38 protein-coding genes (1 of these 38 only partly in view) are annotated in these 50,462 nt (G+C 69.3%); 19 read left to right on the top strand and 19 right to left on the bottom strand.

The window, feature by feature from the left end:
* Positions 1 to 73: 73 nt before the first annotated feature.
* Genes ACFWP7_RS15790 through ACFWP7_RS15780 form a run of 3 tightly spaced genes read right to left on the bottom strand, consistent with a single transcriptional unit; the run spans position 74 to position 1,525 of the window.
* Positions 74 to 469 carry a PPOX class F420-dependent oxidoreductase gene (locus ACFWP7_RS15790; RefSeq protein WP_384381714.1) on the bottom strand — a complete coding sequence of 132 codons (396 nt, stop codon included), beginning with the start codon at positions 467 to 469 and terminating at the stop codon, positions 74 to 76.
* Positions 470 to 528: 59 nt separating this feature from the next.
* Positions 529 to 1,170 (bottom strand): uridine kinase, encoded by a 642-nt coding sequence (locus ACFWP7_RS15785; RefSeq protein WP_384381712.1) that lies wholly within the window; start codon positions 1,168 to 1,170, stop codon positions 529 to 531.
* Between the two features lie 10 nt (positions 1,171 to 1,180).
* Positions 1,181 to 1,525, bottom strand: a complete 345-nt coding sequence (locus ACFWP7_RS15780) for a winged helix-turn-helix transcriptional regulator (protein ID WP_384381782.1) — start codon at positions 1,523 to 1,525, stop codon at positions 1,181 to 1,183.
* A 203-nt stretch (positions 1,526 to 1,728) separates the two neighbouring features.
* Here ACFWP7_RS15780 and ACFWP7_RS15775 point away from each other — a divergent pair, with 203 nt between their 5' ends.
* The 4 genes from ACFWP7_RS15775 to ACFWP7_RS15760 all read left to right on the top strand — a co-directional run bounded on the left by ACFWP7_RS15775 (position 1,729) and on the right by ACFWP7_RS15760 (position 5,921).
* Positions 1,729 to 2,562, top strand: a complete 834-nt coding sequence (locus tag ACFWP7_RS15775) for an NAD(P)-dependent oxidoreductase (protein WP_384381710.1) — start codon at positions 1,729 to 1,731, stop codon at positions 2,560 to 2,562.
* 245 nt (positions 2,563 to 2,807) lie between these two features.
* Positions 2,808 to 3,500, top strand: a complete 693-nt coding sequence (locus ACFWP7_RS15770; RefSeq protein ID WP_384381708.1) for a DUF2293 domain-containing protein — start codon at positions 2,808 to 2,810, stop codon at positions 3,498 to 3,500.
* A gap of 278 nt (positions 3,501 to 3,778) precedes the next feature.
* Positions 3,779 to 4,258, top strand: coding sequence for a DUF1772 domain-containing protein (locus tag ACFWP7_RS15765; RefSeq protein ID WP_384381706.1), 480 nt, complete (start codon positions 3,779 to 3,781; stop codon positions 4,256 to 4,258).
* Positions 4,259 to 4,430: 172 nt separating this feature from the next.
* A complete protein-coding gene (locus tag ACFWP7_RS15760; protein ID WP_384381704.1) occupies positions 4,431 to 5,921 on the top strand; it encodes a glutamate synthase subunit beta in 1,491 nt (496 codons plus the stop codon).
* 35 nt (positions 5,922 to 5,956) lie between these two features.
* Here the strand turns inward: ACFWP7_RS15760 and ACFWP7_RS15755 are convergent, their stop codons facing one another.
* Positions 5,957 to 6,457 (bottom strand): carboxymuconolactone decarboxylase family protein, encoded by a 501-nt coding sequence (locus ACFWP7_RS15755; protein WP_384381702.1) that lies wholly within the window; start codon positions 6,455 to 6,457, stop codon positions 5,957 to 5,959.
* A 47-nt stretch (positions 6,458 to 6,504) separates the two neighbouring features.
* On the opposite strand from ACFWP7_RS15755, the gene ACFWP7_RS15750 reads away from it, so the two are divergent.
* Complete coding sequence (locus tag ACFWP7_RS15750) at positions 6,505 to 7,920, top strand: PLP-dependent aminotransferase family protein (RefSeq protein ID WP_384381700.1); 1,416 nt, start codon at positions 6,505 to 6,507, stop codon at positions 7,918 to 7,920.
* Positions 7,921 to 8,563: 643 nt separating this feature from the next.
* Here ACFWP7_RS15750 and ACFWP7_RS15745 read toward each other — a convergent pair.
* The 3 genes from ACFWP7_RS15745 to ACFWP7_RS15735 form a co-directional block, all read right to left on the bottom strand.
* A complete protein-coding gene (locus ACFWP7_RS15745; protein WP_384381698.1) occupies positions 8,564 to 9,367 on the bottom strand; it encodes an SAM-dependent methyltransferase in 804 nt (267 codons plus the stop codon).
* A 180-nt stretch (positions 9,368 to 9,547) separates the two neighbouring features.
* Entirely contained in the window at positions 9,548 to 9,811 is a 264-nt protein-coding gene (locus tag ACFWP7_RS15740) for a DUF397 domain-containing protein (protein WP_384381696.1), read from the bottom strand.
* Entirely contained in the window at positions 9,812 to 10,672 is an 861-nt protein-coding gene (locus tag ACFWP7_RS15735; RefSeq protein ID WP_384381694.1) for a helix-turn-helix transcriptional regulator, read from the bottom strand.
* Positions 10,673 to 10,875: 203 nt separating this feature from the next.
* On the opposite strand from ACFWP7_RS15735, the gene ACFWP7_RS15730 reads away from it, so the two are divergent.
* The 3 genes from ACFWP7_RS15730 (at position 10,876) to ACFWP7_RS15720 (ending at position 14,126) form a co-directional block, all read left to right on the top strand.
* Complete coding sequence (locus ACFWP7_RS15730) at positions 10,876 to 11,547, top strand: ATP-binding protein (protein WP_384381692.1); 672 nt, start codon at positions 10,876 to 10,878, stop codon at positions 11,545 to 11,547.
* A complete protein-coding gene (locus tag ACFWP7_RS15725; RefSeq protein ID WP_384381690.1) occupies positions 11,544 to 11,996 on the top strand; it encodes a hypothetical protein in 453 nt (150 codons plus the stop codon). The genes ACFWP7_RS15730 and ACFWP7_RS15725 overlap by 4 nt, the downstream gene beginning before the upstream one ends.
* Positions 11,997 to 12,248: 252 nt before the next feature.
* On the top strand, positions 12,249 to 14,126 hold the full coding sequence (locus ACFWP7_RS15720; RefSeq protein WP_384381780.1) for an ABC transporter ATP-binding protein: 1,878 nt from the start codon (positions 12,249 to 12,251) through the stop codon (positions 14,124 to 14,126).
* Between the two features lie 34 nt (positions 14,127 to 14,160).
* Here the strand turns inward: ACFWP7_RS15720 and ACFWP7_RS15715 are convergent, their stop codons facing one another.
* The 6 genes from ACFWP7_RS15715 to ACFWP7_RS15690 all read right to left on the bottom strand — a co-directional run bounded on the left by ACFWP7_RS15715 (position 14,161) and on the right by ACFWP7_RS15690 (position 21,276).
* A complete protein-coding gene (locus ACFWP7_RS15715) occupies positions 14,161 to 14,334 on the bottom strand; it encodes a hypothetical protein (protein WP_384381688.1) in 174 nt (57 codons plus the stop codon).
* A 154-nt stretch (positions 14,335 to 14,488) separates the two neighbouring features.
* On the bottom strand, positions 14,489 to 15,175 hold the full coding sequence (locus tag ACFWP7_RS15710; protein ID WP_384381686.1) for a DUF899 domain-containing protein: 687 nt from the start codon (positions 15,173 to 15,175) through the stop codon (positions 14,489 to 14,491).
* A gap of 148 nt (positions 15,176 to 15,323) precedes the next feature.
* Complete coding sequence (locus ACFWP7_RS15705) at positions 15,324 to 16,544, bottom strand: cytochrome P450 (RefSeq protein WP_384381684.1); 1,221 nt, start codon at positions 16,542 to 16,544, stop codon at positions 15,324 to 15,326.
* Between the two features lie 22 nt (positions 16,545 to 16,566).
* Positions 16,567 to 17,952, bottom strand: a complete 1,386-nt coding sequence (locus tag ACFWP7_RS15700; protein ID WP_384381682.1) for an amidohydrolase — start codon at positions 17,950 to 17,952, stop codon at positions 16,567 to 16,569.
* Positions 17,953 to 18,043: 91 nt separating this feature from the next.
* Entirely contained in the window at positions 18,044 to 19,984 is a 1,941-nt protein-coding gene (locus ACFWP7_RS15695; protein WP_384381778.1) for an FUSC family protein, read from the bottom strand.
* Between the two features lie 560 nt (positions 19,985 to 20,544).
* Positions 20,545 to 21,276, bottom strand: a complete 732-nt coding sequence (locus ACFWP7_RS15690) for a hypothetical protein (protein ID WP_384381680.1) — start codon at positions 21,274 to 21,276, stop codon at positions 20,545 to 20,547.
* Between the two features lie 121 nt (positions 21,277 to 21,397).
* Here ACFWP7_RS15690 and ACFWP7_RS15685 point away from each other — a divergent pair, with 121 nt between their 5' ends.
* The 5 genes from ACFWP7_RS15685 (at position 21,398) to pglX (ending at position 32,494) form a co-directional block, all read left to right on the top strand.
* Positions 21,398 to 21,799: a hypothetical protein gene (locus ACFWP7_RS15685; protein WP_384381678.1), complete on the top strand. Its 402-nt coding sequence runs from the start codon at positions 21,398 to 21,400 to the stop codon at positions 21,797 to 21,799.
* Between the two features lie 2 nt (positions 21,800 to 21,801).
* The gene (locus ACFWP7_RS15680; RefSeq protein ID WP_384381676.1) at positions 21,802 to 22,572 is read left to right on the top strand and encodes a hypothetical protein; all 771 of its coding nucleotides are present in this window, start codon (positions 21,802 to 21,804) and stop codon (positions 22,570 to 22,572) included.
* Positions 22,569 to 23,855, top strand: a complete 1,287-nt coding sequence (locus ACFWP7_RS15675) for a 7-cyano-7-deazaguanine synthase (protein ID WP_384381674.1) — start codon at positions 22,569 to 22,571, stop codon at positions 23,853 to 23,855. The genes ACFWP7_RS15680 and ACFWP7_RS15675 overlap by 4 nt, the downstream gene beginning before the upstream one ends.
* A 211-nt stretch (positions 23,856 to 24,066) precedes the next feature.
* On the top strand, positions 24,067 to 28,812 hold the full coding sequence (gene pglW, locus ACFWP7_RS15670; protein WP_384381672.1) for a BREX system serine/threonine kinase PglW: 4,746 nt from the start codon (positions 24,067 to 24,069) through the stop codon (positions 28,810 to 28,812).
* 76 nt (positions 28,813 to 28,888) lie between these two features.
* Positions 28,889 to 32,494 carry a BREX-2 system adenine-specific DNA-methyltransferase PglX gene (gene pglX / locus ACFWP7_RS15665; RefSeq protein ID WP_384381670.1) on the top strand — a complete coding sequence of 1,202 codons (3,606 nt, stop codon included), beginning with the start codon at positions 28,889 to 28,891 and terminating at the stop codon, positions 32,492 to 32,494.
* 174 nt (positions 32,495 to 32,668) lie between these two features.
* Here pglX and ACFWP7_RS15660 read toward each other — a convergent pair whose 3' ends face one another.
* Together ACFWP7_RS15660 and ACFWP7_RS15655 are read right to left on the bottom strand one after the other, a co-directional pair.
* Positions 32,669 to 32,968: a DUF6247 family protein gene (locus tag ACFWP7_RS15660; RefSeq protein ID WP_384381668.1), complete on the bottom strand. Its 300-nt coding sequence runs from the start codon at positions 32,966 to 32,968 to the stop codon at positions 32,669 to 32,671.
* 76 nt (positions 32,969 to 33,044) lie between these two features.
* Positions 33,045 to 33,665, bottom strand: coding sequence for an ATP-binding protein (locus ACFWP7_RS15655; RefSeq protein WP_384381666.1), 621 nt, complete (start codon positions 33,663 to 33,665; stop codon positions 33,045 to 33,047).
* 191 nt (positions 33,666 to 33,856) lie between these two features.
* Here ACFWP7_RS15655 and ACFWP7_RS15650 point away from each other — a divergent pair, with 191 nt between their 5' ends.
* From ACFWP7_RS15650 to pglZ, 4 genes are all read left to right on the top strand, one after another.
* A complete protein-coding gene (locus ACFWP7_RS15650) occupies positions 33,857 to 34,741 on the top strand; it encodes a helix-turn-helix domain-containing protein (RefSeq protein ID WP_384381664.1) in 885 nt (294 codons plus the stop codon).
* A complete protein-coding gene (locus tag ACFWP7_RS15645) occupies positions 34,738 to 34,935 on the top strand; it encodes a DUF397 domain-containing protein (protein WP_384381662.1) in 198 nt (65 codons plus the stop codon). Before ACFWP7_RS15650 ends, ACFWP7_RS15645 begins: the two co-directional genes overlap by 4 nt.
* Positions 34,936 to 35,159: 224 nt before the next feature.
* The gene (locus ACFWP7_RS15640; protein ID WP_384381660.1) at positions 35,160 to 39,104 is read left to right on the top strand and encodes a phage resistance protein; all 3,945 of its coding nucleotides are present in this window, start codon (positions 35,160 to 35,162) and stop codon (positions 39,102 to 39,104) included.
* A gap of 40 nt (positions 39,105 to 39,144) precedes the next feature.
* Positions 39,145 to 42,114, top strand: a complete 2,970-nt coding sequence (pglZ, locus tag ACFWP7_RS15635; protein ID WP_384381658.1) for a BREX-2 system phosphatase PglZ — start codon at positions 39,145 to 39,147, stop codon at positions 42,112 to 42,114.
* A gap of 65 nt (positions 42,115 to 42,179) precedes the next feature.
* Here the strand turns inward: pglZ and ACFWP7_RS15630 are convergent, their stop codons facing one another.
* Positions 42,180 to 43,244, bottom strand: coding sequence for a CBS domain-containing protein (locus ACFWP7_RS15630; RefSeq protein ID WP_384381656.1), 1,065 nt, complete (start codon positions 43,242 to 43,244; stop codon positions 42,180 to 42,182).
* An 8-nt stretch (positions 43,245 to 43,252) separates the two neighbouring features.
* Positions 43,253 to 45,070, bottom strand: a complete 1,818-nt coding sequence (locus ACFWP7_RS15625; RefSeq protein ID WP_384381654.1) for a DUF262 domain-containing protein — start codon at positions 45,068 to 45,070, stop codon at positions 43,253 to 43,255.
* 228 nt (positions 45,071 to 45,298) lie between these two features.
* On the opposite strand from ACFWP7_RS15625, the gene brxD reads away from it, so the two are divergent.
* Both brxD and ACFWP7_RS15615 read left to right on the top strand, forming a co-directional pair.
* On the top strand, positions 45,299 to 46,630 hold the full coding sequence (gene brxD / locus ACFWP7_RS15620) for a BREX system ATP-binding protein BrxD (protein ID WP_384381652.1): 1,332 nt from the start codon (positions 45,299 to 45,301) through the stop codon (positions 46,628 to 46,630).
* Positions 46,627 to 48,762 carry a DEAD/DEAH box helicase gene (locus ACFWP7_RS15615; RefSeq protein ID WP_384381650.1) on the top strand — a complete coding sequence of 712 codons (2,136 nt, stop codon included), beginning with the start codon at positions 46,627 to 46,629 and terminating at the stop codon, positions 48,760 to 48,762. Before brxD ends, ACFWP7_RS15615 begins: the two co-directional genes overlap by 4 nt.
* 196 nt (positions 48,763 to 48,958) lie before the next feature.
* Here the strand turns inward: ACFWP7_RS15615 and ACFWP7_RS15610 are convergent, their stop codons facing one another.
* Both ACFWP7_RS15610 and ACFWP7_RS15605 read right to left on the bottom strand, forming a co-directional pair.
* Positions 48,959 to 49,672: a DUF3800 domain-containing protein gene (locus ACFWP7_RS15610; RefSeq protein ID WP_384381648.1), complete on the bottom strand. Its 714-nt coding sequence runs from the start codon at positions 49,670 to 49,672 to the stop codon at positions 48,959 to 48,961.
* 68 nt (positions 49,673 to 49,740) lie between these two features.
* A protein-coding gene (locus ACFWP7_RS15605; protein ID WP_384381646.1) for a DUF2075 domain-containing protein crosses the window boundary here: on the bottom strand, positions 49,741 to 50,462 show its end. Its footprint extends 1,192 nt past the window's final position; only the last 722 of its 1,914 coding nucleotides appear in the window; its start codon lies beyond the right edge, outside the window; the stop codon is at positions 49,741 to 49,743.

Below are 50,462 nucleotides of genomic sequence, written 5' to 3'. Positions count from 1 at the left end.
TCCCGGTTTCGGGTCAGGGTTCCCGGTTTCGGGTCAGGGTTCCCGGTTTCGGGTCAGGGTTCCCGGTTTCGGGTCAGGCGGAGAAGCCGACGATCTTCTGCGGGACGACACGGATGATCACGCGGACCTCGTCGTCCTTCTCCGCCGGAGGGTCGATGCCGAGGTACTTGTGGGAGAGCTCGTACGGGAGGCGCTTGGCGTCGTCGGGGAGGATCTCGGCGGTGCCGCGGATCTCCACCGAGGTGTAGGGGTTGGCGAGGTCGAAGACCGAGAGGCTGATCCGGGGGTCGCGCTGAAGGTTGCGCACCTTCTGGCGTCCGGCGGTGGAGGAGAACAGCACGGTGTCGCCCTCGCGTTTGATCCAGACCACCGAGTTCTGCGGAGCGCCGCCGGGGCCGAGGGTGGCGACGCTGGCGAAGTTCTTGGCGTCGAGGAGGGTGCGGACCGATTCAGCGAAGGAGAGCGTCATGACCATCATCATAACTATATGCACGTGCATGCAGAAGGGTTTTGAGTGACTGGCCTCGATCAGCCGTTCCAGGCGGGATGGCGTGGGTCGTCGGCGCGTACCAGGACGTCGGCCGTGTCGCCCGGGTCCGTGTCGGTCTCGTAGCGCGCGAAGGCGGGGAGGGTCCAGTGCTCGGTCTCGGGAGTGCGTCGGCGGAGTGCACCTGGGGAGAGGAGCACGTGAACGCTGAGGTCGAAGGGGAACCAGTGGCGAAGGAGGAAAGGGCCGTGCAGCAACAGGGGGCTGCCTGGCGGGAGTTGGACGTAGGGGCTGCGGGTGGCGCGGTCGGTGGCCGGATCCCAGAGGTCGGGCAGGACTCGGCCGTCGCCACCGGGTTCGAGGGGGCCGAAGACCTCACGCCACAGGGCGCCCGTGTCGAACCAGCCGTCGTAGTACGACTCCACGTCCTCGCGGCCGTATTCGAGCCGCACCGACGAGGGACGCAGGAAGCCCTCCGTTCCGACCACGAGCGAGGAACGGCCTCGTATACGGAGAGCTGCGGAGACACGGTCCGCGAGTTCGCCGGGGCGGGCGGCCGGGGCTCCGTCGAAGGCGATGCGCGGCCAGGGGCTGCCGTCGTCCGGTTTCAGGTCGAGCAGCCGCTCGGCGAGAAGGTCGCCGAGCCTTTCCCAGGTGATCGCTTCGAGTCGCACGTAGCCCATGATGCCGCGATCAGGAGGCGTTCTCGTGGGCGTCGCGGGCGGCGAGGAGTTGCGGAAGGTGCGTGGCGCTCCAGGTGCGGGCGGCGTCGAGGAGGGGGATGAGGGTGCGGCCGAGGGGAGTGAGGGCGTATTCGACGCGGGGCGGGTTCTCGTCGTATGCGGTGCGGGTGACGAGTCCGTCGCGTTCCATGGCGCGGAGGGTCTGGCTGAGGACCTTGGGGGTGATGGCGCGGAGCGGTACACGTAGTTCGGTGAAACGGCGCGGGCCGCCTTCGAGGCAGCGGATCACCATGCCGGTCCACTTGTCCCCGACCCGGAAGGGCATCGCTCCGGACGGGCACACGGGGTCGAACATGTCGGAGGCGAGGCTCCCGGCCGGCGCCGGGCGCGGCTCGACACGTGACGGCTCGGTACGTGACGGCTCGGTACGTGACGGCTCGGTACGTGACGACTCGGTCATCGTTCGAGGCTAGCGCCGATTTCGTTGAAGTAACCGGTATCCCGTGCATACCGTCCAGGTCAGGCGGTGAAATGCGCTGCCTGGCAAGGGGGTTGGGCATGGCTGGGATCGTCGTGTTCGGAGCGGGCGGACGCGCGGGGCGGGCGGTGACGGACGAGGCCCGGAGGCGGGGGCACCGGGTGACGGCCGTGGTGCGGGAGCCGGGGCGGTATCCGGAGCTCGGCGTGGACGGTGTCTCGGTCGTACGGGGTGATGTCACCGATCCGGTGTCGGTTGCCGGAGTGGTCGGCGGGCATGCCGCGGCCGTGCACGCCGTGTCGCCGTTCAGTGGTCCGGAGCAGGGATTGGACTCACTCGACCCGGAGTTCTTCGTCAGGGCCGCGGACTCGCTGCTCGGCGGGCTGGCCGGGGCGGGGGTACGCCGGCTCGTCGCCGTCGGGCTGTTCGCGAACCTCCTCGGGGCGGACGGCCGGGCGGTGATGGACGATCCGGAGGCTTTCCCGGCGGAGATCCGGCCGTTCGCGCTGGCGCACGCGGAGGGGCTGCGGCGACTGCGGGACGCGGCGGGCGAGGAGAAGGGGGGCCGGGAGGGTGCGGACAGAAACGGCGGGAGTGGAGAGCATGCGAACACGGACGGCGGGGGCGGGGAGGGTGCCGACCGAGCGGGTGCGGACAGGGAGGGTGCCGGCCGAGCGGGTGCGGACAGGGAGGGTACGGCTGACGTCGACTGGGTGATGCTCACGCCGCCGGCCCGGTTGGAGGACGGCGCCCCGCGCACCGGGCGGTACCGGTTCGGGGGCGAGAGCGCGCCGGACGGTGCCGCGCACCTGTCGTACGCGGACCTCGCGGTGGCGGTGCTTGATGAGATCGAGGCGCCGACATTGCACCGTACGCGGGTGTCGGTCTTCAACCCGGGGTCACCCCTGAGATGACTCCTGGTCCGGCTCCTGGTCTGTTCCTGGTCTGTCCCTAGTCCGGCGCCTGACTCGGTTCCTGATCCGTCTCCTGATCCGTCTCCTGACTCGGTTCCTGATCCGGTTCCTGATCCGTCTCCTGACTCGGTTCCTGATCCGGTTCCTGATCCGGTTCCTGATCCGGTTCCTGATCCGGTTCCTGATCCGGGTTTCCCCGAAGCCGGCGACGTAGATCCCGGGTCGGACAGGGGAATGAACCGCGTATGGCACCGATCACAACTCCCCCGCACCGCACCGGACTTCTCGTCATCCAGCCGCTCAAGAAGCGACAGTGCGCCGAATGCCGGACCGGGCCGCTCGCGTTGCTGGTGCTGGAGGAGGGGGCGCCGCGGTGTCTGGACTGCGCGGATCTCGGGCATCTGGTGTTCCTGCCGCGGGGCGACACCGCACTGACGCGGAGGTCGCGGGAGGGGAGTGCGCTGTCGGCGGTGGTGGTGCGGTTCAACCGGCGCAGGAGCCGGTACGAGCGGCAGGGTGCGCTCGTCGAGGAGGCGGCGCTGGCCCGGGCCGAGGAGCGGTGCCTGGCGGACGCGGAGGCGCGGCGGCGGCGCCGGGTTCGGGATGCGCGACGGAGGGAGGCGGAGGATCTGCGGTTCACGGACGCCTTCGCGCGGGAGATCCGCCGGTTGTTTCCGGGCTGTCCGGCCGACCGGGCGCGGGACATCGCCGTGCACGCCTCGGTGCGTGGGAGTGGGCGGGTGGGGCGCAGCGCGGCGGGTCGCGCGCTGTCCGAGGCGGCGTTGGCCTCGGCGGTTCGGGCGTCCGTGCGGCACATGGATACGCCGTACGACCAGTTGCTGATGAGCGGGGTGCCTCGGTATGAGGCGCGGCGGCGGATCGCTGTGGTGGTGGAGGCCACCGTGCGGGGGTGGCATGCCGGGCAGGCGTTGCCGTGACGTAGAGGCCGGTTTTCGCCCCCTCCGCCCCTACCCGTCCCTTGTTCCTGGGGGCTGCCGTCCCCAGACCCCCGCATCGCGCTGAACGCGCTCGTCCCCAAACGCCGGACAGGCTGAAAGGCCTCGCCCTCCTCGCCCGCCTCGCCCTCGAACGCCGAACCGGCCGGTAGGCCCCTGGACGCTCCCGTATGCCCCCGCGCCCCTCAGCCATGGTCACCGTCGCCGTGCGGGTTTTCACTTGTGGTGATGGCGGGCTTCGGGTCGATGCGGGAGTGGACATGATCGATGGACCGTACTTCGTGCTGACGTTGCTGGGTGTGCTGGGCTGTGGGCTGGTGGCCGGGGTGTTCTACGGGTTCTCGTCGTTCGTGATGAGGGCGATCGCCGAGCTGCCTCCCGCGCAGGGGATCGCCGCGATGAAGTCGATCAATGTGTTCGCGTTGCGCCCCGCGTTCATGCTGGCGTTCATCGGGTCGGCGCTGCTGTGTGCCGCCATCGCGGTGGTCACGTTCGTGCTGCTGCCGGACGAGGGGGCGGTGGAGCTGTTGCTGGGCAGCGCGCTGTATCTGGTCGGGTGCTTCGGAGTGACCGTCGCCGCGAACGTCCCCCGCAACGACACGCTCGCCAAGATGGACCCCGGTAGCCCGGCGGCAGCCGCGTACTGGCCCACGTACGTGCGCGAGTGGTCGATGTGGAACCACATCCGCACGGTCGCCGCGGCCGCCGCGTCGATCTCCTACGTCCTCGCCCTCGCCTGAGCCGCCCCGGGGGAGCAGAAGCGGAACCGCAAGCAGAGGCCGCGAGCTGAGCGGCGCGGCCCGCGGCGGCGTCGTATCGTGGCCGGAAAGGTGTGCCGCCCGGAGGCCGTGGGCCAAAGAAGTCCGACGGCCGTGCGGCCCCGTGCCCGTCGCGTATGCAAGGGGGACGGCCATGGCCGATCCCAAGGGATTCATGACCACACCGCGCGAGGAGTATCCGCGTCGGCCCGTCGAGGAACGGGTGCGGGACTGGAACGAGGTGTACGTCCCCGGAGCACTGCTGCCGATCATCAGCAGGCAGGCCGATCGTTGTATGGACTGCGGGGTCCCCTTCTGTCACGAAGCCTGTCCGCTGGGCAATCTGATCCCCGAGTGGAACGACCTCGTCTCCCGGGAGGACTGGCGGGCGGCGAGCGACCGGCTGCACGCCACGAACAACTTCCCCGAGTTCACGGGGCGGTTGTGCCCCGCGCCGTGCGAGGCGGGCTGCGTGCTCGCGATCAACCAACCCGCGGTCACCATCAAGAACGTCGAGGTCGCCATCGCCGACCGCGCCTGGGCGGACGGGCTCACGCCGCCGCGCCCGCCGGACCGGCTCTCCGGGCGGACGGTCGCGGTCATCGGTTCGGGGCCCACCGGGCTTGCCGCGGCACAGCAGTTGACCCGGGCCGGGCACACCGTGGCCGTGTACGAGCGAGCCGACCGGATCGGCGGGCTCATGCGGTACGGGATCCCGGCGTTCAAGATGGAGAAGCGGCATCTGGACCAACGGCTGGGCCAAATGCGGGCGGAGGGAACCAAGTTCCGTACGTCGACGGTGGTCGGGCGGGACATCGGGGCGGCGGAGCTACGGGCGCGCTACGACGCCGTCATTCTTGCCGTGGGCGCGACGGCCTGGCGTGACCTCCCCGTACCGGGGCGGGAGTTGCAGGGTGTCCACCAGGCGATGGAGTACCTCCCGTTCGCCGACCGGGTCTGCGAGGGCGACCTGGAGACATCGCCGCTGTCCGCCGCAGGCAAGCACGTCGTCATCGTCGGCGGCGGGGACACCGGCGCCGACTGTCTGGGTACCGCCGTGCGTGAGGGCGCGGCGTCCGTGACCCAGCTCGACATCTATCCGCTGCCGGAGGCGGAGCGCGACCATGACTCCGAGCCCTGGCCGACGTACCCGAAGATCTACCGGCTGTCCGCCGCGCACGAGGAGGCCGACGCGCTGGAGACGGCGCCCACGGCGCACGCGGACGCGCGGATCTTCGCGGCGTCCACACTCCGCTTCACGGGCGACGCGGCAGGGCACGTCCGCTCACTGCACCTCGTCGAGGTGGACGCCGGGCGCCGCCCGGTCGACGGTTCCGGGCGGACGCTCCCCGCCGACCTGGTGCTGCTCGCGCTCGGCTTCTCCGGGCCCGACCGCCACGACGGCCTGATCGACCAGCTGGGCCTGGCCCTCGAGCCGCGGGGCACGATCGCCCGCGACGCGGAGTTCGCGACGAACGTCCCCGGGGTGTACGCCGCCGGGGACGCCGCCCGCGGACAGTCCCTCATCGTGTGGGCCATCGCCGAGGGCCGCGCGGTGGCGGCCGCGGTGGACCGCCGTCTGACGGGCGGCGACTCGCGGCTGCCGACGCCGATCGGGCCGTACGACCGCCCTATGCAGGTGTAGCGACACACGTCGGTCACACCCGTCGGTTATACGCGTCAGCGACGCTCGTCCGTGCCCGCGACCTTTGCCGTCGACAGTGCCACCCGGTTCCAGGTGTTGATCGTGAAGATCAGGGCCAGGACGTGGGCGAGTTCCTGGTCGTCGAAGACGGCGGCGGCCTGCGCGTAGACGTCGTCCGGGACGCCTCCGTCGGCGACCAGGGTGACCGCCTCCGTGAGGGCGAGAGCGGCGCGTTCCCTCTCCGTGAAGAAGTGACGGGCCTCGCGCCACACCGCGACCAGGTGCAGCCGGTCCTCGCTCTCGCCGGCCTTGCGGGCGTCGTTGGTGTGCATGTGGAGGCAGTACGCGCAGTGGTTGAGGTGCGAGGCGCGGATCTGGATGAGCTCGACGAGGGCGGGGTCGAGGCCGTCGCGGGCCGCCGCGTCGAAGCCGATGAGCGCCCGGAAGACCTTCGGGGCGGACTTCGCGAAGTCGAGGCGGGCGTTGTCGGTCACGGCCGCTCCAGCGGCCCCGGCAGTGTTCGTGTTCGTCGTCATGAACATGAATCTACGGGCCCGAAAGACCCGCGGTAGGGTGCATTTCTGTGGCAGAAACATGGGTCAATTCCGCGGAGCGGATCGGTGCCGACCTGCACCTGCAGCTGGATGTGGCCGGGTCCGGCGGGCGCCGCGCAGCGCTGATCGGTGCCCTGCGCGAGGCCGTACGCAGCGGCAGGCTCACGCCGGGCACCCGGCTGCCGCCGTACCGCTCGCTCGCCGCCGACCTGGGCGTCGCGCGCAACACGGTCGCCGAGGCGTACGCGGAGCTGATCGCCGAGGGCTGGCTGACCGCCCGGCAGGGCTCGGGGACCCGGGTCGCCGAGCGTGCCGAACCGCTGGGCGCCCGCGCGCGCGTACCGAAAAAGGCACCTCCACGCGCGCGTGGAGCCCGACACGACCTGCGGCAGGGCACACCTGACGCGTCGTCGTTCCCCCGTACCGCCTGGCTCGCGTCCTACCGGCGGGCCCTCCAGCAGGCGCCCAACGAGGCCTTCGGGCCCGGCGATCCGGCCGGCCGCGTCGAACTGCGTCACGCGCTCGCCGAGTACCTGGCACGCGCGCGTGGCGTGCGCACGGAGCCGGGCCGGATCGTGATCTGCTCCGGTTTCGCGCATGCCCTGCGGCTGCTCTTTCCCGCGGTTCTACGGGGGCCACTCGCCGTCGAGTCGTACGGCCTCGGCTTCCACCGCGAGCTGCTGGCCGCCGCGTCCGTACGGACCGTGCCGCTGCCCCTGGACGAAGACGGCGCCCAGGTGGGCGAGTTGGGCCGGGAACGGGCCGTACTGCTCACGCCCGCGCACCAGTTCCCGACCGGCGGTCCGCTGCACCCCGAGCGGCGTGCCGCCGTGATCGACTGGGCACGCGCGCGTGGCGGCGTGATCCTGGAGGACGACTACGACGGGGAGTTCCGCTACGACCGCAAGCCGGTCGGTGCCGTACAGGGCCTGGACCCGGAGCGGGTCATCCACATCGGCTCGGTCAGCAAGAGCCTGTCGCCCGCGCTGCGGCTCGGCTGGATGGTCCTTCCGGAGCGGTACGTCGATGCCGTGCTCGCGGTCAAGGGCGAGCGGGAGGCGTGGGCGGGCGTACCCGACCAGCTCGCGCTCGCCGACTTCATCGTCTCCGGGTCGTACGACCGCCATGTGCGGCGCATGCGGCAGCGGTACCGGGGGCGCCGTGACCGTCTAGTCGCCGCGCTCGCCGCACGGGCCCCGCACATCGAGGTCACCGGCGTCGCGGCCGGCCTGCACGCGGTGCTGCGGCTGCCGCCGGGGACCGAGCGGTCGGCCGTCAAGGCCGCGGTCTGGCAGGGCGTGGCGCTCGACGGACTGGGCGAGTTCCGGCACCGGGAGGCGGTGATGCCGGCGCCGGACGGGCTCGTCGTGGGGTACGCGACTCCCGCCGAACATGCCTATGGGGCGGCACTTGAGGCGTTGTGCGGGGTGCTGCCACCGGGGTGACCCCTGTCGGTTGCCGGCCGCCGCCGGCCAGAAAGTGACCTCCACGTGACATACAACGCACCCACAGTGGGATCATTGAACGTAGGAGACACGCGTCGTCTCGGCGCCGTCTCCTTGGTTCAACCCATGGCCGCACTGCCCCGGTTGGCAGGTTTCAAGCCCGTGCATCTCGCGCGTGCGGCACGCGCCGGACTGCCGGTGCTTCCCGGGTTCGTGGTGCCGTACGAAGGCTCCGGCGCCTCCGGTGCATTCGATGGCTCCGGCACCTCCGGTGATCCCGGCGCCCTGCGCCACGCCTGGCACGAGCTCTCCGGTGGTGTGCCCGACCCCTCGACGTACGCTCCTCCTCTCCATAGGAGGACACGCAGGAGCCGTCCCTGGCTGGCCAGTTCGCCTCTGTGCTCGACGTACGCGGCTGGCGGGACTCCCGTACGCGCGGTGCGGGGCGGCCCCGACACGCTGGTCGGCGGCGAACAGCCCGGCACCGACTACTCGTTGAACCGATGGGGCCGCTTCGGACCGAACCGCCGAGCGGTACCTCTCCAGAGGACGAACTACCATGGCCGCCCGGTAGACGCACCGCGCCGCCTGTGGAGCCGCCTCCAGCCCGAGTCGCCGCACGTGGAACCGGCTCAAGCCGACGTCACGGCTTGCGCCCCACCGCCCCGTACCCCGGCACCGGCTCGTCGCCCTCCGTCACGATGACCACGCCCAGTTCCGGCTTCCAGTCGGCGAGCAACGCCACGCCGGGGTCGACCAGTTCGAGGCCCTCGAAGAAGCGGGCGATGTCCGCGCGGCCCCGCAGTGCCATGGTCAGGCCGCGCCTGCGGTACATCTCGGCCGCCATGGCCGCCTTCTCCTCGTCGAACTCGCCCGAGGCGTGGGACAGCATCAGGTAGCTACCGGAGGGGAGTTCGGCCAGCAGGCGGTCGACGAGTTCGTAGGCACCGTCCTCGTCGGTGATGAAGTGCAGCAGCGCAACGAGCGAGAGGGCTACTGGCTGGGTGAAGTCCAGGACTTTCCGGGCCTGTTCGAGAATCGTGTCCGGATCCCGCACATCGGCCTGGACGTACTCGATGACGCCCCGTTCCGTGCCGCGCAGCAGGCCCGCCGCGTGGGCCAGCACGATGGGATCGTTGTCGCAGTAGACGACGCGCGCGTCGGGTGCGACCCGCTGGGCGATCTGGTGGAGGTTGGGCTCGGTGGGCACGCCCGTGCCGATGTCCAGGAACTGCCGGACGCCGCCCTGGGCCAGCCAGCGGGTGGCGCGGTGCATGAACGCGCGGTTGACCTGCGCCATGACCGGCACCCGGGGATCGACGGCGAGGAGCTGCTTGGCCATCTCCTCGTCGACGGGGTAGTTGTCCTTGCCGCCGAGGAACCAGTCGTACATCCGCGCGGGATGCGGTTTGCTCGTGTCGATCTCGATGGGGCCCTGCCCGGTCATGACGGTCTCCACATGACGGTCTCCATAGGTCGTCCATGCCGTGGTCCATGCCGTGGTGCGTGCCGTGGTGCGTGCCGTGTCAAGTGATCAGAGCGGCGCCTGGACAGTGATCAAGTCGGCGCCCGGAACTAGGGAGTTGAGGCAGAAGCAGGCAGAAGTAGGCAGAGGAGCGCAACCGGATCAGGACAGCAGGAAGTCCGCGTCACCGGCCTTGGCGCCCTGGATGAACGCGGTCATCTCACCGGGCGTATAGATCAGTGCGGGCCCGTCCGGGTCCGCCGACTGGCGGACCGCGATGCGCCCGTCCGCGAGCTTCATCGCCTCCAGGCAGTTGCCACCGTTGCCGCCGCTCCACGGCTTGTGCCAGCCCTCGCTGCCCAGTTCACGGGCGGGCATTCCGTTGTAGATGCGCGCGTTGCGTATCCGCGGCCTCATGCGTTCCATTCACAGCTCCTTGCGGAGATCCTGAAGGATCTCCTTCGTGCGATGTGCAGTAGCGGCCTGAGCCGCCATACGGTCCATGACCTCAAGGTGGGTCGCCACCTCGGAGCGCGCGTCCAGGTAGACGGCGCCGGTCAGGTACTCGCTGTAGACCATGTCCGGGAGTTCCGGCACGGCGAAGCGGAAGAGCACGAAGGGCCCGTACGTGCCGGGGTGCGGTCCCGAGGAGAACGGGATCACCTGCAGCGTCACGTTGGGCAGCTTCATGACCTCGAGCAGCTTGTCGATCTGGGCGCCCATCACCTCGGGGCCGCCGATGGGGCGGCGCAACGCCGTCTCGTCCATCACGGCCCAGACCCGGGGGGCGTCCGCGCGGGTGAGCAGCGCCTGGCGTTGCATGCGCAGCGCGACATGCCGCTCGATGTCCTCGGGTCTGGTCTGGCCGATGGCGCCCGACTTCAGGACGCCACTCGCGTACTCCTCGGTCTGCATGATTCCGGGCACGAAATGCGGTTCGTACTGCCGGATGAGGGCGGCCGCGCCCTCCAGGCTGACGTACATCGAGAACCAGCCCGGCAGGATGTCGTGGAACCGCTGCCACCAGCCGGGTTTGTTGGCGTCCTCGGCCAGCAGGACGAAGCCCTCGGCCTCTTCGTCGGAGACGCCGTACGACTTCAGGAGGAGCTGGAGGTAGGGGATCTTGAGGGAGACCTCGGCCATCTCCATCCGGCGGACCGTGGCGGGTGCGACACGCAGGATCCGCGCGGCCTCCTCACGCTTGAGGCCCGCACGTTCGCGCAGGTCAAGCAGGCGTCGGCCCAGAACTACCTGGCCGACCGTCGGCGCGGACCGCGGTTCACTCACGTCCCACCTCCACAAAAGAGTCTGACAGCCGGTTCACAGTGCCCTGACAGCCCGGACGGCGCCGTTCGGGGTCCTGTTCGACGATCCCAACTGGCGCCGCTCGGCGTGCTGTTGCGAGCAGTGTGCCACGCGCCTTCACCGAGTCATACGGCACTCTGCATTTTTCATAGTGACTCTTGCCAAGTGTTCACGGCGGGGCGATAGTGGCAAGCGTGACTCCGTCCGTGCCCTTAGGAACAGACGCCGCCGAGGGCCGCTTCGGTCCCGGCGCCGCCACCCAGGACCGGCTTGGTCCCGGTGCAGCCGAGGACCGATCCGGTCTCCGTGCCGCCGTGGGGCCCCGCTCCGGCGTGGCCGCCGAGCGCCGGTTCCGCTTCGAGCTGGCCGCACACCCGGGCTCCGTGGCCCGGGCCAGACGGCTGACCGACGCCTGGCTGTCCGGCTGGGCGGTGTGCGAGGACACCTGCGACACAGCGACCCTCGTCATATCCGAGCTGGTCACCAACGCCATCGTGCACACCGCCGGTGAGCGCGTCTTCTGTGAGCTGCATCACGACGATGACCTGGTGCGGATAGCCGTACGTGACGAGGGGTGCACTCCTGGTCAGCCGCGCCCCTGGCCGCAGCGGCCCGACGAGGAGCATGGGAGGGGACTGCTCCTCGTCGACGCCGTGTGCAGGGCCTGGGGGGCTCAGGAGACGGGCCCCGGGCTGCTGGTCTGGGCGGAGCTGGAGCACTCGGGGGAGCGCCGTTCGCCCGACCGGCTCGACGCGGACACCGGGGCCCGGCTCGACCTGGGATGGAGCGCGAAGAAGCCACCGACCGACGGCCGGGGCACCGGGACGCAAGCGTCCTGGGGAACGGGGACCGAATGAGTGCCAGGGGTACGTCGTCCGCGGGAGCCGTAGCCCCGGTTCTCAGCCTGGACACCCTGGTCCGCCTCAAGCGCGCCCAGCGGGCGCCGGGACCGACCAGACGTCTCCCGGTGCCCCAGGACATGACCGTGCCGCTGGGCTGTGACGCGGTGTCCGTGCCCGCCCGGTTCGGACCGCTGCTGCTGCCGCGGCTGCCCCGGGTGGGCTGTGTCTACGCCGACCGGGCGAACTGGTGGTGGATCGTCCCCTCGGATTCTGATGTCGCCCTGGACTGGCCGGCCCCCGCGTACTACGCCACCGGCGCGGTCCTACCCGACGCTCCCGACACCCCCGGGCTCATCCACAAGCCCGCCGGCACCGTTCCGTACACCCCGCCGATCCCGCTCTATCTGGCCGTGTGCCGGGTGATGGGGACGACACCCGTTTGGTCGCGTCCGATCAGCGCGTAGAGGCGCGGGCTCAGCCCGCTGGATCCCGCCAAGGTCACGACGGCGCACTCCGTACGTGACCGAAGTGCATCCGTTGCCGGAAAACTCCGTCGCCGCCCCGGGTGGAGCGCACCGTTCCTGGGGAATGCACCGTGCGTCCACTCTCGGGGGAGGCCAACGGTGCGGATACGGGCGAAGAAGCGGCGCGGCGACGACAAACCGGCACCCTCCGAATCGGAGCACCTGCTCTTCGGCGGCCCGCTCCGCTATGACATGGGCTGGTCCCAGCACGCCGACGCGTTCCTGGAGCTGAACTTCCGCGCCATGATGACGCGGCTGCCGTCCCTGCTCGCGTCCAGTTTCCGGCTCGCCTGGACGGCGGACCGCCGCGCCGCCCGGATCGTGCTGGCCGCCGAGCTGTCCCGCGGCGTGACACAGGCGGTGAGTCTGCTGGCCGTCAACAGCGTGCTGGGCAGGCTGATGACCAGCGGCCCGGTCGAGGACCGGCTGCGCGGGGCGCTCCCGGCGCTGGTCACGGTCGCCGTCGTGATGCTGTTCGCCGCGCTGCTGCGGGCGGCGTCGACGTACGCGACGGGGCGGCTGGAACCGAAGGTCGAGCGGGTCGCGACCGAGCTGTATCTGGAACGGGCGGCAGCCGTGGAGCTGGCCGCCATCGAGGACGACGCCTTCCACAAGCTGCTGGACACCGCGCAGTACGGCGCCCACTCCGCCCGCCGCATGATCACGATCGCCGCCCGGGTGGTGAACGCGATGATCTCGCTGTGCGCGGCGGCCGGCGTCCTGACGGTGCTGCACCCCGCGCTTCTGCCGCTGCTCGTGACGATGACGCTGCCGAGCGCGTGGAGCGCGCTGACCAACGCCCGGCGCCACTACCAGTCGTTCCACACCTGGGTGCAGCACATCCGCGCCGGGCGCCTGATCAGCAACCTGCTCACCGAGCCCGCCGCGGCTCCGGAGATCCGCGTACACGGCGTCGGCCCGTTCCTGCTGCGCCACTACCGTTCGATGTCGGAGAGCGCGGAGGCCGAGCAGGCGCGCCTGGCCCGGCTCTCCGCCCGCACCGGCTTGATCGCGGCGGCCTGGACCGGCCTCGCCACCGTGGCGACGTACGCGACCCTCGGCGGTCTGCTGCTCGCCGGCGCGATGGCACTCTCCGTCGCCGGTACGGCGGTGATCGCGATCCGCACCGGCTCCGCGAGCCTCGGCACGCTCGTCCTGGAAATCAACTCCCTGCACGAAGACGGCCTGTTCGTGGGCGACCTGCAGCGCCTGTACGTCGAGGCGGCCGAACGCGCGATCCCCCTGGGCGGCGCTCCGCTCCCCGCCGATCCCCGCGAAATACGCTTCGAGAACGTCACGTTCACCTACCCGGGCTCCTCGACCCGGCCCGCGCTCGCGGACGTGACCCTCAGCGTGCCGCTCGGCAAGATCGTGGCGCTCGTCGGCGAGAACGGCTCGGGCAAGACGACCCTGGTGAAACTGCTCGCGGGCCTGTACGCGCCCGAGCACGGCCGGATCCTGTGGGACGACGTCGACGCGGCGACCGCGGACCGGCACCAGCTCGCCGAACGCATCGCGATGCTGGCCCAGGACTTCAAACGGTGGCCGTTCACCGCCCGCGTCAACGTCGCCGTCGGCCGCGCCTCGGCCCCGCTCACCGACGAGCGGCTGGCCTCATCGGTGGCCGAGGCCGGGGCTCAGGACGTCGTGGCGGATCTGCCCCGTGGCCTGGACACCCTCCTGGCCCGCGGTTTCAGCGGCGGGCACGAGCTGTCGGGCGGACAGTGGCAGCGGCTGGGCATCGCGCGGGCCGCCTATCGGCGCGGCACCATCCTGATCGTGGACGAACCCACGGCGGCGCTCGACGCCCGGGCCGAGCTGGAGGTGTTCGAGAAAATCAGGGCGCTGGCGGGCACCGGCCAGACCGTCATCCTCATCACGCACCGGCTGGCGTCCGTGCGCCATGCCGATCTCGTACACGTCCTCGACCAGGGCCGCCTCGTGGAGTCCGGCAGCCCGGCGGAACTCCTGGCCATCGGGGGCGTCTACGCGGAGCTGTACTCGCTCCAGGCGGAACAGTTCACGTCGAAGGTGCCTACGTCGGAGGTCCCGGCCAGGGGGGCCGGTTGATCCCGCGGGAGGAAGTCCGGGACGGCCTCCGGCCTCACTCGACGAGCTCAGCGGCCCGGACAACCACCAGGAACGCGTCCGTCGACAGATCCATGACCACCTCGGCGGCCTGACCTTCCAGACGGCGAGCCTGCGCGAACTCCTCCGCCGGCCACGACCCGCGCGGCCCACCTGCGGGAAAGCGCTTCAGCACCGTTCGCCCGTTCACCCTGCACCTCCATGTAGCGCTGCTCTCGTAGAGTTAAACGCCCCTCATGGGGTGAACGGCTCGTAAAGTAACAGTACTGAGACGTAGTCGACACTTCATCGCGGGGTCGCTGTGAGGGAACTCTCACTTCCGCACGCCGCGTGTGGCCGTCGTGTCAGTCCACGTACTCGTCGTGATATTGGATCCGTTCACTGCCCGCCGGCGCCCCCAGCGCAGATGAGCGCCCACTGGGCTCCTCCCACTCCTCCTGCCGTCCCAGCGCGGTCAGGTCCAGCAGGCTGGTCGTGGAACCGATCCCGTCGAGTCCTCGCTCGTATGTCGAGTACGTGTGGAAGACACGGTCACGGTCCCGCAGGAAGCAGCTGATGCCCGGTCGCTCGTAGGGTTCTTCACCGCCGAAGGATGCCTGGAAGTCGTAGTTGAACTCGTTGCCGTAGGACGAGTACCACGGCACCGTCCATCCCATGCGCGCCTTGAAGGGGAGGATTTTCGGGTGCGGTGCACGGGACACGGCGGCGAACTCGGTGTCCCGGGCCCGCAGATGCGCAAGATGGCCGATCTGGTCGAGGAATCCCGAGCAGCTACGGCAGCCCGCGGCCCACTCCGGCGCGAACATGAAGTGGTAGACGACGAGTTGGTTCCGCCCGTCGAAGAGGTCGAGCAGCGTCGCCTTCCCGTCGCCGCCCTCGAACACGTACTCCTTCTCGATCTCGACCATCGGCAGCCCACGGCGCTCCGCGTTGAGCGCGTCCCGCGCACGCGTGGCGGCCTTCTCCTTGGCCAGCAGTTCCTCGCGCGCTGCGCGCCACTCGTTGCGCGAGACGATCTGCGGAAGCGTCATGTGCCCCTCCTACTAAACGGTGCCTTCGTGGGGTGGACCGGAGGGGGCAGCGGAACTCATCGGCGGGACGGAGATTTTCTGAAATCGGTCCAGGACGCACCGGACTACGGACTACGGACTACGGGCTACGGGCTACGGGCTACGGGATTCAGTACGTCACCGGAAGCGCGAGCAGTCCGCGGGCGCGCAGGGAGGGACGCCACCGCAGCTCGGCCGGGTCGGCGTCGAGCGCGAGGTCCGGGAGACGTTCCAGGAGCGCGGACAGGGCGATCTCGGTCTCCAGCCGGGCCAGCGGCGCGCCCAGGCAGTAGTGGATGCCGTGGCCGAGCGCGAGATGACCGGAGGTGTCCCGGCCGAGGTCGAGCCGGTCTGGATCGGGAAACCGGCGCGGGTCGCGGTTGGCGGCGGCCAGGGACAGCAGGACGGTCTCGCCCGCGGCGACGGTGACTCCCCCGATCGTCATGTCCTCGGTGGGGAAGCGTCGGATGGCGAGCAGGGCCGGCCCCTCGTGACGGCTGAACTCCTCGACGGCGGCGGCAAGTTGCTCCGGGTGCGCCCGCAGGGTCGCCAACTGGTCGGGGTGGGTGAGCAGCCCCAGGACGGCGCTCCCGATGAGCTGCGTCGTGTTCTCGTATCCGGCGAAGAGGATGAGGAAGGCGAGTGACATCAGCTCGTCCTCGGTGAGACGGTCGCCGTCGGTGAGACGGTTGCTCTCGGTGAGCCGGCCGCCCTCGTCCCGTACCGCGATGAGGTCGGAGAGCAGGTCGTCCGCGGGCTCCTTCCGCTTGTCCGCGAGGAGTTGGGTGAAGAACCCGAGCATGGCCACCACCGCCTCCTTCGCCGCCGTCGGGCGCGACGGGTCGGGCGCGACGAGTACGTCCGTCCAGACCCGGAAGTCCAGGCGGTGCTCGTCCGGAACGCCAAGGAGATCGCAGATGACGGTGATGGGAAGAGGCGCGGCATACGCGGCGATCAGGTCCGTCCTGCCGTGCGTTCCGAGTGCGTCGAGGAGCCGGTCGGCGGTCTCCCTCATGGGTGTGCGGAGTTGCTCGACGCGGCGCGACGTGAAGGCCCGTACCACCATGCGCCGGATGCGGGTGTGGTCGGGTGCCTCCATGTTCAGGAGATTCGCGTCGAGGGCCGACGGCAATGCCAGCCCCTTGGAACTCCCCGGCAGCGCATGCCGCTTGTCCACCGACAGCAGCGGGCTCGCGAGGGCCTCGCGTACGTCGTCGTACCGCGTGACGAGCCAGGCCGAGCTGCCGTCGGTACCGGCGACGCGGTGCACGGGCGCGGCCTCACGAAGGCGTTCGTAGACGGCGTACGGGTTGTCGATGAGGCCCGCTGCGGGATCCTGGGACGTGGGCATGACTCCACCCTAGCCAGCGCGATCAGGCGTCGTACTCCTGGATTCGCTTCCCGTGACTCCGGTCGATCAGGGCGGGCAGCCGTTCCCCCAACTCCCTTACGGTGGACGGCAGATCGAGCGTGAGCAGCTCGCGATCCCGCATCACCACACGCCCGTCGACGATCGTCGTCCGTACGTCCGAGGAGCGGGCGCTGTGCACGAGTGTGGGCGCGAGGTCGTGCACGGGCTGGGTGTGCGGCCCGCTGAGGTCGACGAGGATGATGTCGGCCCGCCGCCCGGGCGCGAGGCTGCCGATCCGCTCGCCGAGTCCGACGGCCCGCGCGCTCTGGAGCGTTGCGTGGTGCAGGGCTTGACGGGATGTCAGCCACCTCGGATCGCCCTCGGTCGACTTCTGCACGAGCGAGGTGAGCGCCATGGACTCCCACACGTCCAGGGAGTTGTTCGAGGCGGCCCCGTCCGTGGCGAGCCCGACGGGAACACCGATCTCACGCAGCGCACGCACCGGTGTCGGGCCCCACGCGAACTTCAGGTACCCGCGGGGCGCGGTCGCGACTGCGACGGTTCCCGCTTGCGCCGCGCGCTCCAGCACCGGCAGATCGCGCTCGACGATTCCGGTGCCGTGCGCGATGAGCACGCTGGTTCCGGTGGAGAGGATCCCGGTCCGCTCCAGGATCTCGATCGGTGTACGACCATGCCGGGCAAGGCTGTTGTCGGTCTGGTCGCGGCTCTCGGAGGCGTGGAGGTGCACGGGAAGGCCGTGGGCGCGGGCGAGTTCGGCGGTCGCGGCGAGGTCGGCGTCGTCCACCGTGTACGGGGCGTGCGGGGCGAGTGCGGTGGTGATGCGGCCGTCCGCCGATCCCCTGTACCGGAGCGCGAACTTCAGTGACTTCTCCCGGCCTTGGGGCCCCTGGGAGGAGAAGAACGCCTCCCCCAGATGCGCGCGCAGCCCGGTCTCCGCCACCACGGCGGCGACGGTGTCCATCGAGAAGTAGTGGTCGGCGAAGCAGGTGACCCCGCCGCGGATCATCTCGGCGCAGGCCAGCCGCGCGCCCAACTCCACATCCCTTTCGGTGAGGTTGGACTCGATCGGCCAGACGAAGTCGTTGAACCACTCCTCGGCGGGCAGGTCCTCCGCGATGCCGCGCAGCGCGACCATCGGCGAGTGCGTATGGCAGTTGATGAGGCCGGGCATCGCCACCTGACCGCGGGCGTCGATGCGCTGGACGGCGTCCACACCGGGATCGCCGCCGGTGACAGCCTCGATGACCCCTCCTCGTACGACGATCGAGGAGTCCTCGACGAAGGCGATCCCCTCGTGCTCGTCGTGGACGAGGGCGGTGCAGCCGGTGATGACGAGATCGGCGGGGTCCTGAGCGGGGGTGGACGGGGTCGTGGGAGACGGCGTCATGGCGTCACCGTACGACGGGGGCGCGGCGCCGGGTCACCTGAACCGCGGAACCGGAGAATCGGGAATCCGGGGACAGCGCGCGGCCCAGCCGTCATACAGCGATGCGGATTTTGGGCCCGTGCCCGTGCCCGTGCTTCACGCGAAGCCTCGCCCGTACCCGCCCCTCGGCCAGTTCGTCGAGGAGTTCGGCGATCCGCTCGGTGTGGCGGGGCGTGAGGTGCCCGGTGTCGTCGAGTTGCACGGCGCACGCGGTCGTCGTGTCGACGAGCCGTTCGAGGGTGGCCGCCACCTCGTCCGTACCCTCCGCGTGCCGTGCCAGGGCGGGGAGTTCGGCGGCGGCGAGGTCGATCGCGGTCTTGGCCTCGGCGAGTGCGCGATAGGCCTCGCGCCGCAGGGCCCAGCGTCCGGCCCGGTCGTCCGTCGTGTCGTCGCTCAGCACATGCGCGAGGTAGACGTCGGCCGCCTCCATGGCACGCGCGAGCCGGGCGCGTACCGTCCCTCCGCGCTGTCCGAGTGCCGGCAGATGCCCTACGAGCAGCACGATCGCGCAGGCCAGCAGGGTCTCGCTGATGCGACTCCAGGCGGCGGGCGGCTCGCCCGCCACCATGACGAGGGCGAGTACGAGAACGGTGACGACGGCGGTCTGCGCGGCGAAGTGCCGCGTGGCGACGGGAATCAGAGCACCGCAGACGGCCACGACGACGATGAGCCCGGCGGGCCTGGGCAACAACGCGGCGAGCCCGGCGAAGACGAGAGCGCCCAGCACCGTTCCCGCCGCCCGGCACAGCACGCGCGAGGCGAGCGGCCCGAGATCGGGCTTGACGAGGAAGACGGCGGTCACGGGGAGCCAGTACCAGTGGGAGTGGTTCCCGGACCACGGGGCGTGCTGCAGGGCCTGCGCCAGGCCCACGCTGGCGCCGAAGCAGAGAGCGACGCGAAGCCCGTACTCACGCCCTCCCGCGCCGAAGGCAGTGCGCGCGAGGAACCGGGCGGTACGACGCCGGGTGTGCAGGTTCTTTCCCGCGCCGCCTCCAGTGCCGCCTCCGTCGAAGGCGTCGGCGGCGTGGAGCAGGGCGTCGTCGAGGGCGCGGAGTTCGGGTGCGGAGCGTCCGGGTGCGGGCAGTGGCCCGGTGTGCGCACCGGTCCGTACGGCGGCGGCGAGCCTCCGGGGTCCTTCCGCGGCCCGCGCGGGCACCGCCTCTCCCACCCAGGCGAGCGCGGTCGCGGCCTCGGCGAGCGGCAGCGCGGCGGCGTACTGCGCGTGCAGCCGCCGCTCGGCCCCGGAACTGGCGTACCGCCGCAACCTGGGCCCGGCAAGCGCGTCCTGCGCGTGATCTAGGGCGGCGGTCAGCGCGGCCCGGCGAGCGGTCGCGTCCGTGCCCCCGGCGGCGGCCAGCAGTTCGGCGATCGCGTCGTACACCGCACCGACGGCGTCCCGCTCACCGTCGAACCGGTAGTCACCGGCGGTGACCCTGGTCGTCGGGAGCGCGAGCCGCAGGGCGAGCAGCCAGCCGGCTCCGGCGAGGTAGCACAGCGCGCGCTGCCAACCGGGTTCGGGGAGCGGCATCCCGGCCCCGATGGCCGCGGCCACGAGCAGCTGCGTCCCGGCCCCCGAGGCGACGGGTCCGATGGCGCTGGCGGCCCCCGCCACAAGCCCGAGCCCGGTCAGTAGGAGGGTGAGCGTCACCGCCCCGACATGCTCTCCGGCGTACGACCCGACAAGCAGCCCACCGGCCCCCGCGAGGGCCGGCACCCCGAGCCTCTTGACGGCCGTCCGCCGACTCCCCGGCCGGTCGTTGAACCCGGCCAGCATGGCCCCGAGCGCGGCGACCACTCCGACGGACGGCCGCCCGGCGACCACCGCCGCGAGCAGCAGGGGCCCGGCGGCCAGCGCACCCCGGATGACCGCGTTCCAGGGAACCGGTCCCCGCTGTGCGCGCAGGGCATGGGCGAGCCAGGGCGGTACGGCGACGCTGGGGAGTGGCACGGGGCTCCTGTCGGGCGAGGGCGGGGGGTTGCCTTCGGGCGGCATCGGCCGGGCTGGCGTGCTGTCCACGGTAGGTGGAGTTGCTGGAGGGAAGGGACCGCAAGCGTTTCGGTGAGGTGACACTTCACGGGAATGCCGCGAACGTTATGAACGCAACTCTTCGGCGAAGCCGCTGCACGCAAGGAGTGCATGGCCGATGTGCGCAAGCGGTGTCATGGCCGACGTACGCAACGCGTGTCATGGCCGACGTACGCGGAAACGGGAGCGGGTCCGAGGGCGTAGCCGGCCCCCGGACCCTGTGATGCCACCCAATTCACACGCCGGCACGCTTGAGGACCCAGGTCAGTCATCATGTCGCCGCGTCCTGCCTTTGGACCACCGCACATCGAGCTGTGCGGGCCGGACTTGAACCGGCATTTCGACGTCCGGGGCCTGGGCCCGGTCGATCCGGCGATCGGTGGCGAATACTGAGTCTGGAGCGAGAGTCTGAGATTGACCGCGGCAGGCTCGAGGTCCTAGCCGCTCATCACGACAAGCTTCAGCTTCAGCTTTGCGCTCCTCGCGCACCCCGACCGTGGTTCATGGTGGCCGGGGAGTTCTTGAGGCTACCCGAACAGGTAGCCGAACACGGAGTCAGCGACGCGCTGGTCGACGACATCCACGCCGTTCGCCTCCTCGCGGGCGAACTTGACGGCCTGCTGCAACTTCTCGACCCGGTCGAGCAGTTCGTTCACCCGCCGCGCGGGGAGCGCCCCCGAGAACTTCACGGTCGTCCAGTAACCGACCGGGATGTCCTCGTAGTACACCTCGACCTGGGCGGGATGCTTCTCGGTGGCCTCGGCCTTGACGTGGTTCCGGGGCACCTTCTTCGTACGAAGCGTCCGCACGGGCTCGGTCTTCCACGCATCGGTGGACGGGTCCTGAACCCACGACTCGGAGGCGTCGAGGACGGGCAGCTTCCGCACGAAGGTGTTGAGATCGGTGAGCTGCTTCTCAAGAAACAGCAGGTAGGACACGGGTACTTCGGCGACGAGCACCCGCCCGTCGACCAACACATCGGCCCGCGCCGTGCAGTTCGCCCAGTCCTTGGTGGCGGTCACATCGAACAGCCGCGTCAGCGTCCCCGCGGTCTCCCGCAACACATCCTCGGCCTGCACCTGCACCCGGGTCGACTCGGGCGGCAACTGCTCACCCTCCTCGTCCTTCGGCTGGTACGTCCGTGAGATACCGGCCAGCAACGCGGGCTTCTGCAGCCCATGGTGAGCAGACGTCAGGTCCTGGTGGGACTTGGACTTGATGCCCTTCTCGACTGCGATGATCTGATTGAGTTTCGCCACGTCGGTGACGGTAGCAGTGTCAACTGGGGCTTTTCGAAGGGATATTCGCCGACGGCGAATGCTTCCGTGCGCCTTTGTGCGCCCTCCTGATGCTTGCCCTCCACACATACGTTCACTTGTCATGAACTGGCGGAAGATCTGGCCTTACTGGGGACTGATCACCCTCGTCGTCGGCATCACGGCTTGGCTGATCTCCGATATCGGCCCTGTCGGGCTGACCGCCCTCTTCACGCTGTCTCTCTTGTGGTTCCTGGTGCAGGCACCGCTCCCTTGTGGCGCCCCCATCCGCAAGCAGGGGCAGACGTGCCGAAAGAACGCCCACGGTCTACTGCGTGGCTGCAGCATCGAGCAGCACAAGTGGCAACGCATGCGCACCCTTGTCGTGCACCCAGGGATGCGGCAGACGGGGCGCGAACTGTTCCCCGACCGAAAAACCGGCCTGACCACCCTCGGAGCCATCGTCGCGCTCGTCTGCACGCTGACGACCACGGTGTTGGCAGTGCTGGGCAAGGGGGGCGCCTGAACATGGGCACATCCACACGGTGGAAGGGCCCGGGCGGCACCCGCGGCGCAGACAGCAGTACCGGTAAACGCTGGACGGCTCTCGGTGGGCGTCTCGGCCGGCTCGAGGAAGGGCAGGAGGCACGGATCGAATCCGCCGCGGATGCCTGTCTCACGACCCTCCGGGACACCATGCACGACGATCCCTACGCCTTCGGCCTGTCGTCCGCGTGGCAGCGCGCCGGTGAGCGTGTCGTGGACGTGATGGGCCAGTTGGGCGAGTACGGCCCTGAGCCGCTGACGGCCGCACCACACCTCGCCTTCGCCGATCCGGCCATGTCGTTCGTCGCGGAGTTCAGCCGACGGGTGGCAGGAGACGGGACGACCCTGGTCGACGCGGCAGTGCGCCGAGCCGCCACCCGATGCGCCCAGCGATTCGTCGCCGAATACCCCGAAGCAACGCAGCCCACAGGACGCGGGCTCTCCGGCGATCTTCTGTGTCTGCTGTACCAGTGGTTCTTCGCCGGCCTCGTGACTGAGTTTCTGCACTGCTTCATAGCCGAGCACATCAAGCTCGCCGTCCCCGTTCTGCCCCTCTTCGATCCGAGCGGCACGATCGCCGACCTGATCGCCGAACGAGTGCTGGAACTCGTGCCGGATCCCTGCGAGGAAACCGCCTACCTGGAAGCTCCCCTCCCGCTCCCCCAGGTGGCACAAGGACTCGTCCCCGGCGCTGTCGGCAAGGTGCTGGGCCTAGTTGCGGAGCTACCCGGCACATCCGAGGTGATCGCATGAGCAGCAGCGACGAGCCATACCGCTTCTGGTGGCGGTCGCACGACGGCGAGGAGGCCAGAACAGCTGGATGGCATGCCATCGGTGAGGCCGGATTTCGCGAACGGGAGGAGCGCATCACGGGTCACCAGTATCTCGATGCGGCGGCACCGGACTGGGCGGACGATCTGCTCAGGCTGGCACGGGCCGCCTTCCTGGCCGACAAGCTAGCCTCCCGTGACAAGGTCTTCGACCGCTGGACCCGTCGCATCTCGCTCTCCCTTCCGGTGCGCGATCCGCTCCGCTGGACCGGGACGGCTGCCGGCCTTGCCTCGGCGCTCCTCCAGATGCTCACCGGAGATCACTGGGACATACGCCCGCGAGCACTGCGCGCAGCATCGTCACAGCCGCCGATTCCCCTGGGCGATGACTGGCGAGCAACGGAAGTAGCCCTGTTCTCCGGCGGTCTCGACTCGCTGAGCTGGGCGGCACAACGCGCCGGCTCCGCGGCCGGTCTGCTGCTCCTGGTGACCTTCGCGGAGCCCCAGCTCGAATCCTTGCAGCGGGGAGTTCTCCGGACAGTGGAACAGCGAGCCCGGGATTCGGGCCGCGTCGTCAAACACGCCAATCTGCGGCAGGTGCCGGGAGGCCGGGACGGACGCTCGGTGGAGTCGTCATCCCGCTCGCGGGGCCTGCTCTACTCGGCCACCGCCGTACGGGCAGCCGCCGCGAGCGGCATCCCGACCGTCCACGTCCCCGAGAACGGACAGCTCGCCCTCAACCCACCGCTGACCGCCTCTCGCTCCTCAGCTCTGTCGACCCGCTCCGTACACCCGTGGACCCTGCACCTCCTCAACCGGCTCATCCGCTCCATCGCCGGTGCCGAAGGCGCTGTCACGGTGACCAACCCCCTGGCTCGCCTCACCAAGGGGGAGGTATGCGAGGCAGCCGGCCTCTCCCCTGCCGAACTGGAGGCGACACTGAGTTGTGGAGCCCCACCCAGGCGCCGCCAGAACCGCCCCTACGACAACTGCGGCGTCTGCTACCCGTGCCTGGTACGCCGCTCAGGCCTCCTGCACGCGAACGGAGCGGACGCCACCGACTACGAGGCATCCCCCACGTCCCCTCGCCTGCCCCGCAAGCGCACCCGCGACTGGCAGGCCCTGCGTCGCTGGCTGGACGCGCCCTACGGCGCCCTCGACCTGATCGCCGACCAGCCCCTCCCTCCAGGGACAGAGGCCGCGCCGTGGCTGAACGTGATCGACCGTGGACGAACCGAGCTGCGCGCTCTCGTGCGAGCGATGTGAACCGCGCCGGACGGTGCCGTGCTCCACGCCATGACCAGCGACGAGGCGCCTTGACGCGGGCACTTGCCCCTGACCGATTCGATCCGACCCACCCTCCGACTCCCCCTACACCCGTTACGATCTGAGCTTGGGCTTTTGCCGCCCGAGCGGGGACAGAACGGCGGCGGCAAAACGGCCCGAATCGATACGAAAACGAAGCGGGGATGGGCACATGCGGGACGGCCGGTGGGTCACGGTCACCGAATCCGAGTTCCAGCATGAGCGGCGGGGCCTGGAGGCGATCCGCGAGAAGCTGCGCGACAACGACCCGTGGCATGCCTGGTCGAACTTCACCTTCACCGCGAACAGCGGGCACGTCCGGGAGGTCGACCTGCTGGTGGTCGCCCCGGGCGGCGTGTACCTCGTCGAACTGAAGGACTGGCACGGCTCGGTCGAGTCCCGCAACGGCTCCTGGCTGCAGACGCAGCCGGGCGGGCGGCAGATCTCCCACGGCAACCCGCTGCACCTCGCCAACAAGAAAGCCAAGGAGCTGGCCGGGCTGCTGCGGCAGAAGGGCGAGAAGGTGTGGGTGTCGGAGGCGGTGTGCTTCACCGACTCCGCGCTGCGCAACCGGCTGCCCGCGCACGACCAGCACGGCCTCCACACGGTCGCCCAGCTCATCGACATGCTGGAGCGGCCCCCGCTCGACGAGCGCAGCCGCATCGACGCCCCGCGTTCCCGCCGGATCAAGTCGGCTCTGGAGCAGGTGGGCGTAGCGCGCAGCGACGCCGAGTACAAGGTGGGCCCGTATCTGCTGCACCGGAAATCGTTCGACTCCGGTCCGACGTGGGCGGACTATCTGGCTCAGCACAGTGAGCTGCCGGAGGCCGCCCGGATCCGGGTCTATCTGCGGGAGCGGGGCTCGGACGCGGAACTGCGGGCGTCGGTGGAGCGGGCTGCCCGGCGTGAGGCGGCGGTGCTGCGGCGCTTCCGGCATCCCGGTGCGGTGCAGCTCAAGCAGTACGACCCGTCAGGGCACTCGGCCGGCCCGGCGCTGATCTTCGACTTCGATCCGCGGACGCTGCGCCTGGACGAGTATCTGGCGCAGTACGGCGACCGGTTGGACATTCTGAGCCGGATGGCGCTGGTGCGGCAGCTCGCGGAGACGGTGCGTTCGGCGCACGGCAGGCGGATCTACCACCGCACACTGGCGGCCCATGCCATCCATGTCGTGCCGCGTGGACGCGGCCGCGGTCCCGGGGCGGACAGCGAGGAGGCGGGCTGGCTCAACCCGTATCTGCAGGTCTCCGACTGGCAGGTCGCGATGGAGCGCGGCTCGGCGAACGGTCCGGGCGGTGAACGGTTCGCACCGACCTCCCTCTCTCGTGCGGGCGCCCATCTCGCGGAGGGCGCCGACCCGTATCTGGCGCCCGAGTTGACGGCGCTGAAGCCCGACCCGGTGGCGCTGGACGTGTACGGGCTGGGCGTGCTGACATATCTGCTGGCCACCGGCCGGGCACCAGCGGCCAGCCAGGCAGAGCTGCTGGCCCGTTTCGAGGCGGGCGAGGGGCTGCGGCCCAGCGCGATGGTCGACGGGCTGTCGGAGTACATCGACGAGCTGGTGCAGGCGGCCACCGCCTACCGGCCGGAGCAGCGGCTGCCCTCGGTGGACGACTTCCTGGAGATGCTGGAGATCGTCGAGGAGTCTCTGACCGCGCCACCCCCGCCCGCGGAGACGCCCGTTCCCGTTCCCGCCCCTGTTACGCCTGTGTCCACGTCCGAGCCCGTGGGTGAGGTGCGGCCGGAGAAGGACCCGTACGAGGCGGTCGCGGGCGATGTGCTGGCCGGGCGCTGGGAGGTCCGGCGTCGTCTCGGTACGGGCTCGACGAGCCGTGCCTTCCTGGTGCGGGATCTGACAGCAGGACCGGACGCGCGTTTCCCGAAGACGCTGGCCGTACTGAAGGTCGGCCGCACGGACCGGTGCGGCGACATACTGCAGCGGGAGGCCGAGGTGATGGGGCGGCTGCGCCCCGATTCCCGGATCATCCGTCTCGTCGAGCCGGAGCCGCTGCGCATCGGACCACGCTGGGTCCTGGTCACGGAGTACGTCGGTGACGAGCGCGAGGACGACGGGGAGCCCCCCGCCCCGGGTGCCACACGCAGCCGCCGCCGGGAGGAGACGGTGGCCCGCCAACTGCGCGACCAGGGCCGCCTGTCGGTGGACCAGTTGGAGGCGTACGGCGACTACCTGTTCGGCGCGGTGGACTTCCTGGAGGGCGAGGGAGTGTGGCACCGCGACATCAAGCCGGACAACATCGCCATCCGCATCCGCCCGAACCGTACCCGCGAGCTGGTTCTGATCGACTTCTCGCTCGCCGGCTATGCGGTGCAGGAGACCGAGGCCGGTACGGACGGCTATCTGGACCCGTTCATCGGCACGCTCACCGACCGTTCGGTGTACGACGCGCACGCCGAGCGGTACGCCCTGGCGGTCACTCTGCACGAGATGGCCTCGCGCGAGCTGCCGGTGTGGGGCGGGGGCCGGGTGTCCGCGCGCCAGACGGACCCGGAGACGGAGCCGTATCCGAAGATCAAGGCGGACGCCTTCGACCCGGCGGTGAAGGACGGGCTCGTCGGCTTCTTCGAGAAGGCCCTGCACCGGGACGCGACGCATCGCTACAGCGATCTGAAGCCGATGCGGGACGCCTGGAAGCGGATCTTCCTCGCGATGGACGAGGCGAAGCCGTCCTCCCGCCGTTCCCGGCAGCCCGTGGCTCTCGCCCCGGACGAGGCGGCTGGGGCGGCGGACGCTCCGATCCCCGCGGCCGAGGAGGAGACCGCCGAGCAGCAGCGTGACCGGCTGGCCGCGCAGGCAGACCGTTCCACTCCCCTCTCCTCGGCGGGGCTGAGCCCGGCGGCGGAGTCGTTCGTGTACGGGCTGCGCGTACACGACGTGGGCCAGTTGCTCGACTACAGCCAGCGTCAGCTCGTCAACGCGCCCGGTCTGGGTTCGAAGACCCGCGCCGAGGTACTGCGCCGTATCAAGGAGTGGCGCCAGCGCCTCGCGGAGACGCCCGCCGCCCCGCTAACTCCGCAGGGCCGCAAGGAGGCGAAGGAGGAGCTGACCGCAGCCGAGGCCGCCGCGGCGACGGTGATCGCGACGAACGGCGGTGCGGCGGCGCTGCCGGAGCAGGCCCTGCGTACGGTCAGCCTGGACACGCTCGCCACCCTGTTCGTGCCCGAGCTGAAGAAGGACGGCTCGAACGCCAACGAGTGCGAGATGGTGCGGCTGTTGCTGCGGCTGCCCAACGAGCGCGGCGAGCTGCCCGGCATCCGGGTCTGGCCCACGCAGACGGAGGTCGCTCCCGAGCTGGGCCTGTCGCGCGGCCGTATCCCGCAGATGCTGAAGACGCAGCGCATCCTCTGGAAGAAGCATCCGGCGGTACGGGCCCTGCGCGCCGAAGTCCTGGAACTGCTCCGGGATCTGGGCCGGCTGGCCTCGGCTGCCGAGGTCGCGGACGCGCTGGCTGTGCGGCGTGGCACCCAGCTCCAGGACCGTGAGCAGCGGCGCGCGCTGGCACTGGCGGCGGTCCGGGCTGTGGTCGAGGTGGAGCAACTCCACGCGACCGAGGCCGAGTTCCAGCACGCGGCGAACCGGGACGCCTCCGACGAGGGCATGGGAGCGGGTCTGCTGGCCCTGGAGGTCGGCGCCGACGAGGCCCCCGACACGGCGTCGGCGCCCGGCCTGCTGGACTACGCCCAGCGCCTCGGCAAGGTCGCGGACCGGCTGGCCGGACTGGACACACTTCCGACGGCGGCGACCGTGCTGGGCGAGCTGGGCGCGGTCCCTCCGCCGAGTGGTGTGGTGGAGTGGGACGACCGGCGTCTGGTGGACGTCGCGGCGGCGGCTTCCCGCAACGCGGCAGCAACTCCCCGCCTTGAGATCTATCCGCGGGACCTCCCTCTGGTACGGGCCCTGCGCCTGACCCAGGCCGGTCTGGTGCGCCGCGTGCCCGGGGTGGCCGACGAGTTCCAGCGTGGCCTGACCGCCGACGACGTCCACGAGCGGGTACGCGCCCGCTTCCCGGAGCTTCTGGACACCCGTGGCGGCCACACCCTCCCGACGGGCGGCCCGCTGACGCAGGCTCTCCAGGAGGCGGGTTTCGACCTTCAGCTGTCCGCCCGCAAGGGCACGCGCGTCATGCGCTACCTGCCGCGTACCCCGGCGGGCGGTACGAGTTTCGTGTCCTCCGGCGCGGCCCGCCCGACCGGGGCCCAGGCCACGGTCCACCGTTTCTCGGACGACACGCTGCTCGCGGGCGCCGGCGCCGCCGAGGAGCGGCTCCTCGGCTCGGCGCGGCGGGACGGTTTCCGGGTCCTGACGGTCGAGACGAGCCTGGTCGGGGACGCACTGCGCGAACTGACCGACGAACGCTTCCAGGTACGCCCTGTGTCGGTCACCGATCTGTTCCTGCACGCGTTGCACGAACTGGTCGACGCCCGCGTCAAGCCGACCTGGGAGACCATCCTCCGCGCGGACGTCGCCGAGCCAGGTTCCAGGGCCGCCATGAAGTTCGCCGAATACGCCCGCACGGCCTGGGGTGTCGTCGAGCCCCGACTGAGCGAGCGGCTCGCGGAGCCCGTCATCGACGGCCACCGGGTGCCGCTACTCCTGACGGACGCCGGGGCCTTCGCCCGGTACGACGCGATGGCCGTCCTGGACCGGCTGGCCGAGCGGTCGCGGGGCGGCGGGCACGGGCTGTGGCTCCTCTGCCCGCAGACCGACCCGGCCCGGCCCCCACGGCTGGGCGTCACGGCGGTGCCGTACCAGGCGGGGCTGGGCGAGTGGATCGTCCTGCCGGACTCGTGGCCGGACTACCGGCGGCTGAGCGCGGAGGCGGCGGCCGGGGACGCGGAGACGGGGTCAGGGTCGGCTTCAGATGCCGGTGGCAACCTGGGCGCGATAGCGGCGACTTGAGGGCCGCGGGCGCTTGCGCCGCCCGCATCATGCGTGACGTGACAGGTGTGGCAGGGACAACGGGAGACGTGACCAAGTGATCGACCGCGATGCGTTGAAGGCAGACCTCATCAAGCAGGTCAAGGCGGTCGAGACCGACCTTGGCAAACAGGTCAGGGCGCTGCCCAAGGTCGAGGGGCGTCTGCGGGGCGAGTACGACCAGGCGTTCAAGTTGGGCCGTACGGGCTTCACCTGGAGTTCGTGGCGTGATGAGCGGGTCACACAGGTCGCGGTCGCCTGGGTGCTGGGCACGGTCTTCGTACGGTTCTGCGAGGACAACCGGCTGATTCCGGAGCCGTACCTCGCGGGCGCCGAGCCCGAACGACGCGACCTGGTCGAGGCCCGGTACGCCCAGTACCTGGAGGAGGAGGACGACCCGACGTACCGCGGCTGGATGGAGCGGGCGTTCGCCGAACTGGGCGCGGGGCAGGCGGGCAAGCTGCTGTTCGACCAGCGGCGCAACCCGCTGTTCCAGATCCCGTTGTCGCACGATGGGGCGCGAGCGCTGGTGGAGTTCTGGCGCGAGCGGGACGGGGCGGACAAACTCATCCACGACTTCACGGACCCGCTGGAGGCGGAGGGCGACGGCACGAAGGGCTGGGACACGCGGTTCCTGGGCGACCTGTACCAGGACCTGTCGGAGGCGGCCCGGAAGACCTACGCGCTGCTCCAGACCCCGGAGTTCGTCGAGGAGTTCATCCTCGACCGCACCATGGACCCGGTGGTGCGGGAACTGGGCGGGCAGTTCGGCGAGCTGAAGATGATCGACCCCACGTGCGGGTCGGGGCACTTCGTGCTGGGTGCGTTCCGGCGGATGGTGCGGCTGTGGGCGAAGAAGGCGCAGGGGCAAGATCCCCACGAGAGGGTGCGGGCGGCACTGAATTCAGTGCACGGGGTGGACCTCAATCCGTTCGCGGTGGCCATCGCGCGGTTCCGGCTGCTGGTGGCAGCGATGGCCGCGGCGGGGGTACGGACACTCGCGGAGGCATCGCAGTACGACTGGCCCATGCACCTAGCGGTAGGCGACTCCCTGATCAAGGCCCGTCAGCTCGAACTGACGCTGGAGGGCGAGGAGTCGGGGGATCCGCTGGCGGAGTTCTCGTACGCCACTGAGGATGTGCACGAGCACCCGGGGATTCTGGAGCAGGGGCGGTATGACGTGGTGGTGGGGAATCCGCCTTACATCACGGTCAAGGACACGAAGCTTAATGCTTTGTATCGGGAGCTGTACGCGTCCTGCGGAGGGGCATACGCCTTGTCGGTGCCTTTCGCTGAGCGGTTCTTCCAACTGGCGAAGGTTGGAGAACCGGATGGGCGCGGCTACGGAATGGTCGGTCAGATCACTGCCAACTCGTTCATGAAACGCGAGTTTGGGGCAAATCTCATTGAGGAATACTTTGCACACAAAGTGGAACTGACTGAGGTTATTGACACCTCAGGAGCATTTATCCCAGGCCACGGAACTCCGACGGTTATTCTAGTGGGACGACGCCGCTTCGGCAGTGCACGTACATCCACAATCCGCACCGTTCGCAGCATTCAGGGTGAACCTAGGGCGCCAGATGATGCTGCTGAGGGCCTGGTATGGAAAGCGATCGCCCACCAAATCGATAAACCCGGCTCCGTAAGTCCGTGGGTGTCCGTAGATGATTTGAGTCGCGACGGCCACTTCCGTCGGCGACCCTGGATTCTTACAGACGGAGGTCTAGAACTCGTTTCCGCTCTCTCTTCCGCATCAGACACCACCCTCGGGAAAAAAGCAGAGGCCATCGGCGCGGGCGCAGTGACCCGCGAAGACGACGCTTACATGGTCGGCAAAGGTTTTCTGCGACGGCGCCACATTCCCACAGAACAACAACGACCCATTGTTGAGGGCACACAGGTTCGCGACTATCTAATTTTGGACCCCACACCATCTATCTGGCCCTACACGAGTGACACCCTCAAAGCGGACGCAGCAAAGGAAACCATCCAGGCACTGTGGCCCTATCGCAAGCTCCTTCAAAGACGAGTAGCCTTTGGGAAGACTCAGCTGCAAAGGGGGCTCACCTGGTTCGAGTATTCCATGTTCTTTAAGGATCGATACAGCCACAGACTTTCCATCTCGGTGCCCGAGACAACAACCCTGAACCATTTTGCGCTAAACCGAGGCGAGAAGGTATTCAAAGATACTGCTCCCGTGATCACACTTGATTCGAAAACCCCTGAAAGAGAATATCTCGGATTGCTGGGACTACTAAACAGTTCTACAATCTGCTTCTGGCTCAAAATGAACTGCCACGACAAGGGAATTCGAGGCGAGGGTGGCGGATTCACCAGCAACGAGTGGGAACGCTTTTATCAAATCAAGGGCGCCAATCTAAGCCGCATCCCCTTGCCGACCTCATATCCAACGATGCTCGGCACGTACCTTGACTCTCTCGCCCAGAATCTCGCGTCTGCAAGTTCACTCGATCTCGACAGCCCTTCTACGGCTGATCTTAGGCAATCCGAGTCGAATTGGCGATCTCACCGCGCACAAATGATCAGCCTGCAGGAAGAACTAGATTGGCAAGTATACTCCCTATATAACCTGCACTCGGAAGATCTTCGCGCCATCGAGACCGATATCCCCCAACTCGCCCTCGGTGAGCGGGCTTTCGAAATCGCGCTCGCTCGACGGGTAGAGAAGGGTGAGGTATCCGACGAGTGGTTCAAGCGACATGGGTCTACCCCGATCACCGCCATTCCCAAGCAATGGCCAGACGCTTACAAAGCCGTCGTCCAAAAGCGCATCGACGCCATTGAATCGTCTCGAGCCATCGGCATGATCGAGCGCCCGGAGTACAAGCGGCGCTGGGCAACAGATGGCTGGGGTGCCCTCCAGAAGAATGCCCTGCAGTCCTGGCTGCTCGACCATTTGGAGAACCGCGACCAATGGTTCCAGGACGGGCAGCCCATCCTGCTTACCCGAGACCAGCTCGTCTCTGCGCTCTCCTTTGACGAGGACTTCGTTACTGTCGCCGAGATCTACGCACCTCGGGAGGAACTGACAAACGTCGTCTCCCAGCTGATCGCCGAGGACCACGTCCCCTTCCTCTCGACCCTCTGCTACAGGCCTAGCGGACTGAAGAAGAGCGCCGACTGGGAGCGCACGTGGCATCTCCAGCGTCAGGAGGACGCCGCTTCCGACGAGCCGGCCAAACGGAAGATCCGGGACTCTATCCCCGTGCCTCCGAAGTACGCCCCAACCGACTTCCTCAAGCCGTCCTATTGGCGCGCCCGGGGAAAGCTGGACGTGCCGAAGGAGAGGTTCATCTCCTACACCACCGGTGCCATGCCCAGCGTCCCCGAGCTGTTCGGTTGGGCCGGGTGGGATCACCGGGAGCAGGCCCAGGCCCTGGCCACGTACTTCACCAACCACGAGCTGTCCACCGAGGAGATCACCCCCCTCCTCGCCGGGCTTCTGGAACTCCAGCCCTGGCTCACCCAGTGGCACAACGAGTTCGACCCGACGTACGGTCAGTCTCCAGCGGCGTTCTTCGAGGGCTACCGAAGCGCCACGCAAGGCCAGCACGGCCTGACCGACGACGACTTGCGCGCCTGGCGCCCCGCCGCCGCGCGTCGAGGAGGCCGACGAGCGGCCAAGGCCACCGAGAGCTGACAGCCCTGGTGCGCCCTATCCCACCTGCTCTCGCTCAGGCCGGGAACGGGAGGACACCGACGCGCGGGTTGGTTTCAAGCTCCTGCCGCAGAGCTTCGACGGCTTGCTGGGCGACAGGGCCGAGCATGTGAAGGCGTTTCGCTGCCGCCTGCGTGATCACGGCGATAGCGCGGCTCACTCCTGGTTCCCCTTCTTGATCTCGGCGATGAGGGCGAGGCCTTCCTGTAGCGCGTCGTCGAACTCAGGGTCTGAATACAGACGGATACGCCCCCGGTAGTCGACGATGACCGCAGCGACCGCGGTGAGGTCGGCCTCCGTAGACGCCTCCAACGCGCGTGCCAGGTCGGCTTCAAAAGCTTCCTTGTCGCCAGGGAAGCCGCGGCCCTCGCGCAAGGCAGCTCGGATGTCTCCAATCGTCTTCAGCCGCAGAGAGGGGTGATGTGCGGAGGGGGTTTCGGCGTGCTGCGCACTCATGAGATCTCCTCGGGCCAGGTATCTGGTTACGACCATAGTCGTGCTCACGGGTCGATCACGAGCTGCGTTACCACCCTCATCCGTCCTCCCTCTGCCGTACGGCCAGCGGCTCGGCCGCATGCACGCGTAGCGCCGGGCCCTCGTCCAGCCCCAGCACCATCACCGGACCACCGGCCGCGTATTGCTCACTCCGGGTGCTGACGACGGTCCGCCACTCACCCCAGACCCGTACATGCTGACCCGCTCGGACCATGACGGCCGCCACCTCCTTCACGGCGGGTCCGGCCACGATGTCCGGTGCCTTCAGTTCCGCGAACACCGTTTTCCCGATCCCGGCCGCGCGTACCTCGTAGCCCCAGCGGTGAGCCAGCGCCTCAACCAGCAGCAGCCCGCGCCCGCCCGTTTCGACCTCGCCGGGCTCCTTCACTTCAGGCGTGCCGCCACCTGCGTCGCTGACCTCCAGCCGCAGTAACCCTTCCCCCGCCGAGCGCGCGATCCGTACGCCCACCTGCCGACCACGCGGAGCGCTGACGCGCAGCGCGTTGGTCACGAGCTCCGACAGCACCAACTCCGCGTTCTCCACGACCTCTTGGGCCGCACCCCACTCCCCCAGCACTGCGTGCAGCAACGCGCGCGCTCTAGGAACGCTGCGGCGACTACTCGGCAGCCGGAAAGCGACTTCGTTCAGTGCGGTCATGGGGTGGCCTCCTCAGGACTCGGCTTCAGCGACGAGATCCCCGCAGAGCGGCTCCAGTTGGAGTCGCGGACAGCAGTAGAGTGCCCACACCACACTCGACTCGCAACGTTGCGAGTGACATCCGAGTCTTTTCTCATCCTTTCGAGTGAGAGGCAGTCACGGGCCAACTGCTCGCTGCTAGAAGGGAAGCCATGAACATGCGCGTTACGACAGACCGACCATCAACAGTCCTGGGGCGCCAACTCGGGGACGAGTTGCGACGCCACCGGGAAGCCGCAGGCATGTCGACCACTCAGGCAGCCGAAGCCCTCGACTGCACGAAGGGCAAAATCAGCCGCATGGAAAATGGGCGCGTCCTCGTCCGTACGCCGGACGTGGTCGCGCTCCTCCACGCATACGGAGTCGATGACCCGCAGACCCGCGAACAGCTCACCAGGCTCACTCGCACGGCCAACCGCCGTCGCCGTGAGGGCTGGTGGCATGAATACGGCTCGGTCCTTGCCGACACGTACCGCGACTACATCGAGATGGAATCCATCTGCGACAGCGTTCGCGCGTTCCAAGTGCAGCTGATTCCAGGTCTGTTGCAGACTCCGGAGTACGGACGCGCCGTGACCGTGGCATCACGGGCCTGGCAGACGTCCGAAGAGATCGACCAGTTCGTACAAGTGAGAATCGCTCGACAGCAACGACTCACTGGGGAAGATCCGTTGGAGTTCTGGGCGGTTCTCGCAGAAGGAGCCATCCGGCAGGCAGTCGGCGGGCCTGACGTCATGCGTGCGCAGCTGGGTCATGTCTCCGAGATGGCCGAACTGCCCAACATCACCGTGCAGGTACTCCCGTTCTCGCGAGGGGCACACTCAGGTATGTTCGGCCCATACCTGTTGATGAGGTTTCCGCAGGTGACGGCGCAGGATCTCGTACTTACAGAGACTCCCACGGGCAACATCTGGATGGAGCGAGAGCTTGAGGTCGCTCACTACCGTGCGCTCTTCGACGATGCCCGCACTGCTGCGCTGTCGCCCGCGGACTCGCTCACGCTCATCCGTCGCGCCGCCGAGGAGTACAGACCATGAGTCGTGAAGGCCACGAAGCCCTTGCCACAGCGATATGGCGCAAGAGCAGCTACAGCGGCGGCCAAGGGGAGTGCCTCGAACTCGCCCACAACATCCCCACCCTCGCCCCCATCCGCGACAGCAAGCGCCCCACCGGACCGGTGATCCCCTTCACCCGTGACGCCTGGCGGGCCTTCGTCTCGTACATGGGCTGACCGAGCGGGCCGGGCTCGGCGCCCGCCTTCGCCCGTGTACCACCTACGAATTTTGGTAGGTGGTCGCTTACGATCGGGGCCGATAACCGCACCTCAATTGCACAGTGGGGTAGCAGGGCCTCCAGCAAAGGCACCGCACACGGTGTGCAAGTGAGACGACCGTGTGTAACTTTCACACGGCCCAGGGACACGTACACAGCGACATCGGGAGAAGCGAAACAGAGATGGCAGCCGCCACCAGCCCAGCCACCGCCCCCCTCCTGCGCGATGTCATCGACATCAAGCCGTCCATCTCGACGTCCGACTTCGTTCTGAAGCTCGCCGAGGCGGTCACCGAGGAGGGTGCGGGCCGGGCGCTCCAGGACTATGTCGTCACCGAGCGGCTGCTGGAGAACTTCGACGAGGCACTCGGGCTGATCCGGTCCGCGCTGGACGGGCACACGTCGAAGGCGGCGTATCTGCACGGATCGTTCGGTTCGGGTAAGTCGCACTTCATGGCAGTGCTGTACGCCCTGCTGCGCGGAGACCGGGCGGCGCGGGCGCGGCACGACTTCGAGCCGGTGCTGGCGAGGCACGAGTGGCTGGGCACGGAGAACCAGGAGTTCCTGCTCGTGCCGTACCACATGCTCGGCGCGAAGTCGCTGGAGCAGCGGGTGCTCGGCGGATACGTCAGCCATGTCAAGAAGCTGCACCCGGAGGCGTCGACGCCGCAGGTGTACCGGACGGACGCGCTGTTCGAGGACATCCGGTCGCACCGGCGGCGGATGGGCGACGAGCGGTTCATCGACGGGCTGAGTGGGGCAGCGGACGGCGTCGCTCCCGCCGTAGCGGTGGACGACGATTGGGGGGACGCGTTCGCGTGGACCCCCGAGCTGCTGGACGCCGCGCTCGACGCGGAGGAGTACACCGGTGACGAGAAAAACCTGAACCTGGTGAACCCGAGTACTCCGGTGGAGCTGCGGGCCAAGCTCGTGCACGACGCGAGCAGCACGTGGTTCCCCGGGTTCGCCCGGCACGCGGCGGAGGACGAGCACGGGTTCATCTCGCTGGACGCCGGCCTCGCGGTGATCGCCGAGCACGCGAAGACGCTGGGCTACCAGGGGCTCATCCTGTTCATGGACGAGCTGATCCTGTGGCTCGCCAACCGCATCCACGACCAGAAGTTCGTCTCGCGCGAGGCCGACAAGATCACGAACTTCGTGGAGGGCGCCGACTCGCGGCGGGCCATCCCGATCGTGTCGTTCATCGCCCGGCAGCGGGACCTTCGCGAGCTGGTGGGCGAGGAGCTGTCCGGCGCTGGTGAGGTCGCGATCCAGCAGAGCCTCAACCTGGCCTCCGGGCGGTTCGACAGGATCACCCTGGAGGACCGGAACCTTCCGCAGATCGCCCACGAACGGCTCCTGAAGCCGAAGGACGACGAAGCCGCGGCGAAGCTGAACGCGGCATTCGAGAAGATCAAGCGGGTCGGGCCCAAGGTGTGGGACGTACTGCTCGGGTCGGACGAGGGGACGACCGGGGCGGACGAGTCGTCGTTCCAGCTGACGTATCCGTTCGCGCCGGCGTTCATGGACACTCTCGTCCACATCTCGTCCGCGCTGCAGCGGTCCCGTACCGGTCTGAAACTGATGGGCGAACTGCTCGCCCGGCACCGCGACGACGCGACGCTCGACAGTCTGATCCCACTCGGCGACCTGTACCCGGTCATCGCGGACGGCGGTGACAAGCCGTTCGTGGACAGTCTGAAGGTGGAGTTCCAGGCCGCGGACAAGCTCTACCGCACCAAGCTGCGGCCGCACCTCCTGGCGACGTACGAGATCGCCGAAGAGGATGTCGAGCGCTACCAGCACCGGCGCGACAGCATCACCGACCAGCAACTCCGCGACCGGTGCAAGGCGTTCACCGGCGACAACCGGCTGATGTGCACCCTGCTGCTGTCCGCCCTCGCGCCGAGCGTGCCCGCGCTGCGCGACCTGACCATCCAGCGGCTCGGCGCCCTCAACCACGGGTCGGTCGTCTCCCCCATCCCCGGCGCCGAGGTCGGCGTCATCAAGGGCAAGGTCCGCGAGTGGGCCGCCCGCTTCGCCGAGATCAAGGTGACCGGCACCGACACCCGGCCCGGCGTACGGCTCGAACTGGCCGGGGTGGACGTGGACTCCGTCCTCGCCAACGCCGACGTCAACAACAACCGCTCCAACCGGCGGGCCGTCGCCAAGCGGCTGCTCGCCGAGGAACTGGGACTCGACCTCTCCGACCGTCTCACCGCGGACGAGCTGCACCTCGTGTGGCGCGGCTCGCAGCGGACCACGGAGGTCGTCTTCGGGTTCGTCGCCGAACCGGACGACCTGCCCGACCACGAGTTCTCGCCCGGCGTGGAGGGCAAGTGGCGGATCGTCATCGACCTGCCTTACGCAGAGGGCAACCTCGGGTCGCGGGAGAGCGCCAACCGCATGCAGGGCCTGCGGGAACAGTCCGGTACGCGGCCACGGACCGTGGCGTGGATCCCCACCCACCTGTCGACGTCCCGCTCCCAGGACTTCCAGCGGCTCGTCGTCATCGAATACGCGCTCGCCGACGAACGCCGCTTCGACACCCAGTACGCACAGCACCTCAACGCCGACAACCGGGCGCGCGCGAAGCAGCTCCTCGAAGGGCAGCGCAGTACCCTCCGGGACACCGTCAAGGCTTCCTTCAAAGCCGCGTACGGTCTCGCCGCGAAGAATCCCAACGACGTGAACATGTCGTTCACCGAGCACTTCGTGCCGCTGCCCGACATCGCCGAACTCCGCGTCTCCATCGGGCAGTTGATGCGCGACGGTGTCCGGCACATCGCGGGCAAGCTGCTCGCCCACCAGTTCCCCGCCCATCCGGACCTGGACCCGGACGGCACCGGCGCGGCGGTGAAGCCCGGTGACGTGCGGACCGCCTTCCGGTACATCAAGGCGGCGGCCGAGGCCGGGGACCGGCAGGTCGAGGTGGACGCCAAGGAACGGACGCTGATGCGGCGCCTGGCCGCACCCCTCGGGCTCGGGCAGCAGAAGGAGGCGTACTTCCGGCCGTCCATGCGCTGGGTGGACCACTTCAACACGCTGGCCGGCGCCGAGGGCGGGCCGGGTGACCTGAGCGTCGTCCAGCTCACTGAGTGGCTGGACCGGCCCGAGCCGATGGGCCTGGAGCCGTTCGTCGCCCACCTGATCATCGCCGCGTACGCGGAGCTCGACGACCGGGTGTGGGTGCGCGGCGGGACCGTACTCGATCCGGCGCCCGAGCCGTCGGCGGTGAAGCCGCAGGACGCGCTGCGTTCTCAGGCGCTGCCGGACGAGGGCGTGTGGGAGGAGGCCGGGCGGCGGTTCTGGGACATCTTCGGCGACCCGCCGCCGAAGCTGCGGCGCGGACGGCTGGTCAGCCAGTTCGCCCGGCAGATCGTTGAGCAGGCCCGCACCCACCAGCCGCACGCGGCCGACCTGGTCGCGCAGTTGGAGCAGCACGCGCCGCTGCTCGCCCTCGACGGGGCCGACCCGGCGGGTCGGCTCGCGCTCGCCCGGCGCTCGCGCGACCTGCTCGACGAGCTGACCGGGCTGGCCGAAGCCCCGGTGGGCGGGTCGGCGGCGGCCAAGCAGATCATCACCGCGTTCGCCGGCTTCGACCTCGGGGACGTGCCCGCCGGACGCTACGGCGCCTCCGTCAAGCAGGCCCGGTCCGTGGCATCCGCGCTGGCGACCGCGGCCTGGGACATGTTCCGGCTCGCCCCGAAGTACGGGGCCCGGGGCGAGGCCGTCCTGGAGGCGCTGCGCGGGGCCGCCCGCGTGGACCAGCGCACCACAAGGCTCGAGGACGCGCTCCGGGAGGCGCGTGTGGCCATCGTCTCCGTCATCGACCGCAGCGAGGCCCCGGCCGCCCCGGCGCTGCCCTCACACACCGCTCCGCCGTCGGACACCGTCCCTCCCACCACGCCGAACGAGATCGACCTCGGCACGGACACCAGCCACCCGCCGGTCACCAGCAGCCACCCGCTGCCCGGCGGCAAGACCGCCGCCGGACGCCCGCGCCGCTCCGGAGGCGGTCGCACCACGGCATCCCGCGCGCTCGCCGAACTCCGTTCCGAGCTGGCGGAGTTGGCGGCGGCGGAGCCCGACGCGACGATCGAGATCAGCTGGCGGGTCGTGGAATGACACCCCGTGAACCGAGGCACCGCAGAATGAGGCACGAGCAGTGAGTACGGCGGCCACCACCAGCGCGGTGCGGCTGAACGCCGCCACCATCACCCAGTACCTGGTCTCCCAGTCCGGCTCCTCCCTCACCCCGGGCAAGCGGCGGGCCGTCCTGCTGCGCGCAGCGCCCGCCTGGGACAGCCCCGCCGAGCTGCCCTGGGGCGACCAGCGGCAGGCGCGGGTCGCCGCCGCGCCCTCGCCGCTCGCCGTGTACGAGCTGGTGCTGCGGCACCTCGCGCCCGGCACCCCCGGCCCCGACGTCCTGGTGGTACTGACCGACCGCGAGGAAGCCGAACTCGGGCCCGACCTGCTGGCCAAGGTGCACAAGCAGCGCGTCAACGCCGTCGAGGCCTGGGACGTCGTCCGCGAGGCGTTCGGCGCGGGCGGCGACCCCGACGGCCGGCTGTTCGACGAGAACTGGGCCGCCGAGGCGCTCCTCGACGCAACCCCGCCCGGCGGGTGGCCACAGCGCGGCGGCGGCATGCTGTCCCGCGGCGGAGCGCTCAAGGCGCTGGCCATGCGGCGGCTCGGCATCGGACGGTACGACCCCGACCGCGACCCCCGCGAGGCCGCCGCCGCCCCGGACGCCGACGTCCTCGACGTACCCGCCTTGTTCCGGTGGTCGCTGGTCACCGGCGGCCCGGAGCGCTACCTCGCGCTGCGCGCACCAGAACGTACGGGACTCGCCCGCTTCCTGGGCGAGGAGGAGCAGGCGGGCGCCGCCGGGCGGGCGCTGCTCGCGCTGGTCGAGGCCGAACACGGTCCGGACGCCGTCGCCTTCGGCCTGGTGTGCGCCGCGCTGTGGAAGCACGCGGCGGAATCGGCCGACGTCGAGGACTACCGGGCACGGGGACGGGCCGAGCGGTGGTTCGGCGAGGAACCGCCCGCCCGCGGCGCGGCACTCGACGCGCTCGCCGCCTCCTTCGGACGGTCCTGCGAGGAGTTCGTCTCCGGTCTGCTGCTGGCCGGGCGGTCCGGCGACGACGAGGCGGCATCGGCGGCGCGGCGGCTGACGGGTTCCACGCTGGACCATGCGGCGCTCCTGGTACGGCAGTTCGGGGCGGAGCGCGCCGCCCGGACCAGCCCCGTACTGGCGGACGGACTCGAGGCACGCTTCGCCGACGCGGGCCGGGCACTCGCGGGCAAGGATGCCGAACCGGTCGTCCGTTCGGTGAAAGCCCTGCGCAAGCACCGGCTCGCCCACGACACCGACGCGGTGACCCGGATCGCACGCGCCGGGATGGCGCAGCGGCTGTGGCAGTGGCTCGCCACCGAACCCCCCGCCGAAAGCCCTGCCGTCGCCGCCGGGGCCGGTCCCGTCGAGGCCGCTATCGGTCGGCACGTCACCGAGACGGGCTGGGTGGACCTGGCCCTGGATCACATCGAGGCCGGCGGCGACCCCGACCCTGTCCTCAAGGCCGCCTACGACCGGCTGTGCGTCGCGGTGTGCACCCGCCGCCGCGAGATCGACCGGCACTTCGCCCGTGCCCTCGCCACCTGGACCGAGGGCGGGAACGATCCCGGGACGATGCTGACCGTGGAGACCTTCCTCCCGGTCGTCGTCGCTCCGGTGGTGAAGGCGGGGGCGCGGCGAGTCCTGCTTCTCGTCCTCGACGGGATGAGCGCCGCGATCGCCGCCGAACTGGGCGAGGAACTGCGGGAACACTGGGTGGAGTACGACCCGCATCCCAAGGCCAAGGGTGCGCCGCGGCGCCGGGGCATGGCAGCCGGACTGCCCACGGTCACGGCGGTGTCCCGTACATCGCTGTTCGCCGCGCGGCGGATGTCGGGCACCCAGGCGGACGAGAAGCGGCTCTTCCCCACCCACACCTTCTGGGGCGAGGAGGAGGTGGCGGTCTTCCACAAGGACGACCTGCGCGGCGAGAGCGGTGGCGCCCCCTTCGGCGCCGGGCTGTTCGACGCGCTCGCCGGGGACCTCACGCATGTCGCGGTGGTGCTCAACACCATCGACGACCGGCTCGCCGCGGAACAGAAACTCGGGGACGGGACCTGGCGGCTGGGCGACATAGGGCAGTTGCGGGAGCTGCTGCGGTTCGCGGCCGTGCAGGGACGGGCCGTCATCCTCACCAGCGACCACGGGCACGTCGTCGACCGGCACGGGGCGCGGATCACGGCGGAAGGAGTGCTGTCGGCACGGCACCGGGAGTCCGGGCAGCCGGGGAAGTCGGGGCAGCCCGGCGAACCTGGTGCGTCGTTGGCGGAGACGGAGGTGCTGCTCCACGGCGAGCGGGTCGTCGCGCCCGAGACCGGGGGGCGGATCGTCGCACTGTGGGACGCCGACTCTCGGTACACGGCACAGAAGGCCGGCTACCACGGAGGCGCCTCACTGGCCGAGTTCGCCATCCCCGTACTGGCCTTTCTTCCCTTCGGCGCCGAGCCGCCCAAGGGATGGCGTGAATTGGGCGGTCAGCAGCCCGCATGGTGGTCGCTGGCCCCGTCAGCTCCCTCGGAGGCTCAGCAGCGTCCCGGGGCTCCCGGCACGGCGGACACCTCCTCCGCGCCGGTGCAGAAGAAGGCGGGTAAGCGCACCAAAAAAGAGAGCGAGCTTGCCCGCAGCCATGAGGCGCTGTTCGACGTGGAGTTGGCGCCGAGCGCGGAGGGCGACGGCACTCTGCTCACGCCGCAGCCGGTGTCCCCGGACGACGACCTGGTCAGCCGTCTGCTCACGTCGGAGGTCTTCGCCGCCCAGTGGGAGATGCTCACCCGGAAGCCCACCGCCCTCCGGGTGGAGAAGGCGGTTCACGCCCTGCTGGACGTAGGCGGCACGCTCCCCGTGACCGCCCTGGGCCAGCGCATCGGACTGCCTGCCGGACAGAACCCCGCCGGTTTCGCCGCCGTACTGCGGCAGTTGCTGAACCACGACGGCGTGCAGGTCCTGGAGACACTGCCCGACGGGCGAACCCTGCGGCTCAACGTGGGCTCGCTGCGGGAGCAGTTCGAGCTGGGATGACGAGGGATTCTGCTGCGGACGTTTCGGGAGCCGGGTGAACCCGCCCCCTGAACGTCCGCCCAGCGTCAGGGCAGTTGCCGGAGGATTCGGACGAACTCCCGCAGCTCGTCGGCGCGTTGTTGCGACAGCGGGTCGGGGCTGAAGTGCGCGATCTTGTTGCGGATGTCGCGCACCCGGTCGAGCTGGCGGACGAAGTGGGTATGGCTGACACCCGGCAAGACCAGGGCCTGCCAGTTCTGGTCCGCCCTGGCCGCGCGCTGCAGCTCTTTCTGCTTGTTGCTCCGAGCGTTGCCGTCGAGCAGTTTCACGTAGTCACCGAACATGAGGTCGGTGATCTTTCCGGTCTGCCGGTCCGGGATGTCCGGCTGCACCGCGCGAATGGCCTCCTCACTGAGCTTCCCGCCCAGGCACCTGCGCAGCCGGAACTCGATCTCGCCGACGATGAAGAACGGCCAGGCCGTCGTCTCGAAGCGCTCGGTGATGTCGGCCGCGGTCACGATCCCGCTGAACCGGCCGTTGTTGCCGCGCACCAGCAGATAGCCGTACTCGCAGATCATCGGCAGCAGAGAGAAGAAGTCCTGGTGCGCCTCGGCCACCGGCGGGTCCGGCACCATCGCGTTCGCCAGCGCCCATTCACCCTGTGCGCGAGTGGCGTACATGTTGACCACCGACTGCCAGGTCACCACACCGCGCAAGGTGTAGTGGTCGTCCATGACGGGGACCTGAGAGTAGTTCTTGGTCTGCATGAAGTACGTGATGTCCGCGAGCAGGTCGCTCGGCAACACGGACTCCAGTCCCCCGCACGCGGCAGGCAGGTCACCGATCTGGAAGGGCCGCTGTGGCAGCGCGCCGGCCGTCAGCCCCTCGTCGTCCGCGTCCTCCTGGTCCTCCTGCGCGGCCTGTTCGGCATCGGGCACCGAGGCCGGTTCGACGACGTGGACGTCGGCGAGGCGGCCGCACGTGGCGAAGTCGGGGAAGGTCGACAGGCCCGCGTCCTTCAGGGCCTGCCTGATGAGGAGCACATCGGAGTCGTTGCGTACTCGCGTCTTGAAGAGCGCGAGAAAGTCAAGAACCGGGAGCTTGCTCCCCTTGAGGGCGAGGAGCTGCTCCTGCGGAGGGATGTGCGCCATGACCGCGCTCACCCGGCCTCGGCGTCACGGAACACGGTGCGCTTGCCCATGGCGGAGCGCACCAGTTCCAGGAGCTGTTTGGCCCGGTTCTCGTAGAACCGTACGAAGTCCCCCTCATGCAAAGCGGACGGGTCCAGGAGGTGGGTGGCGAGCACGTCGTCGTACCACTCCGGGCGCATGCCCGACTCGAGGGTCAGCGACTTCAGGTACGCGGCTGGAGAACCCGACATGCTGCGGCTGGCCCGGTAGGACAGCGGCGTCTTGTTCACGATCGAGTTGGCGCGCGCGGCCCACTCCTGGTCATTCCTGGTGAACCAACCCTTGGGGAAGATCTGCCGCACGGCCACGTTGTACTCGACCAGCCGGCCCGCGCTGAGCGGTGCGTCGGTGAAGTACCAGTCCACCGCGCCCTGCTTGATCAGGAGTGCGTAGATCCCCTTGTACGCGGCGCTGTTGCGGGTGGTCAGGCCGTCCAGACGGTCGGAGAGGAACGCTGCCTCCACGATCGTGTCAGGGACGGTGCCCCCACCGCCCAGCAGCCATGGCACGAGCTGCTCGACGTCGCGCACGAAGCGGCTCTCCGTGGAACCGCCGTACATCTCGCCGAGTACGCCGCACCAGTACCACTGGGCAATGCGGTCTTCCGCACTCGTCTTCCACGCGCCGGTCGCCCCCTCGACGATGGCGCGGACCGCCGCGAGCGGGACGAGCTGCGTGCGGTACGGCAGGTCGGCCGTGCGGACGATGCACTGCTGTTCCAGGAAGGTGCCCACCCAGGCGAAGGCCTCGGCGACCCTCGGCGCCAGCCGCCGGAAATCGTCCAGGGGCAGGTTGAGCAGGTCACGGCGCTTGCACGACACAGAAGTGCGCGGCTCCCGCTGCTTGCACTCCCAGGTGTGGACCAGGGCGACCGCCTGGAGGAAGTCGCTGCTGCTCAGCCCGTCCTCGACGCCGTTCTCCCAGCGCCCGAACACCGGGTACGTGGAGACCAGCGACTTCTTAATGTCCTGCCACTCGTCAGGCAGCTTGTAGTAGTTGCCGAAGCGCCCGACGTACTGCTGGTCACCCGCGTACTTGGCGGTGAGCAGTTCGAAAACGTTCAGCTGTATACCGCCACTGTTCACCCGCTCGAACACCGCGCACACCGCGTCCATGGTGGTGGACGCGGGCAGCTTGATCATCGGCATCTGGAACGACTGCACGTTGTTGAGGACGACCTCCTCGAACTGCGACCACAGATCCCAGTTCGCCTCGTCGAGCTTCACGAACGCCTTTTGCCAGGCATTCATCCGCTGGACGTCGAAGACCAGGTGGAGCGGGAAGTAGGCGGCCGCGCACTCCAACTCGGTGGTGGTGAGGTCGAGGTCGACCCTGCGCGCGAAGTCGGACCTGACGACCCGTTCCTCGGGGACGGAGACAATCGCGTCGTCCCGGTCCGCGGGCAACCCCACCGCCTTCTTGATGTCCACGTAGTACCAGCGGTTCAGCTCCTTGCCCCGGGCGTCGACCGTCGCGACGGGATGGTCCCGGTGCAGCGCCTGGAACAGGGAGGTCAGCCGTTGCTGGCCGTCCAGCAGCAGCAGGTCGGGCGCCCTGCCCTCGGCGTCCTCGGCGCCCTTGAGTGTCCGCGCCCTGAAGGGAGACGTACCACCGGTCTCCAGCGCCATCGCGACGCCGAGCGGATAGTCCAGCGTCACGGTCGCGATGAGCGCCCTGATGCGCTCGTCGTCCCACTTCCACTGGCGCTGGAAGTCCGGAAGTTGCAGTACTCCGGACGCAACATCCCGCAGGACATCCTTGAGTCTGGGATTGTCGAGACCTGTCACGCCGTGTGTTCCCCCATGTGCCGACCCTGGTGACCGCGATCCCCTTGGAGACTCGGTCAGTTGAACGCACCATTGCAGCAACGAGCCCGGAACGCCGTCAACCGCCGCACCCCCTCCTTCTCACGCACCGAACATTTTCGGCCACGCTGAGTCGCCCATGCCGCCCACCTCCATCCCCTTCGACGGGCACCGCCGACGGCACCCCTCCGAGGATGGAAGACTGGCGGAGTGAGTACGGATCGCCCCATTCGAACCCCCACGGTCAGCGCGGCCCGCCGCCGAGACGTCATCGACGCCCTACGGCGGGGAGCCGTCCCCGAAAGCGGACTCGACCTGCTCGCCACGGGCCTCGACCGGTTCGAGACCGCGCTCGCCGCCGAGCTGGACGCAGTGGCCTCCGGGGCCTCGGTGTTCAAGGCGGTGCGGGGAGAGTACGGGTCCGGCAAGACGTTCTTCACCCGGTGGCTCGGCGAGCGCGCCAAACGGCGCGGCTTCGCTGTGGCCGAAATCCAGATCTCCGAGAACGAAACGCCCCTGCACCGGCTCGAGACCGTCTACCGCCGGCTCACCGAGCGGCTGGCCACCCCCAGTTTCTCTCCGAGCGCGCTGCGTCCCGTGGTGGACGCGTGGTTCTACGCGCTGGAGGAGGACTCCCTGGCCTCGGGCGTCCCCGAGGCCAAACTGTCCTCCGAGGTGGAGCAGTTGCTGACCGCCCGCCTGGCGGAGGTGTCCCGGCACGCGCCGTCGTTCGCCGCAGCCCTGCGCGGCTACCGGGCCGCGATCACCGCGGGCGACGAGACCACCGCCGCCGCGGTCATGGCCTGGCTGGGCGGACAGCCCCACGTCGCCGCGTCTGCCCGCAGGGCAGCGGGAGTCCGCGGCGACCTCGACCACTTCGGCGCTCTCGGCTTCGTACAGGGTCTACTCACCGTGCTCCGCGACTCCGGGCACACCGGGCTGTTCGTCGTCCTCGACGAGGTGGAGACCCTCCAGCGGGTCCGCTCCGACGCACGCGACAAGGCGCTCAACTCCCTGCGCCAACTCATCGACGAAGTTCACTCCGGCCGCTTCCCGGGGCTTTACCTGGCGATCACGGGAACGCCCGCCTTCTACGACGGCCAGCAGGGCGTGCAGCGGCTTGCCCCGCTGGCGCAGCGGCTGGCCACCGACTTCACGACCGATCCGCGCTTCGACAATCCGCGTGCGGTGCAAGTGCGGCTGCCCGGCTTCACGTTGGAGTCCCTCATCGGCCTGGGCGCCACGATCCGGGACCTGTACGCGGAGGGCTCCGCGAATCCGGAGCGGATCAAGGCCGTCGTCGACGACGCCTACATCGCCGATCTGGCGAAGGCAGCGGGTGGAGCGCTCGGCGGGAAGGTGGGGGTGGCGCCGCGGCTCTTCCTGAAGAAGCTTGTCGGTGACGTGCTCGACCGGGTCGACCAGTTCGACGACTTCGATCCACGTACGCACTACGCCCTCACCGTGAACGCAGCGGAACTCAGCGAGGTGGAGCGGAACGCAGCGGCGAGCGCCGACGACGTCGAGCTGGAGCTGCCGTGACCGAGCCTGCTGCCGAGGGGTGGGACCGGCTTCATCCGGGACTCCTCCACCACATCGTCAACTCCCTTGGCTGGCCCGGTCTCCGCCCGCTCCAGCAGGAGGCGGTCGCACCGCTCCTCGACGGCTCCGACGCCCTACTCCTCGCTCCCACAGCAGGTGGGAAGACCGAGGCCGCCGCTTTCCCGCTGCTCACGAGAATGGCGCAGGAGAGCTGGACCGGTACCTCTGTCCTCTACGTCTGTCCGCTCAAGGCCCTGCTCAACAACCTGCTGCCGCGCGTGGAGACCTACGCGTCCTGGCTGGGACGTACGACCGCGCTCTGGCACGGTGACGTCTCCCAGTCCCGCCGGAAACGGATCCTGCGCGAACGGCCCGACGTGCTGCTGACCACTCCCGAGTCCCTGGAGTCGATGCTGGTCAGCGCCAATGTCGACCACCGCGCCTTCTTCGCCGGGCTGCGCGCGATCGTCGTGGACGAGGTGCACGCGTTCGCCGGAGACGACCGGGGCTGGCACCTGCTGGCCGTACTGGAACGGCTGGAGCGCGTCGCCGGGCGGCCGGTCCAGCGCATCGGCCTCTCCGCGACGGTCGGCAACCCGGGCGCGTTGCTGGACTGGTTGCAGGGCTCGGGGCATGGGAAACGGCAGGCACAGGTTGTCGCGCCGCACCTGCGTGAGGACTCTCCCAGGCTGCCCCCGCCTGGGGACGTCCAGCTCGACTACGTCGGCTCACTGGCCAACGCGGCGAGGGTGATCGCAGCCCTTCACCGGGGCGAGAAACGCCTGGTGTTCTGCGAGTCCCGGAAGCAGGTCGAAGAACTCGGCGAGAGTCTGCGCGCCAAGGGACTGACCACGTTCCTCTCCCACGCGTCCCTGTCGGCGGACGAGCGGCGGCGAGCCGAGGAGGCCTTCGCCGAGGCCAGGGACTGCGTGATCGTATCCACCAGCACGCTCGAACTCGGCGTCGACGTGGGTGACCTGGACCGCGTCATCCAGGTCGACGCGCCCGGCACCGTCGCCTCCTTCCTCCAGCGCCTGGGCCGCACGGGGCGACGACCGGGATCCGCCCGCAACTGCTTGTTCCTGACCACCGACGAGGACAGCCTGCTGTCGGCGGCGGCTCTGCTTCTGCTGTGGTCGCGCGGCTGGGTCGAGCCGGTGGTCGCCCCGCCCGAGCCCCGGCACATCGTCGCCCAGCAGGTCCTCGCGCTCTGCCTCCAGGAGCACCGGGTGGGCGACCACCTGTGGCAGGAGTGGTGGGGTGGGCTCGGCCCCTTCGGCCCGTCCGCCGAACCGATCGTCCGCCACCTGGTGGAGGAGGGCTACCTGGACCGTGACGAAGGCATGCTCTTTCTCGGCCGGGAGGCGGAACAACATTTCGGGTACCGGCACTTCATGGACCTCACCGCCGTGTTCGTCGCGGCCCCCGAGTTCACGGTGCTGGCGGGCCGCACCGAGATCGGCATGGCCGACCCCACGCTGCTGACCGAGGAAGTCGCCGGCCCGCGACGGCTGCTGCTCGCGGGGCGCAGCTGGCAGGTGACGTACATCGACTGGTCAAGGCGCCGCTGCTTCGTCGAACCGGTGGAGGGTGGCGGGAAGGCCCGCTGGAGCGGCTTCGGCCCGGCCCGCGGAGCGTCGTACGACCTGGCACAGGCCGCCCGGGAAGTGCTGCTGGGCGCCACGCCCCCGGTCACACTCACCCGGCGGGCCGAAGCGGCCCTGGCCCAAGTGCGCGAAGAGAGCACCGACCTCGTACACCCCGGCGGAACCGTGATCGTACGAGGCGGCCGGGACACGAACGTGCGCTGGTGGACCTGGGCCGGGTACCGGGCCAACGCCACCCTTGCCGCCACCCTTGCCGCCGTCGCCGATCCTCTCCAGCGCCCCACGGATGCATACGTCAGATTGCGCGAGGACCTCACACTCCAGGACTGGAAGAAAGCCACCGCGGATGCGTCCGCCCATCTGTGCCTGCCCTCAGTGGACGTACGGGCGCTGAGTGGTCTCAAGTTCAGCGTCGCACTCCCGCCCCGTCTTGCGGAGGCCACCCTCGCCGCTCGCCTCGCGGATTTGGATGGTGCGACGACTGTCCTTCGAGAGCCGGCACGCTTCACGGCCCTGGGAGAGTAGACACTCTCGAGCTCAGTCGGACTAACGAGAAGATGTCACCCACAGTGACATCGCCTCACAGTCAGCGTGAATAAGGTGTGTTAGCCTCGGCCCACAGGACGTCAAAAGAAACAGACGCCCGGTTCGCCTTAGGCCCCGCGGATGCGGGGCCTTCGTGCATCTTGAGGCCTTCGCACGCGTCCAACCCTCGTACGCCTCAGGGCTTCCAGCAGTGCTGATGCACCACGCGTGGGGCTACGTACGACCACAGCTTCTCGTTCGTCTTGCGTGCCTGCGGGTTGGTGTCCTGGCCGCTGACCAGCCTCCTGTGAAGGTAGGCGATGAGGTCGGCAGCCTGAAGCAGCCGGCTCGCCTTCGAAGGCGCGAAGTGGATCGTGTCGACAAGCCTCGGCAGTCTGCTGCTCAGCGTCCCGCCTGTGCCGCCCTGCTGGTAGTCCCTGAAGTGGCGCCGATGGTCGTCAGCTCCGTCGATCTCGTCGGCGATGACAAGAGCCAGCTGGTCATCGTCGTGGGCATGATGGTCGATCTGCTCCAGAAGGTGGCGGAGCACGATCTCGTGCGGCAGGCAGGACTGATCGCCAACCACCTTGTGCGCAGGGACATCAAGGCCGCGGACGATGACCTGCACCTCGTGCGCAGCGATCGCCTTCATCGCGTCCCCGTAGACGCCGATCCGGGCGCGGACCATGTTGCGGCCCTTGTTGCCCATGCGGGACCAGTCGTCCCTCGCCTGCACCAGGGCGTGCCCGTGCAGTTCGGCGTCGGCTTCGACGGGATAGCTCTCGGAGGCCTTGCGCACCACTGAGTCGAGGGCTCGTCCGAGCGGCCGAAGATACTGCTCGGGCACAAGCAGAGCGACCATCCAGTAGCGCTCCGCGTCATACGACTCATCGACATAGGTCAGCAACACTGGGTGATTGTTTCACACAACAAGGTTGATGGTCGGGGGTGTTGTGATGAGCCGGAGGACCGCCCACTTCAGAAGAGCACGTCCTGCTGCGGCTTGCCACCCCGCTGCGAACGAGGACGGCGGGCGACCTCGGGAAGGTTCTCCCAAGTGGGCCGCAGACCCGCGATCTCCACCTCCCCCACCCTGTCCTTGAGATACGCCTGGGTATCCGGATCCGTCGAGTAGAGGACTGCTGCACGGCTGGCTCGCGTGAGAAGGACGTGGTACGCGTTCCGGACACAGTCCTCGAAGACCTCCGGGGCTACCGCCGAACCGGCTACCTCGGGGTCGAACGAACCTGGCTTCCGGACCCGCCAGATCTTGACCGCCTTCTCCCGGCGTTTCACGCCCTTCTGGAAGACCCACTTGCCGTCCCGCCACACCATGTCGTCGCCGAGGATGACACCGCACCAGTCCCACTCAAGCCCTTGCGACGAGTAGACGCAGCCGATCTGGTCGATGCCTGCCGGGTCGACACCCCACAACTTGGCCGGCGGCGCACCGTGTTCGCAGTAGTTGTCGCCCCAGGCGTTCCAGAGACGGTGCCAGCCACCGATCCGTACGTCCTTGACTAGTCTTCTCACGTGCCCCTTCGGCTTGTTCCAGGGCCAGCAGAATCCTGCCACGATCCGGGCACTGGCACCTGCGTCGTGCTCTCGGCGGATGACTCGTTCCAATTCCTCTGGACTGTCTGCGACTTCCACATGCATCAGTCCGTCCGGTGCCCACCGGTCGACGTCACGACCTGAGA

Source organism: Streptomyces sp. NPDC058470 (genome assembly GCF_042721055.1).
GTDB lineage: Bacteria > Actinomycetota > Actinomycetes > Streptomycetales > Streptomycetaceae > Streptomyces.
The sequence above is the reverse complement of the archived record's forward strand: the minus strand, read 5'-3'. Positions and strand labels throughout refer to the sequence as shown.

Bases quoted from the DNA above. Each gene is read 5' to 3' on its own strand.
- ACFWP7_RS15720 (WP_384381780.1), top strand. From the start codon at position 12,249: ATGGGCTGGTCCCAGCACGCCGACGCGTTCCTGGAGCTGAACTTCCGC.
- pglW (WP_384381672.1), top strand. From the start codon at position 24,067: ATGCGGGACGGCCGGTGGGTCACGGTCACCGAATCCGAGTTCCAGCAT.
- ACFWP7_RS15650 (WP_384381664.1), top strand. From the start codon at position 33,857: ATGAACATGCGCGTTACGACAGACCGACCATCAACAGTCCTGGGGCGC.
- ACFWP7_RS15680 (WP_384381676.1), top strand. From the start codon at position 21,802: ATGGGCACATCCACACGGTGGAAGGGCCCGGGCGGCACCCGCGGCGCA.
- ACFWP7_RS15695 (WP_384381778.1), bottom strand. From the start codon at position 19,984: ATGCCGCCCGAAGGCAACCCCCCGCCCTCGCCCGACAGGAGCCCCGTG.
- ACFWP7_RS15760 (WP_384381704.1), top strand. From the start codon at position 4,431: ATGGCCGATCCCAAGGGATTCATGACCACACCGCGCGAGGAGTATCCG.
- ACFWP7_RS15785 (WP_384381712.1), bottom strand. From the start codon at position 1,170: ATGGGCTACGTGCGACTCGAAGCGATCACCTGGGAAAGGCTCGGCGAC.
- ACFWP7_RS15685 (WP_384381678.1), top strand. From the start codon at position 21,398: ATGAACTGGCGGAAGATCTGGCCTTACTGGGGACTGATCACCCTCGTC.
- ACFWP7_RS15710 (WP_384381686.1), bottom strand. From the start codon at position 15,175: ATGACGCTTCCGCAGATCGTCTCGCGCAACGAGTGGCGCGCAGCGCGC.
- ACFWP7_RS15700 (WP_384381682.1), bottom strand. From the start codon at position 17,952: ATGACGCCGTCTCCCACGACCCCGTCCACCCCCGCTCAGGACCCCGCC.
- ACFWP7_RS15770 (WP_384381708.1), top strand. From the start codon at position 2,808: ATGGCACCGATCACAACTCCCCCGCACCGCACCGGACTTCTCGTCATC.
- ACFWP7_RS15780 (WP_384381782.1), bottom strand. From the start codon at position 1,525: ATGTTCGACCCCGTGTGCCCGTCCGGAGCGATGCCCTTCCGGGTCGGG.
- ACFWP7_RS15630 (WP_384381656.1), bottom strand. From the start codon at position 43,244: ATGGCGCACATCCCTCCGCAGGAGCAGCTCCTCGCCCTCAAGGGGAGC.
- ACFWP7_RS15740 (WP_384381696.1), bottom strand. From the start codon at position 9,811: ATGGAACGCATGAGGCCGCGGATACGCAACGCGCGCATCTACAACGGA.
- ACFWP7_RS15655 (WP_384381666.1), bottom strand. From the start codon at position 33,665: ATGACCGCACTGAACGAAGTCGCTTTCCGGCTGCCGAGTAGTCGCCGC.
- ACFWP7_RS15765 (WP_384381706.1), top strand. From the start codon at position 3,779: ATGATCGATGGACCGTACTTCGTGCTGACGTTGCTGGGTGTGCTGGGC.
- ACFWP7_RS15640 (WP_384381660.1), top strand. From the start codon at position 35,160: ATGGCAGCCGCCACCAGCCCAGCCACCGCCCCCCTCCTGCGCGATGTC.
- ACFWP7_RS15755 (WP_384381702.1), bottom strand. From the start codon at position 6,457: ATGACGACGAACACGAACACTGCCGGGGCCGCTGGAGCGGCCGTGACC.
- ACFWP7_RS15660 (WP_384381668.1), bottom strand. From the start codon at position 32,968: ATGAGTGCGCAGCACGCCGAAACCCCCTCCGCACATCACCCCTCTCTG.
- ACFWP7_RS15705 (WP_384381684.1), bottom strand. From the start codon at position 16,544: ATGCCCACGTCCCAGGATCCCGCAGCGGGCCTCATCGACAACCCGTAC.
- ACFWP7_RS15745 (WP_384381698.1), bottom strand. From the start codon at position 9,367: ATGACCGGGCAGGGCCCCATCGAGATCGACACGAGCAAACCGCATCCC.
- ACFWP7_RS15675 (WP_384381674.1), top strand. From the start codon at position 22,569: ATGAGCAGCAGCGACGAGCCATACCGCTTCTGGTGGCGGTCGCACGAC.
- ACFWP7_RS15645 (WP_384381662.1), top strand. From the start codon at position 34,738: ATGAGTCGTGAAGGCCACGAAGCCCTTGCCACAGCGATATGGCGCAAG.
- ACFWP7_RS15790 (WP_384381714.1), bottom strand. From the start codon at position 469: ATGACGCTCTCCTTCGCTGAATCGGTCCGCACCCTCCTCGACGCCAAG.
- ACFWP7_RS15775 (WP_384381710.1), top strand. From the start codon at position 1,729: ATGGCTGGGATCGTCGTGTTCGGAGCGGGCGGACGCGCGGGGCGGGCG.
- ACFWP7_RS15725 (WP_384381690.1), top strand. From the start codon at position 11,544: ATGAGTGCCAGGGGTACGTCGTCCGCGGGAGCCGTAGCCCCGGTTCTC.